At 46.5% G+C, this 42,381-nt stretch carries 33 protein-coding genes; 9 read left to right on the top strand and 24 right to left on the bottom strand.

Features of this window, described 5'->3' with window-relative positions:
- Positions 1–85: 85 nt before the first annotated feature.
- Both xylA and xylE read left to right on the top strand, forming a co-directional pair.
- Positions 86–1,411, top strand: coding sequence for a xylose isomerase (gene xylA, locus NC99_RS21325; protein WP_053189007.1), 1,326 nt, complete (start codon positions 86–88; stop codon positions 1,409–1,411).
- 4 nt (positions 1,412–1,415) lie between these two features.
- Positions 1,416–2,795: a D-xylose transporter XylE gene (gene xylE / locus NC99_RS21320; RefSeq protein WP_053189003.1), complete on the top strand. Its 1,380-nt coding sequence runs from the start codon at positions 1,416–1,418 to the stop codon at positions 2,793–2,795.
- A gap of 121 nt (positions 2,796–2,916) precedes the next feature.
- On the opposite strand, the gene NC99_RS21745 is transcribed toward xylE, so the two are convergent.
- Positions 2,917–3,093 carry a transcriptional regulator gene (locus NC99_RS21745; RefSeq protein ID WP_082326638.1) on the bottom strand — a complete coding sequence of 59 codons (177 nt, stop codon included), beginning with the start codon at positions 3,091–3,093 and terminating at the stop codon, positions 2,917–2,919.
- A 14-nt stretch (positions 3,094–3,107) separates the two neighbouring features.
- Entirely contained in the window at positions 3,108–3,683 is a 576-nt protein-coding gene (locus NC99_RS21315; protein ID WP_053189000.1) for a superoxide dismutase, read from the bottom strand.
- A gap of 661 nt (positions 3,684–4,344) precedes the next feature.
- Between NC99_RS21315 and NC99_RS21310 the strand changes: the two genes are divergently transcribed.
- The gene (locus NC99_RS21310; RefSeq protein ID WP_053188997.1) at positions 4,345–5,604 is read left to right on the top strand and encodes a metallophosphoesterase; all 1,260 of its coding nucleotides are present in this window, start codon (positions 4,345–4,347) and stop codon (positions 5,602–5,604) included.
- A 60-nt stretch (positions 5,605–5,664) separates the two neighbouring features.
- Here NC99_RS21310 and NC99_RS21305 read toward each other — a convergent pair whose 3' ends face one another.
- Positions 5,665–6,339 carry a VOC family protein gene (locus NC99_RS21305; protein ID WP_053188994.1) on the bottom strand — a complete coding sequence of 225 codons (675 nt, stop codon included), beginning with the start codon at positions 6,337–6,339 and terminating at the stop codon, positions 5,665–5,667.
- Positions 6,340–6,420: 81 nt separating this feature from the next.
- Positions 6,421–7,020: a superoxide dismutase gene (locus NC99_RS21300; protein WP_053188991.1), complete on the bottom strand. Its 600-nt coding sequence runs from the start codon at positions 7,018–7,020 to the stop codon at positions 6,421–6,423.
- Between the two features lie 337 nt (positions 7,021–7,357).
- On the opposite strand from NC99_RS21300, the gene NC99_RS21295 reads away from it, so the two are divergent.
- Positions 7,358–8,656, top strand: a complete 1,299-nt coding sequence (locus NC99_RS21295; RefSeq protein WP_053189017.1) for an MATE family efflux transporter — start codon at positions 7,358–7,360, stop codon at positions 8,654–8,656.
- Between the two features lie 87 nt (positions 8,657–8,743).
- Here the strand turns inward: NC99_RS21295 and NC99_RS21290 are convergent, their stop codons facing one another.
- The 12 genes from NC99_RS21290 to NC99_RS21235 all read right to left on the bottom strand — a co-directional run bounded on the left by NC99_RS21290 (position 8,744) and on the right by NC99_RS21235 (position 25,552).
- A complete protein-coding gene (locus NC99_RS21290) occupies positions 8,744–9,037 on the bottom strand; it encodes a PG0541 family transporter-associated protein (protein WP_053188988.1) in 294 nt (97 codons plus the stop codon).
- 11 nt (positions 9,038–9,048) lie between these two features.
- Positions 9,049–12,168, bottom strand: a complete 3,120-nt coding sequence (locus NC99_RS21285; protein WP_053188985.1) for an efflux RND transporter permease subunit — start codon at positions 12,166–12,168, stop codon at positions 9,049–9,051.
- A gap of 38 nt (positions 12,169–12,206) precedes the next feature.
- Complete coding sequence (locus NC99_RS21280) at positions 12,207–13,253, bottom strand: efflux RND transporter periplasmic adaptor subunit (protein ID WP_053188981.1); 1,047 nt, start codon at positions 13,251–13,253, stop codon at positions 12,207–12,209.
- Positions 13,254–13,273: 20 nt separating this feature from the next.
- The gene (locus NC99_RS21275) at positions 13,274–14,581 is read right to left on the bottom strand and encodes a TolC family protein (protein ID WP_053188979.1); all 1,308 of its coding nucleotides are present in this window, start codon (positions 14,579–14,581) and stop codon (positions 13,274–13,276) included.
- 21 nt (positions 14,582–14,602) lie between these two features.
- Complete coding sequence (locus NC99_RS21270) at positions 14,603–15,256, bottom strand: TetR/AcrR family transcriptional regulator (protein WP_157625145.1); 654 nt, start codon at positions 15,254–15,256, stop codon at positions 14,603–14,605.
- A 52-nt stretch (positions 15,257–15,308) separates the two neighbouring features.
- Entirely contained in the window at positions 15,309–15,908 is a 600-nt protein-coding gene (locus NC99_RS21265; RefSeq protein WP_053188973.1) for a TetR/AcrR family transcriptional regulator, read from the bottom strand.
- A 136-nt stretch (positions 15,909–16,044) separates the two neighbouring features.
- Positions 16,045–17,709 carry a nucleoside kinase gene (locus NC99_RS21260; protein ID WP_053188970.1) on the bottom strand — a complete coding sequence of 555 codons (1,665 nt, stop codon included), beginning with the start codon at positions 17,707–17,709 and terminating at the stop codon, positions 16,045–16,047.
- A 71-nt stretch (positions 17,710–17,780) separates the two neighbouring features.
- Complete coding sequence (gene uvrA, locus NC99_RS21255) at positions 17,781–20,645, bottom strand: excinuclease ABC subunit UvrA (protein ID WP_053189015.1); 2,865 nt, start codon at positions 20,643–20,645, stop codon at positions 17,781–17,783.
- Between the two features lie 2 nt (positions 20,646–20,647).
- Positions 20,648–21,583 carry a lytic transglycosylase domain-containing protein gene (locus NC99_RS21250; RefSeq protein ID WP_053188967.1) on the bottom strand — a complete coding sequence of 312 codons (936 nt, stop codon included), beginning with the start codon at positions 21,581–21,583 and terminating at the stop codon, positions 20,648–20,650.
- Between the two features lie 244 nt (positions 21,584–21,827).
- Entirely contained in the window at positions 21,828–23,129 is a 1,302-nt protein-coding gene (locus NC99_RS21245; RefSeq protein ID WP_053188962.1) for an LVIVD repeat-containing protein, read from the bottom strand.
- Between the two features lie 15 nt (positions 23,130–23,144).
- Entirely contained in the window at positions 23,145–23,900 is a 756-nt protein-coding gene (locus NC99_RS21240) for a hypothetical protein (protein ID WP_053188958.1), read from the bottom strand.
- Positions 23,901–24,022: 122 nt separating this feature from the next.
- Positions 24,023–25,552 (bottom strand): bifunctional GNAT family N-acetyltransferase/carbon-nitrogen hydrolase family protein, encoded by a 1,530-nt coding sequence (locus NC99_RS21235; protein WP_053188955.1) that lies wholly within the window; start codon positions 25,550–25,552, stop codon positions 24,023–24,025.
- A gap of 240 nt (positions 25,553–25,792) precedes the next feature.
- Between NC99_RS21235 and NC99_RS21230 the strand changes: the two genes are divergently transcribed.
- The gene (locus tag NC99_RS21230; protein ID WP_053188952.1) at positions 25,793–26,743 is read left to right on the top strand and encodes an NmrA/HSCARG family protein; all 951 of its coding nucleotides are present in this window, start codon (positions 25,793–25,795) and stop codon (positions 26,741–26,743) included.
- Between the two features lie 36 nt (positions 26,744–26,779).
- On the opposite strand, the gene NC99_RS21225 is transcribed toward NC99_RS21230, so the two are convergent.
- On the bottom strand, positions 26,780–27,694 hold the full coding sequence (locus tag NC99_RS21225; RefSeq protein ID WP_053188949.1) for a sugar phosphate isomerase/epimerase family protein: 915 nt from the start codon (positions 27,692–27,694) through the stop codon (positions 26,780–26,782).
- 304 nt (positions 27,695–27,998) lie between these two features.
- On the opposite strand from NC99_RS21225, the gene NC99_RS21220 reads away from it, so the two are divergent.
- Complete coding sequence (locus NC99_RS21220) at positions 27,999–29,834, top strand: fasciclin domain-containing protein (RefSeq protein WP_053188946.1); 1,836 nt, start codon at positions 27,999–28,001, stop codon at positions 29,832–29,834.
- 140 nt (positions 29,835–29,974) lie between these two features.
- On the opposite strand, the gene NC99_RS21215 is transcribed toward NC99_RS21220, so the two are convergent.
- Together NC99_RS21215 and NC99_RS21210 are read right to left on the bottom strand one after the other, a co-directional pair.
- Positions 29,975–31,462, bottom strand: a complete 1,488-nt coding sequence (locus NC99_RS21215) for an outer membrane beta-barrel protein (RefSeq protein WP_053188943.1) — start codon at positions 31,460–31,462, stop codon at positions 29,975–29,977.
- Positions 31,459–32,013 carry an RNA polymerase sigma factor gene (locus tag NC99_RS21210; RefSeq protein WP_053189010.1) on the bottom strand — a complete coding sequence of 185 codons (555 nt, stop codon included), beginning with the start codon at positions 32,011–32,013 and terminating at the stop codon, positions 31,459–31,461. Before NC99_RS21210 ends, NC99_RS21215 begins: the two co-directional genes overlap by 4 nt.
- Before the next feature lie 409 nt (positions 32,014–32,422).
- Here NC99_RS21210 and NC99_RS21205 point away from each other — a divergent pair, with 409 nt between their 5' ends.
- Genes NC99_RS21205 through NC99_RS21195 form a run of 3 tightly spaced genes read left to right on the top strand, consistent with a single transcriptional unit; the run spans position 32,423 to position 34,668 of the window.
- Positions 32,423–33,667: a serpin family protein gene (locus tag NC99_RS21205; protein ID WP_157625143.1), complete on the top strand. Its 1,245-nt coding sequence runs from the start codon at positions 32,423–32,425 to the stop codon at positions 33,665–33,667.
- On the top strand, positions 33,660–34,124 hold the full coding sequence (locus NC99_RS21200; RefSeq protein ID WP_053188937.1) for a hypothetical protein: 465 nt from the start codon (positions 33,660–33,662) through the stop codon (positions 34,122–34,124). Before NC99_RS21205 ends, NC99_RS21200 begins: the two co-directional genes overlap by 8 nt.
- On the top strand, positions 34,111–34,668 hold the full coding sequence (locus NC99_RS21195; protein ID WP_053188934.1) for a hypothetical protein: 558 nt from the start codon (positions 34,111–34,113) through the stop codon (positions 34,666–34,668). The genes NC99_RS21200 and NC99_RS21195 overlap by 14 nt, the downstream gene beginning before the upstream one ends.
- A gap of 74 nt (positions 34,669–34,742) precedes the next feature.
- On the opposite strand, the gene NC99_RS21190 is transcribed toward NC99_RS21195, so the two are convergent.
- The 5 genes from NC99_RS21190 to NC99_RS21170 form a co-directional block, all read right to left on the bottom strand.
- A complete protein-coding gene (locus tag NC99_RS21190) occupies positions 34,743–36,113 on the bottom strand; it encodes a C1 family peptidase (RefSeq protein WP_053188931.1) in 1,371 nt (456 codons plus the stop codon).
- A gap of 108 nt (positions 36,114–36,221) precedes the next feature.
- A complete protein-coding gene (locus NC99_RS21185) occupies positions 36,222–37,829 on the bottom strand; it encodes an OmpP1/FadL family transporter (protein WP_082326637.1) in 1,608 nt (535 codons plus the stop codon).
- Between the two features lie 320 nt (positions 37,830–38,149).
- The gene (locus NC99_RS21180) at positions 38,150–38,815 is read right to left on the bottom strand and encodes a transaldolase family protein (RefSeq protein ID WP_053188925.1); all 666 of its coding nucleotides are present in this window, start codon (positions 38,813–38,815) and stop codon (positions 38,150–38,152) included.
- 90 nt (positions 38,816–38,905) lie between these two features.
- Positions 38,906–40,177: a zinc-binding dehydrogenase gene (locus NC99_RS21175; protein WP_053188923.1), complete on the bottom strand. Its 1,272-nt coding sequence runs from the start codon at positions 40,175–40,177 to the stop codon at positions 38,906–38,908.
- Between the two features lie 117 nt (positions 40,178–40,294).
- Entirely contained in the window at positions 40,295–42,262 is a 1,968-nt protein-coding gene (locus NC99_RS21170; protein ID WP_082326639.1) for an SDR family NAD(P)-dependent oxidoreductase, read from the bottom strand.
- Positions 42,263–42,381: the final 119 nt, after the last annotated feature.

The following is a 42,381-nucleotide window of genomic DNA, read 5'->3' as shown; positions in this document are numbered from 1 at the left end:
GGAGCTCGCCAAAACAACCATCAATCCATAATCAATCGAGATCGTTTAATTCTGAATTTCAATAAAACAAATAAAAATTAGCAACATGACTGTATTTAAAGGTAACAAAGAGTATTTCCCCGGTATTGAAAAAATCAAATACGAGGGACCGGAATCAAAAAATCCGTTGGCATTCAAATGGTACGACGAAAACCGCGTCGTAAATGGTAAAACCATGAAGGAATACCTTCGCTATGCTGTCGCCTACTGGCACACTTTCTGCGGTGACGGTGGCGATCCTTTTGGCCCTGGAACCCATGTTTTTCCATGGGATGGCGCATCAAACGTGATGGATGCTAACAAAGAGCGCATGGACGCCGCTTTCGAATTTATTACCAAGATTGGTGCCCCATTCTACTGTTTTCATGACACGGATGTGGTGGGTGACGGTTCGGTTTTTGAAATTGAACAGCGACTCGCAAAAATGGTGGATGAAGCGAAATCACGCCAGCAAGCCACGGGTGTTCAACTGCTGTGGGGTACGGCCAACGTATTCTCCAACCCACGCTATATGAATGGCGCTTCAACTAACCCCGATTTCAATGTCATTACCAATGTCGCCGTTCAGGTGAAAAACGCCATTGACGCGACCATCGCATTGGGTGGAACAAACTACGTATTCTGGGGAGGACGTGAAGGTTATATGAGCCTGCTCAACACCAATACTAAAAAAGAGCTCGACCACATGGGCCAATTCCTTCGTATGGCACGCGACTATGGCCGGAAACAAGGATTTAAAGGAACTTTCCTGATTGAGCCAAAACCAATGGAGCCCACCAAACACCAGTACGATTACGACGTGCAAACGATTTTGGGCTTCCTTGAAAAGAATGGTTTGGCTGAAGATTTCAAAATCAACATTGAAGTCAACCACGCTACCTTGGCCGGACACTCATTTGCACACGAACTGCGCATGGCAGGCGACGCCGGCATGCTGGGATCCATTGATGCCAACAAAGGTGATTACCAAAACGGCTGGGATACCGACGAATTCCCAACCAACATTTACGAAACAACCGAAGCGATGCTCGAAATCATCAGCGCCGGAGGATTCACAAACGGTGGAATTAACTTCGATGCCAAAACACGCCGGAATTCAACGGATCTGGAAGATATTTTCATCGCTCACGTTTCGGGAATGGACACCTTTGCCCGTGCGCTGGTCATTGCTGATCGTATCTTAAACGAATCAGATTACCTGAAACTGCGTCGAGCTCGTTATGCATCGTTCGAGTCAGGAAAAGGAGCTGAATTTGAGAACGGTAAGCTAAGTTTAGAAGACTTGTATACGATTGCCAAAGAAGTTGGCGAGCCAAAACAAATCAGCGGAAAACAGGAAATGATGGAGCAATTAATCAACTGCTACATCTAGCCCTATGAAAGGTCAAAACTCGCTCTACATCATTGCCATTACCTTGGTGGCTACGCTTGGCGGCTTGCTTTTCGGATATGACACCGCAGTCATTTCCGGAGCCGAGAAATCGGTGCAAGCCTACTTGATTGATGGACTTGGACTGAGTTCCTGGATCCATGGAGCTACGATCTCCAGCGCGCTGATCGGATGTATTATCGGTGGCGGACTGTCAGGCTTGTTGTCCAAAAGTTTTGGACGCAAGCGCTCCCTGATGTTTGCTGCCGGTTTATTCTTCCTCTCGGCGCTCGGCTCAGGAAACCCTGAGTTCCTGTTCTTCACCAAGGGAGAACCAACCATGGGCTTGTTGTACATGTTCAACTTTTACCGCGTGATTGGTGGTATTGGTGTTGGACTGGCTTCGGCGGTGGTTCCCATGTACATTGGTGAAATTGCGCCTGCCGACATTCGTGGACGACTGGTTTCCATCAACCAGTTTGCCATTATTTTCGGGATGTTGGTGGTGTATTTTGTGAACTGGGGCATTGCCAATGGACAAAGCCTGGAGTGGATCAATACCGTAGGCTGGCGCCGGATGTTTACTTCGGAAGCCATTCCCGCCGGTATTTTTGGTGTGCTGCTGTTTTTTGTACCCGAAACGCCCCGCTACCTGGCTTTGAACCATAAAGATGATGAAGCGCTGGCCATTCTTACCAAAATTAATGGTAAGGAGCGGGCGCTGCAGATCCTTCAGGATATCAAAGGAACCGTTCAGAAATCATCAGCCAAATTGTTTGCCTACGGAAAAGTGATCATCATCATCGGAATCCTGTTATCGGTGTTCCAGCAATTTGTTGGAATCAACGTGGCGCTTTATTACGCACCCCGGATTTTCGAAAGCATGGGCGCCGAGAAAGATGCCTCGATGTTGCAAACGGTGGTTATGGGCTTGGTGAATGTCATTTTCACGGTAGTGGCGATTATGACCGTTGACAAGTGGGGACGCAAACCCTTGCTCATGGTCGGGTCGGTTGGTATGGCCATCGGCATGTTCGCCATTGGCGCACTGGCCTTTATGAAGGTGATTGGCATTAGCACGCTGGTGTTTATCATCATCTACACGGCTTCGTTTATGATGTCGTGGGGACCCATTACCTGGGTATTGATTTCGGAGATTTTCCCAAACAAAATTCGTGGAAAGGCGGTGGCTATCGCCGTTGCAGCGCAGTGGGCCGCCAACTATTTCATTTCATCAACCTATCCGGCCATGATGGAATTCAGTAGCGGCATGACTTACTGTTTCTACGGAGCCATGAGCGTCCTGTCGTTCTTCTTTGTTTGGAAAATGGTGCCGGAAACAAAAGGAAAAACCCTGGAAGAAATGGAAACTTTGCTTAGAAAGTAATCTTCAATTTTGAAATTGATCATGAGTAACAAAAATTGAAACCATAAAGATTACCAGATAGGCGATTCAATAGCAAATACTCGCAATGTAAAAAGGGGACCTGAGCAGTCCCCTTTTTTTTTTATTTTGCCGGCTCCCAGGCACAACGTACCGGGGAAACTATTTTGCCCTCTTTTTTCAGAACATTCATGGCTTTATCCACTTCTCTTTTATCCAAGCCAGCAGCAGCGGCAATCTCGCCGGCTTTCATCGGCCTCCCGGCAGCCTTCATTACTTCCAACACTTTTTCTGCACTCATGAGTTTAACTTTCTTTAAAAACGTTCTGAAACAACTTTCCAATCCAACACTTTCCAAAAATCTTCGATGTACTTTGGACGGGCGTTTTGCTTATCCAGGTAGTAGGCATGTTCCCACACATCGCAGGTCATCAGCGGGGTCAAGCCATCGCGCATGGGGTTGGCCGCATTGCTGGTTTGAACAATGCTCAGCTTTCCGGCGGCATCTTTCACCAACCACGCCCAGCCCGAGCCAAACAAAGTCGCGGCCGCTTTCGAAAAGGCATCTTTAAACGACTCAACCGAACCAAATTCAGCTTCAATCGCTTTTTTCAGTTCGTCTTTGGGTTCTTTGCAACCATCAGCGGCAAACTGCATGAAGTAGAACGTGTGGTTCCAAACTTGTGCACCATTGTTAAAGATTCCTCCATCCGATTCTTTAACAATCGTTTCCAGATCGGCCGTTTCAAACTTGGTCCCCTGAATCAGGTTGTTCAGGTTATTCACATAAGCCTGGTGGTGTTTTCCATAATGAAAATCCAAGGTCTTTTCACTAATGTAAGGTTCTAACGCATTTTTCGCATAGGGTAATGCTGGCAATTCAAATGACATAATCTTCAATTTAAAGGTTACTAATTCGTGTTGATTTTTGTCTTTCTAACATGAAGTAAACACAAAAAGTTTGAAGAAAACACCAATCACATCCTATTTAAAAACATTCCAGATTGCAAGCTCATGTTCGTTTCATAAAAAAACGCCGGAAGAACAGGCTAACGGACCAGGCTTGCACTCTTAAAACTTGACGCTACGGTCGGAAAACCAGGAGTCGGAGCATACCAGCCGGAATTGAAAGAAGTACGGTCTTGTTGTAATTCCGGGCGGTCGTGTCGCAATTCTGGGCTGTATTTTCCAATTCCGACCGGTCGTGTCGCGATTCTGAGCCGTATTTTCCAATTCCGGGCAGTCGTGTCGCAATTCTGAGCCGTATATTCCAATTCCGGGCGATCTTGTTTCAATTCCAGCCGGTAGCTCCCAATACTGAGTGGTAGCGGGTAAACCTGAGCGGTACGGAGCAAATCTGAAGTAATCGTAAATATTTGTTAAAGAATAAGGAATTCCGGTCGATTGTTGGTTGTAAGCCACTTGAATGCAAAACAAAAGACAACCATCTGGTCAATCTGGCTGTTATTAAGGGAAATCCCGGCCGGGCAATCAGGCTTTCAAAACCTTGAATCTTCCGCACAGGATTTGTTCAGAAAACGAAAACAAGCACATGATAAGTAAACCGTTGTTATTTTTTGGCCTTTTTATCCTTGCCGTTGAATATTATTCGTTCGTTGCCCTGCGGACAGTTTTGAAGAGTACAAACAGTAACTTTCAATGGGGATTATTCATTCTTTATGCGGTGCTATCGCTGGCCATCTTATGGAGTTTTTGGGCCTTGCCGAATTACGGAAAAAGCGCGTGGCCTTCGCTGGCGCTGAAATACACCGTGAATATCCTCATCGGTGTTTTCCTCGGAAAGACACTGGTAGCCGCCATCATGCTGATTGGCGACCTGTTGTTGGTTATTCCCAATACGGTCAAGTTCCTCACCCAATTCAGAAGCAGTCCAGCGGATGGCGTGCCGGGAGGAGCCCGCTTTATCAGCCGGTTTACCTTCATTTCGCAAACCGCCTTGCTGCTTGGCGCAGTACTTACCTCGGGCTTGGTTTACGGTATGACCAATCGATATCGGTACCAAATCAGGCGTGTTCGTTTGCCAATCCCATCGCTGCCCGATGCCTTTAAAGGGCTGCGCATCGTGCAGATATCAGATATCCATTCAGGCAGTTTCGACGACCCGGATGCAGTCGCTGAAGGTGTAGCTTCAATTCTGGATCAAAAGCCCGACCTGATCTTATTCACAGGTGATATAGTGAATGACAAAGCCGAAGAACTTGCTCCTTATTTGCAGGTGTTCAAAAAACTGAATGCGCCTTTGGGGGTATACTCCGTGTTGGGAAACCACGATTATGGCGACTATGTTTCGTGGTCATCCGACGAAGCCAAGAAGCAAAACCTGGAACAATTGAAACAGCATCATGCAGCGATGGGCTGGCGTCTGCTGATGAATGAAAATGTGGTATTGGAGCACCGGGGGCAGGACCTTGCACTGATCGGTATTGAAAACTGGGGAGCAAAAGCCGGTTTTCCGAAATACGGCGACCTGCAAAAAGCAACAGCCGGACTTGAAAATGGCGACGTTCCGCTGAAAATACTGCTCAGCCACGACCCATCGCACTGGGAAGCCGAGGTGCGCAAAAGCTACCCCGACATTGCGCTAACCTTGAGCGGACACACCCATGGCATGCAATTCGGCATCGACATTCCCGGCTTCAAGTGGAGCCCGGTGCAGTATGTTTACGACCAGTGGGCCGGCTTGTACCAACAGGAAAACCAGTTTCTGTATGTCAACCGCGGTTTTGGTTTTATCGGCTACCAGGGGAGGCTAGGAATTCTACCCGAAATTACCGTCATCGAACTGGCGTAAATTCAGAGGTCAACTCCTCAAATAGAAAATGAAGATGAGGACAAATTTGTAATGGACAGATTAGCTTTCGACCATGGCTTCAATCTCGCCTTCGCGGAAAGCAAATTCGAGCAGGCGCCCATGGTTTTGAAATTCGATTTCGAAGTCGGAGGAAAATGCTTTGTCCCCCGTCGGAAACCAGTCTTTCCGGTGTTTGTTGATGAGAATGAATAGACCGTGTTCGTCGCCAACAGCACAAAACCGATCAAAATCGCCATCGAAAATCTCAAAATCAGTCAGCTTTTGCAACTGCCTATATGTGGTTTCAATGTCGTTTACGGCCAAGCCCACTTCGCTAATGCACAGAAAAGCATGATGATCGAAAGTATCCAGACTCTGAATGCCTAAACTTTTCCGCGCAATCAACTCAACGATGTTTTGATCGGCATCGTAAAAATAAATGGAGCGTGCATTCCAATTGACGAAATCAACCAAGCCTTTCCCTTGGTGTTTCAAAACCGGTGTACGTTTACGAATCCAGGCCAATGCCTCAGGATCGAGATAAGAGGGAATATTGAATGCAAAATGGTAAGGTGTTGCGTAATCACGCCTTTTGAATGTCAACATGGAATAGCCCGCAGCCACTTTAAATGATGTTGAGGAGGTTTCGAGCAAAGGCAAACCAAGCGTTTCAGTATAAAACACCTTTTGATCCTCCAATGTGGTGGTGTACAGTATGAGTTCATTAATTTTCATAACCTTCGTTTAAATGACTCACAAAAAAAGGGCAATAAAAACCCCGAAGCCTCTGCTTCGGGGAAAAAAACCAAAAATCAACTAACCTTTAAACCGTTTGGCCACCTCATCCCAATTGATGACTTTCCAAAAAGCCTCAATGTAATCGGGGCGTTTGTTCTGATACTTTAAATAATAAGCATGTTCCCAAACGTCAATTCCAAGGATTGGAGTCCCTTTTACATCAGCAACATCCATCAAGGGATTGTCCTGATTGGGTGTCGATGAAACGACCAAACTATCACCCTGCTTTACCAACCAAGCCCATCCCGAACCAAATCGGGTTGCAGCTGCATTGGCAAAAGCGTCTTTAAATTTATCGACTGATCCCAAGGAATCAGTTATAGCTTTTAATAAATCTCCTTCAGGTTGGGTGGCGCCACCGGGAGCCATAATTTCCCAATACAAATTGTGGTTGTAAAAACCACCACCGTTATTCCGAACGGCTGTTGAATGCTTGGACACGTTGGCCAATAATTCTTCAATTGATTTTCCTTCGAGCTCGGTTCCATTAACCGCATCGTTCAACTTGCTGGTATAAGCAGCATGATGCTTGCTATGGTGAATTTCCATCGTGCGTGCATCAATTAATGGTTCAAGAGCGTCGTATGCGTAACTTAATTTTGGTAATTCAAATGACATAGTCAATATTTGTTTATGTGATTTTCAGATTCGTTTATCTTTATATACAAATCTAGGGGCAAAATTGTTTCGAACCAAATCAGATTAAGACTAATTTTATTGAAAAAATTGATACCTGATAGGCTTAGTCAATCAGCATTTCGAACTGTAGTCCGTTGGCTCCTGGTTCTCAGTGCGCTCGGGAAAATCCATAATAAAGAAGCGTTTGCAAAAGGGACAGCGTCAACATGAAAAAGGAAAACTGCTCTCAACGATGCGTGCCCACATTCCAGAACTATTGATGATTCGAAGAAAATTGCCCTGATTATTTTTCTTTTCTTTGCCAAAAAAGAAATCCGTGAACCGAAGAATACTGCGTTTAGCAATCCCAAACATTGTCAGCAATGTCACCATTCCTTTGCTGGGACTGGTTGACCTCGCCCTGATGGGACACCTGGATTCGGAAGTTTTTATTGGGGCTGTTTCGCTCGGAACGGTCATTTTCAACTTCATTTACTGGGGATTTAGCTTTCTACGGATGGGCACCAGCGGATTTACCGCCCAAGCATATGGCGAAAAAAACACACCTGAAAGTTTTCACATCCTTTCAAGAGCCATGTTGATTTCGACCCTGACCGGTTTCGTTATCCTTCTGTTGCAATTTCCGATTGAGTGGCTGAGTTTCCATTTAATTAATGGCAGTGAGGAAGTGGAATCGCTTGCCCGCGAGTATTTCCGCATCCGGATCTGGGCAGCGCCTGCCACCCTGGGATTGTATGTGCTGAATGGCTGGTTTTTGGGCATGCAGAATGCCAAATACCCCATGATTACAGCGATTGCCGCCAACGTGCTCAACATCGTTCTCAGCTTTATCTTTGTGAGGTTCTTTCACCTCAACGCCGCCGGAGTGGCTTTGGGAACCGTTATTGCCCAGTATTTGGGTATTGTGGTGGGACTGGCCCTGTTTTTCAGATCATACAAAGCTTTGATCACGCATTGGAACTGGCCCGCCGTGATTGATCCCAAAGCCTTGAAGAACTTTTTCCAGGTGAACTCCGATATCTTCATCCGTACGTTTTGCGTGATTTTCGTCTTTACGTTTTTCACCTCAAAATCGGCCAGCATCAACGATCACATTCTGGCAGTCAATTCCATCCTGATTCAATTTCTGCTGTTTTTTGCCTTTTTCATTGATGGCTTTGCCTATGCCGGTGAAGCCTTGTCGGGGCGCTACAAAGGCGAACGCAACCGTAGCCTTTTTCTGAAAGTCACCCGGCTACTTTTTTATTGGGGCGGCTTGCTGGCTTTTGTTTTCAGCCTGATCTATTTGGTTGCCAATGATTTGATTTTAGGCCTGCTCACCAATCAAACGAATTTGATTGCCACAGCGCTGGACTTTCGTTTTTGGGTTGTGCTGACACCGATCATCTCCTTTGCATCGTTCATTTGGGACGGTGTTTATATTGGAGCCACCGCCTCCAAAGAAATGCGTAACAGCATGCTTGGCGCCAGTTTCCTCGTTTTTCTGCCAAGCTATTTTCTGCTGCAACCAGCAATGGGTAATCATGCGCTTTGGATGGCCATGATGTTGTTCATGCTGAGCCGCGGCGTATTTCAAGCCTTTCTGTTTCCAAGGGTTATGCAGAAAAACTTTTGAGCCTCAAAAGACGCAGTCGGAGTCAAAAAAAGGGGCCTCCCTCTTGATTCAAAATCAGAAGAAAGCCCCCAAACTAAAAGCGTGTTTTTATACGGATTGAAGAACATCCCAAACAAAGGCCCGAACGCCAACTTCCTTATTAACTTCGTCCAATTTTTTGACTTTTTCCAAAAGTTCGTCCACCTTATCATCAGGGACAATGGTCAAAACGGCCGAGTTAATTTCGGGCCAGGTGTGCGTTCCCATGCGTGGTTCGCCATCTACAGAGCCACGGCCAAGCACGTCGTTCCACCAGGTATAGCCCCGGACATCCAATCGGTCGAGCATGTATTCCACCCGTTCGGTATTGGCTTGATTAAATACAATAAATACTGCTTTCATCCTATACTATATTACTTGTCCATAAATACAAATTGTTGTCTCACTTTTTCCTTTTTGCGACGCTCGCCTTTGCTGGCCAGTAGCGCATACATCACCGGAACGATGATCATGGTCACCAGTGTAGAGAAAATCAATCCCCCGATTACGGTGATTCCCATCGGACGCCAAATTTCAGCCCCTTCACCGGTGCTCATGGCCAGAGGAAGCATGCCCAGGATCGTGGTTGCAGCCGTCATCAACACCGGACGCAAACGTGATTTTCCAGAGATGGCTATCGCTTCGTACAGCTCTACGCCACGATCACGCATCAGGTTAATAAAATCGACCAGCACAATACCGTTCTTCACTACAATCCCTACCAACAAGACTGCCCCCAAGGCGGCTACCACACTTAGCGTTGTTCCGGTGAGAACCAAAGCCAAGATGACTCCCGTGAATGCAAATGGAATAGAAACCATGATGATCAGCGGCATACGCAGCGACTCAAACTGAGCAGCCATCACAATAAACACCAGGATCAGGCTTAATCCCAGCAACATGGCCAGGTCCAGAAACGACTCCTGCTGATCTTCATAAGCTCCACCAACGGATGTCACAATTTCGGCAGGAGTTTCCAGTCCGGCAACTTCGGTTTTGATGCGGCTGGCCAGTTCACCCAAGGAAATGTTGTCGGGTGATGCAGAGATGGTCACCAAGCGCTCGCGGCGTTTATGCTGGATGCTTGGAGGAGACCAATACTCCACGATTTCGCCCAATTCCTTGAGCTTGATTTTGTTTCCGGCCGGCGTCATGATGGTCATTTCCTCCAGATCGCTGATTGAGCTCCGGTATTTTTCCTCCAGCCGGATTTTGATATCATACTCCTCCCCTTCTTCTTTAAAATAAGATGGAATCAAGCCGTTTACCCGATTTCGAACCAAAGTAGAAACTTGTGCTGTCGTCAGCCCATGTTCCGACAATTTATTGCGATCGAGTACAATCTGCAGTTCTGGCTTATCATTTTTGCGGCTGATGGAAACATCCTGTGCGCCATTCATCGCCTTGATCCGGTCAAAAGCCTGTTCTGCATACGCATTGGTCACATCAAAATTATAGCCATAAATCTCGTATTCCACCACATTACCCGAGCCGCCAAGCCCTTGCGATGCGGTTGAAATAGTTGAATTGACCACTTCGGGTAACAAAGCAATCTGGGCCCTGAAGTCATCAGCAATTTCCCAAACCGTGCGTTCTCGTTCATCCAAATCTGACAAGCGCAGGGTGAAGTTGATGATGTTTGAACCGGTGGTGCTGAACATCGAAATAAAGCCGCCTTCATCATCTGAACCAGATGAAGAAGCAATCAGCTCAACTTCCGGGTATCTTTCCCGGATCACCTGCTCCAACTGGCGGGTCACCTTCACCGTTTCTTCCACGCGCAAACCCGTTTGCAATTCAATGTTTGCTGTAATCTGGCTTTCATCCGACTCAGGCATGAAATCCGTACCCACGAACTTCATCAGAAATAAAGAGCCGAAGAAAATAAGGAAAGTGGCAAGCACCACGACTGCTTTGTGGTGCATCAACTTCCGAAGCAATATTTCATAGAAATGATCCAACTTGCCCAGCCATTTTTCGATCGTATTTTCGTATCCGTACTTCCGTGTTTTTTGACGTTTCTTCAACTTCAAAAACTTCGAAGCCAACATGGGCGTCAATGAAATGGCAGCAAAAGTTGAGGTCACCACGGTAATGGTTACAATCCAGCCCAGCTGATTAAACAACACGCCGGTCATACCGGAAACCAGGGTGAGCGGAAAAAATACGGCTACCACAACCAGCGTGGTAACAATCACCGACAACCAAACTTCGTTGGTGGCATAAATCGCTGCTTCACGCGGACTGGCCCCCCGCTCGACATGACGTGTGATATTTTCGAGAACCACAATGGCATCGTCCACCACCATCCCAATCGCGATGGACAGCGAAGTCAGCGAAATGACATTCATTGAATTGCCCGTCATGTAGAGATAAATAAAGGCGACAATCAACGAAATAGGAATGGTCAGAACGATGATGAAGGTCGCCCGCCATCGTCCGAGAAAAAACAACACGACCAACACCACGAAGATCATGGCATACATCAGGGTTGATGCCAGGTTGTTGATCGAGCCTTTGATAAAAGTTGATGAGTCGAAAATCTCTTGGATTTGAATATCGGGAGGCAAAGTCGGCTTTAACTCCTCGAGCCGCTCCTTAATTTGGCGGGCCACTTTCACCGTGTTTGCTCCGGATTGCTTCATCACGAACATCCGCACCCCGGTTTGCCCGTTGATTTTTTCTTCCAGCGTCACATCTTTCAACGTATCGCGCACAGTTGCCACATCGCGCAGATAAACTTGCTGTCCATTGTAGTTGGCAACCACCAAGCTCTTGATCCGTTCGCTTTCGGAAAATTCACCTTGCACCCGGATCTGGTAATCCAGCTTGCCCATTTTTACATTTCCGAGGGGCATGTTCAGGTTCTCGCCGGCAATGGAGGACCCAAGCTGCTCCAGGGTTAAGTTGTAGGCATCCAGCCGTTTGGGATCCACGTCCACATAAACCATCCGGTGTGGTGTGCCAACCATGGCCACCGACCCCACTCCTTCAACCCGGTTCAAGGGGTTAATTACCTTTTCGTCGATAATTTTCTCCAATCCCTGGTAACTTTCGTCGGCGGTGATGGCATAAAAAAGAATCGGAAACATGCTGGTATTGAACTTGAAAATGGTTGGCCGATCTACCGCTTCGGGCAGGTTATCGTAAATCCGGTCAATCACATCGCGAATGTCATTCGTCGCTTCATCCAAATTGGCGTTCCATTCAAATTCGAGCGAAATTACCGAAAGATTGTCCGAAGAAGTGGAAGTCATTTCTTTCAGCTTGTCCACCGAATTGAGTGCGTCCTCCAGCACTTTGGTTACATTGGTCTCAATATCCGAAGCGTTTGCTCCGGCATAAGTGGTCATTACCGACACATAGGGCGGCTCCATTTCCGGATACAGATCGACCGGAATATTGATGAGTGAGAAAATACCCATCACCACCACCGCGATAAAAATCATAAAGGTGGTAATCGGCTTATCAACAGCACTTTTATATATACTCATAATTCAATTGCTTTATTTAAAAATGTTCGGGCGAACCGCTAGTCTGCCACCTCCACCAATGCACCATCGAGCAAGCGAGCCTGGCCTTCGACAATAATCTGATCACCGGATTGCAGTTCACTTGAAATCACCTCCACCTTGTCGTCAAACCGGTCTCCGAGCGTTACTTCCACACGTTTCGCCTTACCGTTCCGTTCAACGAACAAGTAGCGCACGTTTGATCCTTGCATTTTCAGGATGGCCAAAGCCGGCAGCACCGTTGCCTCTGTATTTTCCAGGCCAATGGTCACGCGACCAAACATTCCGGGCCGCAGTTTTCCAGCTGGATTATCCATGCTGACTTCAATTTCGAACGAGCGGCTTTGCGGATTAATGGTTGGCGCAATCCGGAACACCTGGCCTGCAAACTTTTCTCCGGGATACACATCGAAGGTCACAGAAACCGGCATACCCTTTTGAATGTTTGGAAAGTATTTTTCAGAAATGCTCACAATCGCTTTCAGCTTGTCAACCTGAATGATGGTTAAGATGGCCGCTTTGCCAATTTCGGCAACCGGCGATCCGGAATACATTTCGCCGGCTTCGTGGTATTTGCCCGAAATCAGTCCGTTAAACGGGGCAAGTAGCAGCGTATTATCCTCCAAAAAATCAACATTTTCCTTCGCCGCTTCGTATTGTGCCTGAAGTTGTTCGTACTGTTGTTCGGCAATGCTACCCAACTTCTTCAACGTGTCGAGGCGCGCATAATCGGCCTTCAAATTATTAAGCTGAATCCGGGCCTGGTTCAGTTGGGCGTCATTCATTCGGACCAATTCCTGTCCTTTGCCCACTCGGTCGCCCAGCTCCACATGAATCGCTTCAATTCGTCCGGGCGATGCAGGAACCATGTGTACGGTATTGAAAGGCTCAAGGCTCGCTGAATATTCGATGCTTCGGGTAATTTCCTCTTTGGCAAGTGTGGTGACGCGCACACGTTCAACAAGCCGCCCGGATTCAGTATTTGTTTCAGCTTCCTCTTTTGGTGCCGAACAGGACGAAATGGCCAAAACAGCAAGCAGTCCTATAAAAGTGTTTAATTGTTTCATTTTCAATTCTATTAAATTGTTTATTTTATTTCTCCCAATAATGTTTTTAACTCATTGCGTGCTTGTAATACCTCGAGTGCCGCCTGCAAATAATCTGACTCCGCTTTCAGATAGTTATTGTCTGCGCTGGTCAACTCCAAACTCGAAATAAGCCCTTGGTTGAATTTGCGTTGCAGGTTTTCATACACCTCACGCGACACCTCAATATTCCGGCTTTGATTTTCGAAATTATCAAGCGCACTTCTCAGGTTAAAACTGAGCTGTTTATATTGAATGTCGAGTTGATCCTCAAGCAGTGCCCTTTCATTCTGAACCGTTTCCAATTCAATTTTAGCCTGTCGCACTTTCGATCGCCGTTCGCCACTCGAAAAAATCGGAATATTCATCTGCAGGCCGATCATGTGATTGGGGGTCATGTCGAAGGCTGGTTTCAATATTTTCTGGGTGAACGAATAGTAGCCCGACACCGTTGGCAAATAGTTGGCTTTCTGCATATCAACCTGTTTTTCCTGCATTTGCTCCTGAACACTCATCAACTGGAAATCAATGTTTTGATCAGGGACAAATGCGCTTGCCTGCATCGAATCAAATTCGTTCGAATTGAGGATCTGCGTCAGGGTTTCCGTCAGCTCCAGTTCGGTCTCAGACGAAACACCCAACTGCAGGCGAAGCATATTTTGAGCCATTTCATATTGACGACCAGCCGATTTGACGGCATTTTTCAAGGAATTTAGCTGGACAGATAGCTGGTCAAGTTCGACTTTCTCGGTCATTCCAAATTCAACCATTGGCTTTGTTTTCTCATAAACCGCCTCGAGGTTCTCCACGTTACTTTCCAGAATTTGAAGTGATTCGCCGGCAACCAACACCAAATAGTAACTGTTCACCACCTGGCTAACAATGTCGCGTTCTGTTCTCTCCAAATTCTTCTCCGACAAGTTTCGATACAGCTTAGCCGTATGAAGGCCAACCCAATAGTTTGCGCTAAAAATTAACTGCCCCACTTGCAGGTTAAAACTGCTGGTCGGATCAATCGGAATTTGCGATGCCGGCATGTTTTCTTCAAATTGGATAGAAATTTCGGCACCCAACGAATTGTTGTAATCCGTGGTGGCATTCACCTGCGGCAAACCCGCTGCAATCGCCTGTTTCAATTGCTCTTGCGACTGTCTGACTGAAAGCTCCGAACTTCGGATACTTCGATTGAACTGCAAGGCGTGCTCTTTAGCCCCCTGCAAATCAATTGACAAGTGGTCCTGCGCCAAAACTCCCTGAAGCAGGAAGAGCGAGGCCAGGACCGTCATCATCATCTGTTTTCTGTTTTTCATTCTGAACTTGTTTTAACTGTTTTATTTTGTTTTCTGAAAATTGCATTGGCTGTACCCGTCAATCAAGTGCAGCAATTCATCGTATTGTTTTTCAAATTCCTGATGCCCTTTCAAGGTTGTCATTCCAATCAAGTCGTTTATAATCAGCTTGTAAATTGAATCACTAAATAAAGTTTGATTGTAGCCCGGTGAACCTTTCAAAACGCCGCCGTCAATCTTCGAAATCTGATTGAGGTAGACCAGTTTCAAATCGAGGTCAGGCCGGAACAATCCCTCCTGAACACCTTGTTCCATGATGGATTTCACGAAACTAAAAAGCTGATCGTTCCGAAAATCTTGAATTCGGCGGAAATGCCCGATATTTACTTTTTTCAGATCAGGAAGAAACGAGGGATTGACTTTACGGTTGATCTTGATGATGTAGCTGTATAAGTGTCCAAGCTTTCTGAAAACGTGCTCTTCAGGCTCCAAAAGTTTGCGCAACCCCGCAATAAATTGTGTCAGACTATAGTCAATCACCAGCTGCAACAACTCATCGCGACTCCGGATATGGACATACAACGTTTTTTTTGAGATGCCAAGCATAGCTGCAATTTCATCAACGCTGACACTTTTAATTCCATGCTTTACGTATAGCATATAGCTCGTTTCTACGATTGTCCGATCATCCACCATAAACTCTGAAAACTTTATCGTTCTTTCTGGTTTTTTTAAAGGCAAAAAAAATTTAGTCCAACATTTTATCCACCAAGTCAATTCCTTTTTGAGTAGAAATCCCCCGAACGAAGTTGATCATGAGGTTCTTAAACAAATCCGTCAGCTCGTACTGCTCGCGCGGAAAGACAGACTCATCTGAAATCAGATTCACCTGTTCATGAAACAATTTCGAAACAATCCCAATGTGAATGTCCTTTCGAAACAAACCTTCGTTTACCCCTTTGCGCAATTGCGTGTAGGTGAGATTGTAATGCTTTTCCTTATTTTCTTCGTGCAAAGTTTTCCAAATCACCGGGTAGTATTTTTTCAAATCATGAAAAAACAGCGGATTGATTGTGTTTATCGCTTTGATGCCATCTTGCATAGAAGTAAAAATGGCTTCGATCACATTAGCTGAGGAAGCGATCACCTCCTGGCTGCGTTCATCCCGCTGCCGGATTAAATCTCTCAGGCAGGTATGAATCAATTCGGTTTTATCCTTAAAAGTTTCGTATACCGTGCGCTTTGAAATACCCAGCGACACCGCAATTTCATTCATCGTAATGCTGCGGATGCCATACTGAAAAAACAACCTGGTCGCTTCCTCTATAATTCGTTCACGTACTTCCATCGTCTTAAATTTGACGTCAAAAATATGAAAACTTTCAAAACCATTATAGTTTTCACGTTTTATTTATAAAAATTTAACATGGCTTTAATGAAAAGCCGCAAGGCTACATTCAATTAGATTTAACACTTAAGCCGTGCTAATAGCGAAAACTACTTCCACCCAAAAATTCACGAATGAGTGATGTTGGCGGGATTTCGAAATCATCAATACTTTTGATATAGCTGAAAAACTTCAGCAGGCGGTTGGCTTCGCAAAACTCCACGCGGTTTTCAGGAACATTTTTCAGTAAGGGTTCGGCATATTTTTTTAGCACGGCCAACTCGTAAACCATGGCCGAGTTAAACATCACATCGGCATTTTCCTGGTAGGGAAAAATATTTTTCTCTTCGCCATTTTTCACGCTAGGCCAGCGCTTGATGGTATCGCAAGCCGAATAACCACGATACATGCTGTCGCGAATCATCCGGCGAATCATCCGATTATCGGTTGTTGAGATATGGTTATGATCGTCAAATGAAATTTGAGTCAGCGCCGAAAGGAAAATCTTGAAACTTTGCCGCTCACTCACATGTGGGGTCAATCCGGGATTGTTTCCATGAATTCCTTCCACCAACAGCAGGTGTCCATCGCCCAAACGCAGCATTTCGCCAGAGTTGAGCCGTTTGCCCAGTGCAAAATTAAATTTGGGCAGTTCCACTTCTTCTCCATTAAAAAGCTGAAGCAATTGCTCATTAAAGAAGTTGATGTCGATGGCTTCGAGCGCTTCAAAATCATACTCGCCATTTTCATCGAGCGGGGTTTTCTCGCGATCAACAAAATAGTCATCCAGCGAAATCATGTGAGGCACCAGCCCGTTTACCGCAAGCTGAACAGCCAAACGTTTGGTGAAAGTTGTTTTTCCTGAAGCCGATGGGCCGGCAATGAGAATCACTTTTATCTCATCGCGCCGCGCATCAATCTGATTGGCAATTTCCGCAATCTTCTTTTCATGCAGCGCTTCTGAAATTTTAATAATATCGCCACTCTTTCCCATGTCCGTGTATTCATTCAACTTTCCCAAATCGGGAACATCCAGAATCTCGGCTCGTTTCTTATGCTCTTTGAATACACCAAAAAGCTTTTCTTGCTTGATTACCGGAAAGAGGTTGTCGAAATTGTCGGGTTGCGGAATTTGCAGTAAGATTCCGTCGAAATAAGTTGCCAATCCAAAATTGCTTAGATAAGCTGTTGACGGGACATGATGCCCGTAAAAGTAGTTCGCTAATCCATTGATAAAATAGAGGTAAGAGAACAAAGTGCCTTGTTGCTCAAACAAACGTGCCTTTTCTTCCAGCCCTTGCTGAACCAGAATATCCACTGCTTCGTTGGTCGGAATCCCTTTCTTTACAATCGGTAAATCCCGCTCCACCCATTGTCGCATTTCGCTTTTCAATTCAAAAATATCCGACTCGGTAATGGGACGCTCCAGCCCGACCAACTCACAATAATATCCCTGCGAAATGCCATTCATGATTTTTAGCTTCACCTGTGGAAATGCCTCCTTTACAGCCACATAGAGCAAAAACAACAAGGAACGTGTGTACAGCCGTCGTCCGTCTGGATGGGAATAATCGATGAACTGGATTCGCTTGGATTTAACCACGGAAAAGGACAATTCTTTGACTTTGTGATTCACCAAAGCCCCACAAATCGGGTTTTGCAGCTTGATCTGCATGTCATCTTTTATTTCTTCGAGCGTAGTTCCCAGCGGATACGCTTTGGTGGTCTTGTTATTTTCGCAGTAGATTTCAATTGTTTTCATAATTCGCTTGGTTCACAAATCAGCAATCGAAAACGGCCGAAAGCCGGATCACCGAATGTTGAAAATTTCAACTATAAAGCTAACTCTTTTTTCAAATACCTTGCTGTGTACGATTTTCTGTTTTTCACGACTTCCTCCGGTGTGCCCGCACACAGTAGCTGTCCGCCACCCTTTCCGCCTTCAGGCCCCAGGTCAATAATATGATCAGCCACTTTAATGACATCCATGTTGTGCTCAATCACAATGACGGTGTTGCCACGGTCAACCAGTTTGTTGAGCACCTCCAGCAACACCCGGATATCTTCGAAGTGAAGTCCGGTGGTTGGTTCGTCCAGGATGTACAGGGTCATTCCAGTATCTTTCTTGGCCAGCTCTGACGCCAGTTTTACCCGTTGCGACTCGCCACCCGACAAGGTTGTGGATGATTGTCCGAGCGTAATATATCCCAGCCCAACCTCTTGGATTGTTTTCAGTTTATGCAGAATCGACGGCATGTTCTCGAAAAACTCAACGCCTTGGTTGATGGTCATGTTCAGCACATCGCCAATCGATTTTCCCCGGTAGCGAACTTCCAGGGTTTCGCGGTTGTAGCGTTTCCCGTTACAGGTATCGCAATGCACATACACATCGGGCAAGAAGTTCATCTCAATCAGCTTCAGACCACCGCCCTGGCAATCTTCGCAACGTCCGCCCTTCACATTGAAAGAGAAACGGCCGGGTTTGTACCCGCGTATTTTCGCTTCGGGCAACAGGGCGAACAAGGCCCGGATATCGGAGAAAACGCCGGTGTAAGTCACCGGGTTGGAACGAGGCGTGCGCCCCAATGGTGACTGGTTGACCTGAACCACTTTATCAATATTTTTAAGCCCCTCTATCTTTTTATACGGAAGCGGATCCTGTACTGACTTGTAAAAATGCTGACTCAAAATGGGCTGCAAGGTTCCGTTGATTAAACTCGACTTCCCGCTACCCGATACGCCGGTGATGCAAATTAACTTGCCCAGGGGAAATTCAACATTCACATTTTTCAGGTTATTTCCACTACAGCCTTTCAGCTTGATGGACTTCCCATTTCCGGCCCGACGAATTTCAGGGACGGCGATCTGATGCTCGCCGGTCAGATACTTTGACGTCAGCGTGTTGGCCTCCAGAATCACTTGAGGCGTTCCGGCAGCCACCACTTCGCCCCCATGACGGCCGGCATACGGCCCCATATCTACAATGTAGTCAGCCGAAAGCATCATGTCTTTGTCGTGTTCCACCACAATCACCGAGTTACCGGTGTCGCGTAACTTCTGAAGCGAATGAATCAGGCGCAGGTTATCGCGGTGATGCAGCCCAATGCTGGGTTCATCCAAAATATACAGTACGTTGACCAACTGCGAGCCAATTTGGGTGGCCAGCCTAATTCGTTGCGACTCGCCACCTGACAAGGTTCGGGAGGTGCGATCCAGCGACAAATATTCCAGTCCAACATCGATCAGGAAGCTCACCCGGTCGCGAATTTCCTTAATCACTTCCGTCCCGATCTGGCGCTGCCGGGGGGTCAGGCGATCTTCCAAATCAGCCAGCCAATCGTTCAGCTCATTGATATCGAGCCTGGCAACATCCGAAATATTCTGATTGTCGATTTTAAAATGCAGCGATTCTCTTTTCAGACGCTGTCCGTTACAGTCGGGGCAGGTATGCTCCTTGACAAACTGATTCGCCCACTTTTTCGCCTTTTTCGATGGATTATCATCACGCTGGCTGTCAATATATTTAATCACGCCCTCATAAGTCATCATGTAATTCACGGAACTACCCAGTGGCGAATTCTTTAGTTGGATGCGTTCGTTGGTTCCGTAGAGTACAGCATTCAGTCCATCTTCCGGAATATCACGCACCGGCGTTTTCAGGTCGAAACCATACTTCTCGCCCAGCGCTTCGATTTGCCAAAAAATGAGCGTGTTTTTTTGCGGCCCCAGCGGAGCGATCCCGCCTTTGGCGATGCTTTTCTCCGGTTCCGGAATGATTTTTTCCAGATCAATTTCAGCCACCTGCCCCAGGCCGTTGCATCGCGGACATGCCCCCTGCGGCGAGTTGAACGAGAAATTATGCGGCGCCGGCTCAGCATACGAAATACCCGTTGTCGGGCACATTAACTGGCGGCTGTAGTATTTCATGTTATCGGAGTCATGCTCCATAATCAGGATGATGCCATGCCCTTGAGTCATCGCCGTTTGCACCGATTCTTTCAATCGTTTCAGGCTTTCCTTCTCCACTTCCAGCCGGTCGATTACCACTTCGACAAAGTGATTTTTGTACCGATCAACGCGCATATTTGGGACCAATTCCTTCACCTCACCGTCAATGCGCGCGTACAAAAAACCTTTGCGCCTGATTTGCTCAAACAGCTCGCGGTAATGCCCTTTTCGTCCACGCACCAAGGGCGCCATGACCAAAATCCGCTTGCCTGAAAAGTTCTCCTGAATCAATTTCAGAATCTGCTCATCGGTGTATTTCACCATTTTCTCGCCCGTTTCATACGAAAAAGCTTCGCCGGCACGCGCATAAAGCAGCCGCAGGAAGTCATATATTTCGGTTACCGTTCCAACCGTTGAGCGGGGATTTTTGTTGGTGGTTTTCTGCTCAATCGAAATCACCGGGCTTAAGCCGGTAATCTTATCGACATCTGGCCGCTCCATGTTTCCAAGGAACGAGCGGGCATAAGCCGAAAAAGTCTCAATGTAGCGCCGTTGCCCTTCGGCATAAATGGTGTCGAAAGCCAGCGACGATTTTCCGCTTCCACTCAGGCCGGTAATGACCGTGAGCTGGTTGCGTGGAATTTCGACATTGATATTTTGAAGGTTGTGCACACGCGCACCGTGCACCACCACTTTTTCTTCATTCTCCACAAATTCTTCTTCCAGAACTGCGGTTTCTGTTCTCTGCATGGTCATCTCTTTGTTTTCATTCTGAATTCTTCGGCCGGCAATTTAATTTCATAGGTTTTGCCCCGCGTGTTGGTCAAATAAGCTTCGCGCAACCAGGGATTCAGCATTTTCAGGATTTTGTAATTGGTGTTATGTTCCTGTGCAAAATCGGCAAAACTAACTACGGGCCCCGATATCTCTATGGTTTTTGTATTCCACAGCGGGTACATTTCGTCCTCACGCACATCGAAACCATACGTTCGTGGATTCTCCATCACCAGTTTCAAGGCCATAATTCGAAACACGTAACGCCGGGTTTCTTCACCCAACAACAAATCGTAGTAGTTGTTTTCTTTTTGGCGCTCCACTTGCCGCCCAATAAAATTCCGGCCGGCATTGTAGGTAGCAGCCACCATGGTCCAGCTGCCATATTTCCGGTACGACTCGTGCAAATAGGCGCAGGCCGCCACGGTCGATTTTTCGATGTGGTAACGTTCATCCACTTCCGTGCTGATTTCCAAGCCATAATCGCCGGCAGTACCTTTCATAAACTGCCAGAAACCAACCGCTCCGGCAGGCGAAACAGCACTTGGATCGAATCCACTTTCAGCCAAAGCCAGGTATTTAAAATCCTCGGGAATGTTATTTTCTTTCAGAATGGGGTCGATGATTGAAAAAAAGCGGGGCGCCATTTTAAGGAAACGCAAAGTCTGCGAGTGAAAATAAGAGTTTACCAGCAATTCGCGGTCCAGACTTTCATAAATATCGAAATATTCCAAAGGCACAGGCTCTCCACAAAATGTAAGCGAATCGGGTACTTCAACGGAGCTATAATAGTGCCGGATTGGAGCCTCGGCTGACTTTTCGGGGTAGGTAGATGATTCAAGAAACTGGTAAGCTCCCAAAACCAAAACAACCAACAACAGGGTGAACAATAACTGATGCACTTTCCTCTTCATAATCCTTCTTTCAAAATTTATCAAACGGCAAAAATAATGCTTTTCGTGTTGGCTTTCAACTAAGTTGAACGTTAATTTTTTTCTTGTTGTGCCGGATCCTCACCGGGTCCCGGTTCAGGGGAGCTGGTTCAGGGAAGCTGGCTTTTGACCAATGCCTAAATTAAAGTGCAGTTGGAACCCGCGCCACCCGATAAAAAATCCGGCCCAATAACGGAGCCGGATTTTAAAACTGAATTAACTGGATTTAATTACCTGCCGTGGAAATGGGAATTGTCGAAAGCAAGGTAATATTTTGAAGGTCGGCGTAATCGTAGAGGTAAAATCCCCCGTCGCCAATCATAAACAAATAGTTGTTGAGCGGAATGACATCATACGTATTGATATCGGGGAATTCCGCCAGTTTATTGGCTGAAATCTGCAAGGGATCGGAGGCATCAAAAATTTTCAGGCCCGCGTCGCCATCGCAAATAAAAAGCACATCACCATCAATGCCCAGCCCGTGCGGATTGGCCATCGAATAGCTTTGGAGCAGGTTTAGCTGCGTGTAATCTTCGCTCATCCGGATCACATCCAGACGGTTGACTGATCGTCCACACGCGCCTCCGTCGTGCAGGGTTACATAGGCCAAATCGTCCTGAACCACAACCGGATCGCAGCTTGTAATGTGATTATAGCGGTTGATATAAGTTGGATTCTGACCGATTTCGAGGCTGTATACCAGCATGCCGGTTGTAGTTCCGAAAAACAGGTGATTATTATAAATGAACATGGTCTCCACATTCCAGCCAATACTTTTTGAACCGAGTTCAACAGGATTTTCAAGATCATCAATTTTAAAGGTGTATAAATTGGAATTGTCTACCGTGTACAGGAAATCTCCGTGCAAACCAAAGCGGGCCATCGAGCCGCCCACACCAAATGTGGAACCATCACCGCCACCTACTCCGCCGGCTTTGCTTGATGAATAAGCACCATCGAGCGCCATGTTTTCAGCAAAACTCCGGGCATAATAAATGGGGTAATAATATTGTTTGATCTCCTGTTTGACCTCTTCTATTTCCCAGTCAACAACGACGCCTTTATCCTCATCAATTTCGCCCAAACGGTAGTCGGTATCATATTCCGGGACCGTGTAGGGGAAAATATCCTCTACGCGTCCGACCTCTTCAATGTCATCCAAGTCTGAGACATTGATCGCCACCAAATCAATATAGCTGTCGGCATACAGCACATCTTCCTTAATGGCAATATCCACATTCCCGGGAATGGAGATGAAACCCACTTCTTCAGGGCTGGCGGGATTGCTGACATCCAGCACATGCACACCTTCCATAATCTCATTAATAAACACAAAGTCATCTTTAAAGTAGATTTTGCCAGGCTTTTCAATATCGCGTGCGCTTTCCATTTGAATGGCCGAACGCAGGTCTTCGTAGCTCATGTAAACCGGCGCGTTGCCCATAAAGGTCTCGTAGAGTTTATCCTGGCAGCCCGAAAGCAGTGCCATGGCGAAAATCAGGCTGATATAAATCGTTTTTGTCTTCATCGTGTTCGTGTTTTTTTAGTTGAAAAGAATTCCCAGGCGAATAGACAGGCGGTTGTATTCGCGGTCGAGTTGATAATGGTTGTCGCCTTTAAAATTAAGCTCGTGATAGCGGTAGCCAAAGGCGAGCATCAAGCCCAGGTTCGGATTTAACTGACTCACAAATCCAAACGACGGATTCACCATCAAACCGCCTTTGCTCTCGAGCGCCACCGGGTTGTAATAGTACGACGAAGACCAGGGCATGTAGTCGTAATACACGCCACCTCCGGAATAAACCTCATCATCGAGTGGAACTAAATATCCAGCCTGCAACCCGATAAACGGCGTGAAGCGCGACTCGCGGAAGTGAAACTCCAGGTTGCCAAAAACCGGCAGGTACGATTCGTCCAGAAAATCGATACCCGTGCCAACACCCAAATACCACTTGGGAAGAACGCGGTAATTAAACGACGCATCGAACGAAAAAGGTGTCGGTTTGGAATTGTTCGAACTGCCAGCCAATATCCCAACAGAAGTTTTCAGAAAATAAGCTGCGTTTTTGTTTTCATAAGCCTGCGACATGCGGTTGGAGGTAATGGTATCAATCTCAGAATAATTAAAAACCCAAAGGTTTTTCCCTGATTGTACCGCCACCTTGTCATCATCAACCGGGGTTTGCTGTCCTTTCAATACGGTCCCGTTTTTCAGATAGATGACTTCCTTCTTATTTCGCTGGGCAAAGCCTCCACTGCAAACGAATAGGAAGACCAGGAGGTAAATAATTTTTTTCATCTTGATTGTTTTGAGGTCGGTTACAGAAAGTTGATGCGTGAACTGAAAAAGGGTTGCGTGGAACCTCACAAAAAAAAGCCTGCCGTTGCTGGCAAGCTTTTTCCGTTCTTCAACGAACTTTTTTACTTTCGTTTCACCTCATAAATATCTTTCCGGCGGTCTTTCAGGTTGCGAACGCTGCCAAACTGGTTCAGTTCGCGCAGCAAATCAATATCCACGTCGGCAATCAAGATCATCTCCGTATTGGGTGTCGCTTCAGCTTTAATGCCGTTCATGGGAAACGAAAAATCGCAAGGCGTAAAAACCATCGACTGCGCATACTGAATATCCATGTTGTGCACTTTGGGCAGGTTGCCAACACCGCCAGCAATGGCCACGTAACATTCGTTTTCAATAGCGCGGGCCATGGCGCAATTGCGCACCCGCGAATACCCATTCTGCGTATCGGTCAGGAACGGGACAAACAAGATATCCACACCATCGTCGGCCAGAATACGGCCCAGCTCCGGGAATTCGACATCGTAACAAATCAGCACGCCAATCTTGCCGCAGTCGGTATCAATGGCTTTCAGCTCCGAGCCGCCCTGCATACCCCACACTTTGGCCTCGTCGGGAGTCACATGAAGTTTTTCGAAGCGGTCGATCGACCCATCACGCTTACACACATAGCCGGCATTGTACAAGCGGTCGTTCTTGATTTCGGGCATGCTGCCGGTAATGATGTTGATGTTGTAGGAAATCGCCAACTCCGAAAAGCGCCGGATAATCTCATCGGTATGTTTTGCCAGTTCACGAATCGCTTCGGGCTCACTCAAATGGTTGTTCTCGGCCATGAGCGGTGCCATAAAAAACTCGGGAAACAAGGCAAAATCAGACCGATAGCCCGAAACCGCATCAATAAAATACTCCGCCTGGTTCATCACATCATCCAGGTTTTTATACCAACGCATCTGCCATTGAATCAGGCCCAGTCGGATAATCTTTTTGATTGTTGAGGGCTGCCTGCTTTCTTTTTCGTAGTAGATATTGTCCCACTTCAACAACACGGCATAATCCTTCGAAGCGTCATCACCTTCGAGGTAATTCTTCAAAATTTTGGAGGGATAAAAATCATTCGATATCTGGAAATTGAACACCGGATCGTGAATCTCTTTCAACCGAACTTTGGCAATGTACTCTTTGGGCGTCATTTGATCGGCATACTGATGGTAGTTCGGGATTCGACCGCCAAAAGCAACCCCCTTCAAATTGAGTCGTTCACAAAGTTCTTTCCGGTAATCATACAGCCGGCGCCCCAATCGCAAGCCACGGTATTCGGGCCGGATGAAAATTTCAATGCCATACAACAAATCGCCATCGGGGTTGTGGGTGTTGAAAGTAAGATTGCCCGTAATTTTTTTGTAAGTGTGCTGATTTTCAAACTTGGCCGAATCGACAATGATTGAAAAAGCGCAGCCCGCAATCTGGCCATTCACCTTCACCACGACCTGCCCCTCGGGAAACAGGTTGATTAAAGTTTTCAAATGCGGCTTTAGCCAATAGGAATCCGGCATTTCGGGATACGATTCAATCAAGGCTTCCTTTAATTCCTGGTAATCCTTCAACTGAAGAAAACTCAGCTCAATATTCTCAATTTCATTGGTATTTATCATGGTCAAAGTTATCTGGTGTCATTCATACTAAACAGTTTAATGCCGGCCAAAGTTAAGACCTGAATCCTGAAAATAAAAACACAAATGCAATATCAAGTCACTTTATACGCGATCACGAACTTCGTTGCTGACCCAAATCCTCAAGTTTATTTAAGATTTTTTAATCTTTATATATTGCATCCGCCTGTCTGTTATTGTAACTTACTACTATTGAATTGTTTAATCTCAAAATTCATCTTTGTGACAGAAAGAAAAATAATCGCGGTTACCGGTGCTACCGGATCACAAGGTGGTGGTTTGGTTAGGGCCATTCTAAACGATAAAAGGGGCGAATTCACCGCGCGTGCTATTACGCGAAATGCCAATTCGGACAAAGCAAAGCAGCTGGCTAAACTTGGAGCCGAGGTGGTTGAAGCCGATGTGGCCGACAAAGCCAGCCTGTTGAAAGCTTTTGACGGAGCCTATGGCGCTTATTGTGTCACTTTTTTCTGGGAACATTTTTCGCCCGAAAAGGAACGGGCCAACGCGAAAAACCTGGCCGAAGCAGCCAAGGAAAGCGGAGTGGAGCACGTCATCTGGTCAACCCTGGAAGACACCCGCAAGTGGGTTCCGCTGAGCGATGACCGGATGCCAACGCTGATGGAGCATTACAAAGTCCCTCACTTTGATGCCAAGGGCGAGTCTAATGCATTTTTCGAAAACAGTGGCGTGCCATACACACTGCTTTATACCTCATTCTATTGGGATAATTTTATCCATTTTGGCATGGGCCCGCAAAAAGGACCCGACGGCAAATTGGGGATTACCATGCCGATGGGCAACAAAAAACTGCCCGGCATTGCAGCCGAAGACATTGGGAAATGTGCCTACGGAATTTTCAATGCTGGCGAAACCTACAAAAATAAAGCAGTGGGAATTTCGGGCCAGCATTTGACCGGACAGCAAATGGCCGATAGCTTTTCCAAAGTACTGGGTCAAAACATTGTGTACAACGATGTGCCTGCCGCAACCTATCGAAGTTTCGATTTTCCAGGAGCCGATGACCTGGGCAATATGTTTCAGTTTAAACACGATTTTGAAGCAGATTTTTGCGCCCGGCGTGACATTCAGCTTTCCAAGTCGTTGAACCCAGAATTACAAACCTTCGAAAGCTGGTTGCGCCAAAACAAGGATCAGCTTGCGGTTGAATAATTCCGAACGCCAGAAATGAAAACAGTCACCGAAGTTCTAAACTTGCTCCAGTGCTGATCTTATCTGACGGAGCAGGTTTGGTACTTTCCCATATGGATCACCCGGCCCCAGCGTTTCAAGGGGCAGATAGCCCCTGTAACCTGATTCTTTGATGATCTTAAAAAGTTTCACATAGTCAGTCGGAGCCTCTACCCCATCAATCCACACATTTTCTTTAATCTGCCAGGTCACGGCTCGTGCAATATTTTGCTGAATCTCCACATACGGATCTTTCTGGCGATAGCTCCCAATATCGAGGTTTAAACCAAGCCAGTCGGAATCAACCAAGTTGAAAATTCGATCAACATCATCGGCTGTTTTCAAAAAATCATTGTGATTTTGTAAGGCGATCATCACCCCAAATTGCGCTGCATAGTCGCAGCACTCCCGAATATCTTTGGCCATCCACTCAAAAACCTCGTCGCGCGAAAACCCTTCATGACTGCTGGCTCCGGCAAAAATACGCAAGTTTGGGCTGCCAAGTTTGGCCGCTACTTCCACCCACTTTTTAATCAACTCAACATCCTTCCGGCGGTCGCTCGCGTTCGGGCTGGCAAAGTCGTTACGAACACCTGTTCCGCTAATATCGAGCCCAAGCAAAAAGGCTTGTCGTTTAAATTCAAAAATAAACCCATCGGAAGGGACTTCGGGATAGCCCGGGAAATAATAACCGGTTGGGTCTATGGCTTCAAAATTGTGGCTGGCACAAAAATCAAGCATATCGAACAAATCCCTTTCCCCTCGACTCAACAAGCTATTAAATGAATACAAATTCAAACTGAGCTTAAGCAAGTGAGAATAAATTTCCGGGATCAAAGCGCCCGCATAGCCCGGTGCCATGCTTCCGGCAGCCACAATTGGAGCAGCAAGCGCTGCTTTCAACAAATCTCTTCGCGATACTGAATTTCCCATTACATGTCGTTTTGATCAGCAAATTAGACCGAATTTAACTGAAAACCAAACCAATATCAAACCGAAACAATCAATAACATCCATCATACGGCACCTCAAAAAAAAAAAAAGCAATTGCCCATGATTTTTTCACGGGTTAAAATATATTAACATTTATTAATAAGCATGAAAATACACACGAAAAGCCTTATTTTATTGATATGTGTCATAATTTTGTCATTTTTTGTCTAAAAGATATTCTAATCTCTTAAACACTTTTACTTCTTCTGCTGTTTTACTTTCAAATTCAAAAACTTTAACTGAAATGAAAACACAAGAAAACAAAAAATCGAATCGCATGAAGTCTTTAACTTCATTAGTCCTGGTGGCCGTCATGGCCTTCACTTTCGTTGGATGCAACAACGATGATGATGATCCCGTCGTTGTGGAAGATCCCGCGACAGTAGATATTACAGTTGCTTTGCAACAAATAACAGAGAATCCGGATGCTTACAGCAGCACACTTTCTGAGTTGAAAAAACAAAGCATCAATGCCAAGAAACCCAAGTTTACCGTTTTAATGAAAGCACTGGCCAAGTCTGGTTTGACAAGCACCGTGGCCAAAAACGACCTCACCATTTTTGCGCCGACCGACGCTGCCTTTGCAGAATTATTTGCAGCCCTTGGCGTGAATGGAGTTGATGACTTAACGGCAGAGCAACTGACTCCCATCTTACTTTACCACGCGGTTGCAGGGCGGGTACAATCCGGAGACCTGTCAAACGGCCTTGTTCAGACTATCAACGGAGCGTATATCAGAATCGACCTGTCAAGTGGCGTGATGGTCAACGACGCATCGGTTGAAATTGCTGACCTCAGAGCATTGAATGGCGTGATCCATATTATTGACAAAGTATTACTGCCACCTTCAATGAATTTGGTTGAAAAAGCCATTAGTTTCGATCCTGAATTCTCAATTCTGGTTGATGCAGTGGTGAAAGCCGACCTGGCTGGAACTTTGGCCGATGGTGGTACATTCACCGTGTTTGCGCCAACCAACGCCGCTTTTGAAGAGTTATTTACAGCTTTGGGCGTGAATGGTATTGAAGATTTGACCGCCGAAGACTTGACACCAATTCTGCTTTACCACGTAGTTGCCGGAAGTGTATTTTCATTCGAACTTTTGAGCGGACCAGTTCCGACACTGAATGGAAAAGAAATTGAAGTTGACCTGTCATCAGGCGTCATGATTAACGATGCCAACGTTGTGATCGCTGACCAGCAAGCGACTAACGGTGTGATTCATGCCATCGACAAAGTTTTACTTCCTCCGATAAACATCGTTGAAAAAGCCATTAGCTTCGATCCCGAATTCTCAATTTTGGTTGAAGCGGTTGTCAAAGCCGACTTAGCTGGTGCTCTTTCAGGAGAAGGTCCTTTCACCGTATTCGCTCCGACCAACGCAGCATTCGAAAGCCTATTTCTAACACTGGGCGTGGGTGGAGTAGCTGATTTAACAGCCGAACAACTGACTCCGATCTTGCTTTACCATGTAGTCTCGGGCAGCGTATACTCTACCGACCTGGCCAACGGATTTGTTCCGACTTTGAACGGTGCCGCAGTTGAAGTTGACCTGACTTCAGGGGTGATGATCAATGATGCCAATGTGGCCATTCCCGATGTTGCAGCATCAAACGGAGTAATTCACGCCATTGACCAGGTTTTACTGCCACCAAGCATGAATATTGTTGAAAAAGCTCAAAGCTTAGCTCCTGAATTCTCTATCCTGGTTGATGCAGTTATCAAAGCCGGCTTGACCAACACCTTGGCAACAGGCGGACCATTTACGGTATTTGCTCCGACCAACCAGGCTTTCCTTGACTTGCTCGACGAACTGGGACCCGATGTGAACAGCCTGGATGACATTCCTGTGGAAACTTTGACAAACGTATTACTCTATCATGTGGTAGAGGGCCGCGTTTACTCAAGCGACCTGGAATCGGGCACAGTAACCACTTTGAACGGAACATTCAACTTGGATCTTTCAACCTTGAAAATAACAGATGCCAATACACGCGAATCGGGCTTGGTTCCTTCACTACTTAATGTGCAGACCACCAACGGAGTGATTCATGTGATTGACAAAGTCATCCTACCATAAAAAACCATTGAAATACGCCAGAAACAAGATAAACAATTAGAAACAATCAAAAAGGGCAGCTCATCGCGAGTTGCCTTTTTTGTTTGTATGAATTGTTGACAAAAAAGCCGGGGTTTCAAGTTCGCAGGTCAGCACGAAGTTTAAAACTGATAACTCAAACCGGTATAAACCCCAATGGTGTAAGGTTTAAAACTAACATTGGAATTACTATTCAGCGAACCCATAAAATACCTCAACTGAGGCTCAACATGCAAGCTAATTTTGTTCGAAAGGCCGTAGCCCAATCCGAACCCGAAGCTGGTGCTGTAATTCACGGCATTCATATCGCGTGTTTCACCAATGCGCTCGTTGCCATACTCGCTATTGGCGTAGGCATTATTGCCAACCAGCACACTGGTGTTCAGGCCGCCAAGTACCTGTAACTCGAAGGTGGCGTCAATTAACTGGTAGCGTAAAATCAGCGGAATTTCGATGTATTCAAACTGTTGTTCGAACTCAGTCTGCGTCAGCAAAATCCCATCATCAGCCGCCAAGGTTTCAAACCCGCTACTCAACCGCGCATTGGTTGGAAGCCGGTCAATCGCCACAACGCCGGCAGCGGTATTCATCAACATTTCGCCCGATTTCACCGCAACCGCGGTATTGAAATAAGCCACTTCGCCCCGCAAGGCTCCGTCGCTAACAACATCGGAGTAAAGCGCTTCCGGCTGAAAAGACTGGTTAGATGAAGTTTGCCCCAGCTTGCTGTAGTAAACACCGCTCTGAACACTCCAACGCTTGTGGGTTTTGTACTCGATAGAGATTCCACCACCCACCTGCAGTTTGTCTTTTGAATCGGGAATAGCCATGCTGCTCGCGTAATTCTGGCTTTGCGAACTTTGATTAACCGAAACACCCGGTGTGAGCATCGCGCCCAACTGCCATCCGGCCGGAGATTCACTCATCCGGTTCGCCGCCAGCAAACGGGCATTCTCTTCGATCTGATTTTGCTCGAATGTATTAAACTGAGTCGCGGTTTCCCGCTGCTTTCTCCGCAAATCGGCCAGCTGGGCCTGCTCTTTAAAGGAATCATCTAACTCTAAATGAAGCAAACGCAGCAATTGGAACTGTTGAGTTTCCTGTTTCCTGTTTTCTGAATCTTCAGTGTCCAATTGGCGCCCATGGCTTGAGGCATCTGCATTTGCTGTAATTTGAAATTCGATGGTATTGTTGCTGTCAATTGTTTCAGGCTTTTCTGCTGCTGATTTTCCACGGCCACTTTCGGCAAAAGCCAGTCCGGATGATTGCTCCGCTGAAGTACTCTCTTGTATTGGGAGCGTTCCTTCCTTTGTATCAGTCGCAGAATCTGACGATTCGGATTGACTTGTTTTCTCGTCCGATTGGACTTGATGATCAGTCAGTACAGGAGCCAAATTCTCAGGTTGCTGTTGCAACTGCCACCCGAGCAAAAAGGCCAGCAAAACCGCGGCAGCTACTCCTGCTCCTTTCAAATAAAAGAAAAGCATGCGCCGCTTGTTCCCCGCTTGTTGTTCCTGAATCCGGCTCCACACATAGGCGGGCGGCTCTTGTTCAAAATCATCCAATTTCGAACGGAACAAATCATCCAATTGATTATTATCCTTGATCATGCAGAATAATTATTTGCTATTTCTCCAAACACTTTCACTACTTTATCTTGCAAAATCGCCCGGGCACGCGCCAGGTTCGATTTCGATGTTCCCACCGAGATTTTCATTTCTTCGGCAATCTCTTTATGGTTGAAACCTTCAAAAACATACAGGTTAAATACCATGCGATATCGCGGCGGCAACTCATTGATAATTTTCATCAAATCCTTGGCCGACATTTCCGAAATAATCTGCTCGTTCAACTCCGGCCCATCGAAAACACCCATGTCTTCAACCGGATGCATCAGGTGATTTTTCCGGTAGCGCTCCAGCGCCGCGTTCACCATAATTCGCCTCACCCAGCCTTCAAACGAGCCTTCGTGCCTAAACGACCCAATCTTTTCAAAGACCTTCAAAAAACCTTCCTGCAAATTGTCCTCCGCTTCGGTTTCATCTTTAGAATAGCGCAGACAAACCCCATACATTTTGGGCGCCAAATACTGGTAAAGCTGAGCCTGTGCTTTCGACTTTCCAGCAACACTATCAATAATGAGTTGCCTAAGATCTTTCAAAATCCATTCAAAATTGGTTAAGATCAAAATTAGCAGAATACTTGCACATTTTGCAATCTATTCTTTTGTTCGCTTAACGCTCTGTTCAAGCCACAAGGGCTCAATGGGTGATTTCAACAAACAGATGGGGAAAGCGGACAAAGGGTTGCGTGGGGAGAAATAATTTCTGTTTCGATTGATTCATTTTCGCAAGATTACCTCTTCTCAATAAAAAGTCATTCATAGTCATTGGGTGGTCATTTTATTGTGATTAAGTTGCTTGGAAACGATCAATGACAATAATTGGCAACCAGAAGAAAACAAATTGGCATTGAGTTGCGCAATCTTTTTCTTTACCGATCTTTTGACGCAACCATTTGCTGCGCTTGTCAGTCTAAAACAACAGAAACAAAAGTTAAATCCGAAAACAATGAAAACGATCGTCCTATTCTTGAGCCTGCTTCTGGCATCGCCCCTTTTAAAGTCCTGCTCCAATTCGGTGGTGGATGAAGGTGAAGTAACCGACATTGAGTTGGACCTGAAATCGGAACAAATAGTGGAAGCTGACAATGCTTTTGGGCTGGAGCTGCTGCGCGAAGTCAATGCTGAGTTGGAGGAAGGAAAAAACCTGATGATCTCGCCGCTCAGTGTTTCGCTCGCACTGGCCATGGCGTACAACGGGGCTGGTGGCGACACCAAAACCCAAATGGAAATGGTGCTGCACAAGGCTGGTCTGAGTTCGGAACAAATTAACGAAGCCTATAAAACACTGGTTGCAGCTTTGGGCAGCCACGATCCAAAAGTAGAATTGTCGATTGCCAATGCCATTTTTCACCGTGATGATTTCAGTGTGAAACCCGATTTTATTTCAACCAAAAAAAACTTCTACGATGCCGAAGTGGAAGCCTTGGATTTTAACAACGAGGATGCCACGCTGAGCCGGGTAAATGGCTGGGTGAAGGACAAGACCCGCGATAAGATTGACAAAATCATTGAGCAGGTTTCGGCCAACGATGTGATGTACCTGATTAATGCCATTTATTTCAACGGCAAATGGACCTACCAATTCAAAAAAGGCGACACCAGCAACCGCCCGTTTTACACCGAAGACGGCGGCGAGCTGCAGGTTCCAACCATGATGCTGGAACCGACCACGCTAAACTACACCAGCACCAACACCTTCGAATTGCTCGAACTGCCTTATGGAAGCGATAAATACAGCATGCTGGTGTTTTTGCCCAAAGCGGATCACACAACCAGTGAGGTGATTGAAAGTCTGACCCCTTCGGCATTGGATGGCTGGATGGAAAGCATGTATAAAAGCAACTTGAAAGTGTACCTGCCAAAATTCGAGTTTGAATACGACAATAGCCTGGTTGATAATCTCAAGTCGTTGGAAATGATCGATGCATTTGATCCTGGCTTATCCGATTTTTCGGGCATTGCTGACCGCAGTGACTTGTATATTTCCGAGGTGAAGCACAAAACCTTTGTGAAGGTCGATGAAGAAGGAACCGAAGCCGCTGCCGTCACAGGCGTTACAGTGGGTGTCACGTCCGTCGGGCCCGACCCTGTTTTTCAGGTTGACCGCCCCTTTGTTTTCGCCATCCGCGAAAAAGATACCAACGCTTTCCTGTTCCTGGGTAAAGTCAATAATCCGCTGCTCCATGAATAAATTCTCGCTCATCCTGCTTTTGGCTTTTATCTGGGCTTGCACCGAAAAACAAGAGGTCCCGGATTTGAAGATAAAAACCACTGGCGTTTCTGATTATGTCGATTTGAATTTCTCGAATGCCGACAGCCTCATGAATGACCCGGTAAAAATCAACACCGTCAAGGTGGAGGGCGACCTGTTGATCGTCAACCTCAGCTATGGTGGCGGCTGCAAGGTGCACACCATTGACTTGGCGCGTGTACATCCGTGGTGCGGTACGCCTCCGCTGCCTCCTCCAAGTTTTGAAATCAGGCACAACGCCAACAATGACTTTTGCGAAGCCTGGTTCACCGAAACGCTGCAATTTGACATCAGCCGGCTGCGCGAAAGCGGCGAAAGTCCTGTTACATTCACCTTTTCGGCTACCGGGTATGGCGACGAGCACTTTCAAAAAGAATTGAGCTATGAATTCGAGTAAGCTGAAAATATTGATCTGTCTTCTGCCGTTTATGCTATCGGCCTCCTGCACCGACAAAGAGCTTGAAACCAAGTCGGAGCAACTCACCATCTATTTCCAGTTTGAATATGTGAACCATGCGTGGGGTTACCAGCACCGGGGCTTCATCATCGATCAGGCAGGAAAGGTTTACGATTACGAGCAGCCGGAAAACTGGACTTGGCCGGAAGATAACAAAATTAACCGGCAGAATTTTGAGTCGAACCTTTCGCAGGCCGAGGTGCGCTTGTCCTTACTCGACGAAAGCGACATCAGAACCGCGGAGATTCTGGCGCTAAAAGCAAGAGATGGGGAACTAACCGAGCAAAGGTATGTGATGGCCGATGCCGGCGCGGAAATCTATGCCGTTTACGTGGCTGAAAAAAATAGCCCGACGCTGACCAGATATTTGCTGCAACAACGCGGTGACCTGTACCAGAAAAATACGAGTTCGGCTTCGGATCAACTCACCGAATGGCTCATCGGCATCCGCGGAGAAGAGGGCTATAGCGGGGAGCATTTCTGATATTCTGAATGATTTATAAAAACAAAACAGGCAGCAATTGTTGAAAATTGCCGCCTGTTTACTTTCAGTTTTTCTTAAAACATCGGATCCCAGGGTGGAAGCATGGTCGCTTTTTCGTTGTAAATATCCAACACTTTTTGGTTGACGAATTTCTTGTGTACCACCATCCGAAACATATACTCGTTGAACCATTCATCTGTGAAGGTGAGGTAGCCTTTTTCGCCGGCTTGCTCGCCCCAGCTGTTTTCGAACTGCCATTTCAGCGGCTGTTCTTTTTCGTCCACCTCAACCGCAATCAGCGCCATGCCGTGGCTCGAACCGCTTTCGCGACTTTGGATGCGTTGCTTTTTGTCCATGCCAAAGGGCACATCGTACACCGCTTCGTAGTTGAAGTTATCGACATCGAGCACGCCAAAATCTCGCCGGAGCTGCTTGCCCACATCGCAGGAGGCGTACATGGCTTCATTGTTCTTGATCGATTCAATACAAAACCCTTTGATGACCTCATTGGGCAAATTCACATAGTGCCAGTTTTCGCCTTCCTGCACATTGCGGTAGTTTTCAATTTCGTAATGCTTCCAGAATGGGCGCGAAGGGTCGTTCATCAACATCACATAGTCGCTGAGCTGAACCTCGCCCAGCACTTCTTTCATGAAGCTTTTTGGGGTGAAGGTTTTGGCGGCAACCAACTGCGCATCTTTGGTTTTGTAACGATAGTTAAACTCCGTTGGCGGTTCGCCCAGGTTCAGCGCCAGCATGCGGTAAATGGTGCTTAACATATCCACTTTGGTCGCTTCCATCTGCTTGTCGCTCGTTCCGGCGTTTTTCAGCTCTCGCAGTTGCAGGGCCTGTTCGCGCAGCTTGCGGTTGATCAGCTTGGTCATCCAACTCGTATTCTCACTCGAAAAGGTTTCTTCCATCGCCTCGCGTGGCACCAGGCCGTATTTGTTGGCCAGGTTCACAAAGTTGATCCATTGTCCGCCATCGTCAACCGGTGAGCGGAAATACCAGCGCACTTTTTCGTCGTCAATGCCGCGGTCGGCCGTAGCGACGATGTTGTTCAGAAACAAATTGGCCTTTTCAAACAAATCCCAGAAATAAAGATAATTCTCTGAAAATTCGAAGGATTTGGTATTGAAATGCTCAGCAGCCATGGGCCGGAAAATGTTGAGCGAAGTAAACAGCCAGCATCGGCCCGATTTCTTTTGGTTGGTAATGCCCGACACATCGACGCGATAGGTAAAATAATGGTCGGTCAACCCTTCGTTTTCGCGGCTCCAGGCCAGCTTCGTGATCTCGTTCGACGATAAGGCATTTTGCATGCCGGTGGTGTAATTGTCCTTCTCAAAACCAGCGCGGATCTTCGCCAGTTCAATGTCATCAATCGACTGGCCCGCAACAAAAAAAGGCAAGGCCAATCCCATCAGTAAAATCCATTGCTTCATCAGGTGTGTTTTTTCTCTGTAAGTGCCGTGAAAATATCAAAAATCCGGGCAAAAAGAAAGAGACTCCGTTTCGGGAGCCTCTCTTATCCACGCTGAAATCAATTTATTCTATTTGAAAATACTGTAAGATAAGCCGATGGCTAAACCCAGATTTTCCTTATCGTACGTTTCGGTGTAGGTTCCAAACGACTTGTCTTCATCTTTGTAGGTGGTGTACAGCACACCGGCATCGAGGGTCAGTTGGTCGGTGGCTTTCCACTGCAAACCAAAAGCCATGGAGTTCGATGAATTGCTGTAGCTGAAGTCACTTTGGTACTGCTCGCTTACGCCGGTGGTCGATTGCATGCCGCCCACACTCAGCGCAAAGCGGTCGGTGATGCTGTATTGCACGCCCGCTGAAAGCTCCCACAAACCGCTTTCGATGATTCGCTCCTGCCCGTAAATATTGTTTCCCCAGTCGACACCCTTATCAAAATAGTTGATAAACGACACGGAAGTCAGCCATTTTTTTGATGGTTTGTAGTTCACCCCAACCGATAAAATAGCCGGAATATCGCTCCGCGACTCTGCTTTATCCGGGAACATGCCGGTATCGTCAACTTTGGTATCGTTAGTAAGCTTCAGGGCAGTCTGAAATTCATACTTCAAACCAATATTCAGCTTATCGCTGGGCGAGATATTCACCCCTAATATCGGCGTAAAACCTGTTCCGGTTTGCTTGGTGTCCACTTCCTGATCTTTTAGCAAAGCTGAGTTCTCCTCCAGCTCATTGGCTGTGGCATTCAAAACGGTTGCTCCGGCACTGAAAGTACCTTGAATCTGCGTAATTTGCATCGCATCAATCTGCGCCTGTGTAGCACCCAAACCCATTAAACCCTGTTCAATTTGTGTTCGCTCGGCAGCGCTGATATAACCCCCTTGTTCAACCTGATCCAAAGTGTAGCCACCAGCTCCGTTATCAATGAGGGGTTGCATCCCGGCAGCAGCATTGGCTGCATTAGTTGCAGCAGCACCTACCGAAGTAGAGGCTCCTAATAAGAATTGCTCGGCATTGGTCATTGAGCCATTCACTTTCAGCTGAATATTCGAAATTCCGCCAGTGTATGTGTTGATTGAAGGAAGTACTCGGACTCCTCCATAAACTGATACCGCCTCGCTCAGCTTTGTTGTGGCTCCCAGCTGAATTCCCCAGAAGACGGAGCGTCCTTCAAACTCGATAGCTGCACCGTATCCGGGCTGCACCTCGTACCCAAAAGCTGCTAATCCTGCCAAGGCTGGCACCAATTGTCCATTCACCTGGGTGGCAATCTTTCCTTCAAACGAAGGAATACCCTCATCAAAAACGACGGAGCCTCCGCCGGCATTGGGTCCCAAGCCAAAGGAAAAAGCCCAGTTGTCTTTTTTGTAAACCGCAAAGGCGGTAGGGAAAACCGGGATTTCAAGATTGCCAACAAACTCCTGGTTGTTTAGTGGAGCGGTAGTGGTAATGGTCCGGGTTTGAAACAGAGTTTGGCTATGAAATCCAAAGTGGAAGCCATTGGCCATTTCCATCACACCCGCTGGATTGAAATAGACTGCATCCAGATCAGTTGAAGCATTGCGGGAAAGCATGCGCATGTATTGAGCACTCTGATTCGCGTTGGTTAACAAGCCTCCGGCAATTACCGATTGTATGAATAAAAAGCATACAACGGTTAGTAAAGTTGTTCTCTTCATCACAATTAAAAGATTAGTTGTAGGCGACAAAAGTAAATTTTTTTCTTTCCCAACAATGGATTTATGCTGTACATCAGTCAGATACAAGACATTAGACGAAAACAGTCTTTTGGTCGAAATGTCTTGATTGAAAAAATATTAATTGAATATCAATACATTAAACACACAAAAAACATTGACTTTCCGGAGACGATGCGAGGATAAGCACTATTTATATTAATTCTATATAATTTGGAGCAAAAGGAAGAAGGGACCGTGTGATCCCTTCCTGTTTTATAATCTATTCATCTAACAAACATAGTCCGCTGACTGGAACTGCCTTAAAAAGACACATCATACAGCCCTTCGCCGTCTTTTAAAAACTGGGTGACGCTGATATCCGTCATGGGGTGTTTGATCAATTGCAGCAAGAGCTCGGGGCTGATGGTAGCTGAGTGGGAGCCATTCATGCTCACCCGGTAGATTTGGTCAACGGTTTTGAAGCTGGCGGCCAACACTTTCGTGTTTAGCTTGTATTCGTTCATGTTCCGCGCAATATCGCGCACCACTTCAATTCCGTGTGACGAAATATTGTCCAGACGACTGACATAAGGCGCTACAAAGTCGGCTCCGGCTTTGGCAGCTACCAAGGCTTGCTGCTGGGTAAATATGGCCGTTGCAGTCACATTCATGCCGGTATCCTTGAGGATGCGCATGGCCTTAAATCCTTCAGCAACCACCGGAATTTTGGCGTAAAAGTTATCGCCCAGGTCAAAGTATGACTTGTACTTTTTTGCTTCTTTCACCATTTCGTCTGCTGTGGTGCTGATTAGCTGGACGTGGATCATGCCTTCGCCCACAATCCGGGCCACTTCTTCAACCGCTTCAGACAATTTCATGCCCGATTGCTTTAGAATCGTTGGATTCGTTGTTACTCCTTCCAAAGGAAAAAAATCATACAACTCTTTTAATGCCGAAAGATCGGCGGTATCTGCCATGTAAATCATACCATTTGTTTTTTTAATAACAAACGCAAGAACCACCGAGCATACACTCCATGAACTCCTGCGTTAGTTAGCTTATTTGTAAAATCTTAACTAGATGTCTTGTGCATTTGCCAGCAGGTAATCTTCTGCTTCAACGGACCAAAGTTCGTTGTTTCTTTGGCAAATCTCATGCAATTTGGCAAACAATGGATCAGATTTTCCTTTTTCTTCAAATTCGCTGATGGCGGTCAAGGGAATGTTTTTATGCGTATAGATCAGCTTTTTCCCGCCTGGAATATTCGGCAAATCCAAAGTTGTATCAATCACCGCATTCAGCCCTCCAATGTGTGTCACCAGCCCGGCGGGATCCAGTCCTTTGCCAAACATCTCCAGCGATTCCACCATATCGTCGTTATTACCGCCCGACGTGCCAACAATGTGCGTATAGGCGTAATGCACGTTGTAAAAGTTCAACTTGGCACTGAACTCCGGATTGGCTGGCCCGGCAAAGAAGTTCAAACATCCGTCGTGTCCTAAAATAGCATCACCTTGTTCAATCACTGCGGGAACAGGCGCAAAAACAAATACGTCGTTGTAGCCTTCGCCATCTGTTAAACCTCGCAATTTAGCTACCGGATCTTCACCACTGGTATTCAGATAAATTAATTCAATCCCTTTTGATTTGGCCCATTCCGGCGAATAGATCGAAGCGGCACGGTCCAGTCGCGCCTGATCAATATCGGTGACCACCAAAAGCGACGGCTTGCGATCTTCACGCATAATCACGTAGTTGATCGCTGCCAGTCCCATTGGTCCAACGCCAGCCAGGATGGCCATTTTACCGCCGTCTACAATTTCCATGTCGTGCTTGTACGAACCCGGCGTGGTGTGGTAATTGGCGTGCATGGCACCAATCACACAACTCAGCGGCTCGGCCAGCGATGCGGGGTAATAGCCCGGACCTTCGTAAGCCAGCAGACAATCCTGCACCAGCACATCTTTGGGGATGATGACGTACGTAGCATCGCCGCCAATGTATTGGTACGAATAGCCGGGAGCACTCAGCACCCCAACCGGGCCATCGTTGTAATAAATAGCCGGTTGAATGGAAAACTTCTGTCCGGCCTTAAACTTGTGCTGCCATTTAGCACCGACTTCAACCAACTCACCAGCAAACTCATGCCCGATCAAAATGGGGTTTTCGGCCACATCATTCGGAATCCGCTTGTGATCAGTTCCCTGCGTTGCGGCTTTGTATGACGACATGCAAATGCTGTCGGAAACCACTTTCGCTAAAATCTCATCTTCTTTGATCGCGGGAAGTTCGAACTCTTCCAATCGCAAATCCTTTTTACCGTATAATCGAACTGCTTTTGTTTTCATATTGTCTTATTTCCTTTTTTTTAATCCGTCATCCCGTCCGGCAACCGCCGGATCGGGATCTGTTAGCATAGAGATCCTGAAACAAGTCCAGGATGACTCGACCTGAAAAGGCCAGTCTTAGTTCAACATATTTTGTCCGCCGGTTACAGGAACGGCCTGTCCGGTTTCGTACTCCTGCTCCATCACGTAGAAGATGGCCCGCATCACGTCGAGCGGGGTGCATCCGCGGCCCGCGGGAACCTGCGCTTCGTAAAAATGCTTCACATCCTCCAGTGTTTTGGCGCCCGGCACTTTTCCGGCACGCAAGTACTGCACAAACAGGCCATTTTCCGGATCAGCCCAAAGTGGCCCGTCGAAAAAGTTGCCCGGACAAATCGAATTCACCTTAATTTTATACGGCATCAACTCCAGGGCAAACGACTGGGTGAGACCAATTCCACCAAACTTTCCACCGGCATAGGCAAAGTTCTTGTTGCTTCCTTTCAATCCCGATTTTGAATTGATTTGAATGATATCTGTAAAATGATCCGGCTTAAACTGATTCTGCAACTTCATGACAGCCGATGCATATTTGGAACAAATAAAGTAGGCTGAATAGTTTACTTTGGTCATCAGCTCGAACGTTTCTGGAGTCATTTCATCCAGACCACCTGCACGTAAAATCCCGGCATTACTGATGAAGGTATCCAAACCACCAAAGTTGATGACGGTTTCACGAACCAGGTTTTCAACCGATTCGGCCTTCGACACATCGGTCTGAACAAATAAGGCCTTGTTTTTTCGCTTCACCGCGTTTAAAGTGCCGGCAAACTCCTGCCCTTTTTCGGCATTCAAATCGGCAATCACCACATTGGCACCATGCTCCATCAAATGCTCCACGATGCCGGCACCAAAGCCCTGTGCACCACCCGTAACGATGATCACTTTGCGATCGGCACGGCCAGCTGTTCCACCCAGCGAAATTTTGGAACGATACTGCTCCACTTCCCAGCTTTCGATAAAAGCGATTTGCGCGGGCGTCATCGGGTGGTGTCCGCCAAACGATTCGGCAAATTGAGCAATGCGGCAATGATCGGTTACCACATCCACCAAAATTTCAGCGCCCTCGGCATGGTCGGCGATGACCATTACACCCAGGCCCGAAGCAAAAATAACTTTGGGCAGTTTGCCTTTTTCTTGTTCGTATTGGTTAATTTTCTGCTGAATGTCTTCCAGAAAAGCTTCCGCGTCGCCCTTAAATTCCCCATAAACAAAAGCCGAATTGGCGTACACAATGCCATCGGGGGTGAAAGGAACCGAAATGGCCGGCAGATTCTCCTTTTGCAGGTATTTGTCGAAAAGCGTTGTATTGGCCAAACGCACAGCTTTCAAAGATTCCTTGGAAACCATCATGCGTACAGCTGGAATAATCTGATCAGCGATTGGATTCACTGGCAAGTTTTCGTTCGCAGGTTCCGTACCGTAAACGGCATCCAGCTTTTCGTCAATCATTTGATAGCTTGAATGAATTTCCGCCACCGAATTTCCGCCAACAAACACGCCGTGGTTTTGCAGAAAAATAATGCCCGGCTCTTTCCCTTTCTCCTTCCGGTAATTGACAACGGCCTTTTCAACCACCTTGAAAAGAATGTAGCCCGGATCTTCGTAAGCGATATAAATCACCTCGTCGCCAAAAAGCTCAGCGGTTTTTTCCGCGGCCTGCTCACTGCACATCAGTCCATTCACCTTGGTTGAATGGGTGTGCACCACCAGCGAAAAATCCATCAGGTTGTGAAACGAGGTTTCCACCGAGGGCCGTTGTCCCTTTTCGGGCTCCACGCGGCTTTTCATCAAGTCTTTTACAATCTCGTCTTCGCGCTTCAGCGGATCATCCGAATAGGTTTTGTTTGTAATCTCTTCCAACTGTGAACGATCCAGCTTGGCAAAACCAGCTTCGCCAATCGTGGCCAAACTAAAACCGCTGGCTTTCACCCAAAGGTATTGATCATTTTTATAAGAAGTATTTCCGCCACCAGCCAGCACAAAATCCTTTTGTTTGCCATAAAATTGCGATACTTCAATGAGGTCTTTTAATCCTTGTTCCATCTTTTTAAATTCCATGTTTCAAATTCCAAACTTCCAAACTGCAAACTGCGACTGAATACTGCGACTTCCTATCCTATTCTACAAAGTTTTTAATGACAGCATTTCCGAGTTTGATGAAC

The organism is Sunxiuqinia dokdonensis, from assembly GCF_001270965.1.
Lineage (GTDB): Bacteria > Bacteroidota > Bacteroidia > Bacteroidales > Prolixibacteraceae > Sunxiuqinia > Sunxiuqinia dokdonensis.
Note: the sequence above shows the minus strand (reverse complement) of the source record. Positions and strands in the feature narration are given on the sequence as shown.

Coding starts and splice junctions, on each gene's coding strand:
- NC99_RS21190 (WP_053188931.1), bottom strand. CDS start 36,113: ATGAAGCAATGGATTTTACTGATGGGATTGGCCTTGCCTTTTTTTGTT.
- NC99_RS21225 (WP_053188949.1), bottom strand. CDS start 27,694: ATGGGAAATTCAGTATCGCGAAGAGATTTGTTGAAAGCAGCGCTTGCT.
- NC99_RS21185 (WP_082326637.1), bottom strand. CDS start 37,829: ATGAAGAGAACAACTTTACTAACCGTTGTATGCTTTTTATTCATACAA.
- NC99_RS21215 (WP_053188943.1), bottom strand. CDS start 31,462: ATGATCAAGGATAATAATCAATTGGATGATTTGTTCCGTTCGAAATTG.
- NC99_RS21265 (WP_053188973.1), bottom strand. CDS start 15,908: ATGGAAGTACGTGAACGAATTATAGAGGAAGCGACCAGGTTGTTTTTT.
- NC99_RS21240 (WP_053188958.1), bottom strand. CDS start 23,900: ATGAAAAAAATTATTTACCTCCTGGTCTTCCTATTCGTTTGCAGTGGA.
- NC99_RS21245 (WP_053188962.1), bottom strand. CDS start 23,129: ATGAAGACAAAAACGATTTATATCAGCCTGATTTTCGCCATGGCACTG.
- NC99_RS21315 (WP_053189000.1), bottom strand. CDS start 3,683: ATGTCATTTGAATTGCCAGCATTACCCTATGCGAAAAATGCGTTAGAA.
- xylE (WP_053189003.1), top strand. CDS start 1,416: ATGAAAGGTCAAAACTCGCTCTACATCATTGCCATTACCTTGGTGGCT.
- NC99_RS21285 (WP_053188985.1), bottom strand. CDS start 12,168: ATGAGTATATATAAAAGTGCTGTTGATAAGCCGATTACCACCTTTATG.
- uvrA (WP_053189015.1), bottom strand. CDS start 20,645: ATGCAGAGAACAGAAACCGCAGTTCTGGAAGAAGAATTTGTGGAGAAT.
- NC99_RS21270 (WP_157625145.1), bottom strand. CDS start 15,256: ATGGTGGATGATCGGACAATCGTAGAAACGAGCTATATGCTATACGTA.
- NC99_RS21305 (WP_053188994.1), bottom strand. CDS start 6,339: ATGAAAATTAATGAACTCATACTGTACACCACCACATTGGAGGATCAA.
- NC99_RS21220 (WP_053188946.1), top strand. CDS start 27,999: ATGAAAACACAAGAAAACAAAAAATCGAATCGCATGAAGTCTTTAACT.
- NC99_RS21195 (WP_053188934.1), top strand. CDS start 34,111: ATGAATTCGAGTAAGCTGAAAATATTGATCTGTCTTCTGCCGTTTATG.
- NC99_RS21205 (WP_157625143.1), top strand. CDS start 32,423: ATGAAAACGATCGTCCTATTCTTGAGCCTGCTTCTGGCATCGCCCCTT.
- NC99_RS21260 (WP_053188970.1), bottom strand. CDS start 17,709: ATGAAAACAATTGAAATCTACTGCGAAAATAACAAGACCACCAAAGCG.
- NC99_RS21745 (WP_082326638.1), bottom strand. CDS start 3,093: ATGAGTGCAGAAAAAGTGTTGGAAGTAATGAAGGCTGCCGGGAGGCCG.
- NC99_RS21290 (WP_053188988.1), bottom strand. CDS start 9,037: ATGAAAGCAGTATTTATTGTATTTAATCAAGCCAATACCGAACGGGTG.
- NC99_RS21200 (WP_053188937.1), top strand. CDS start 33,660: ATGAATAAATTCTCGCTCATCCTGCTTTTGGCTTTTATCTGGGCTTGC.
- NC99_RS21175 (WP_053188923.1), bottom strand. CDS start 40,177: ATGAAAACAAAAGCAGTTCGATTATACGGTAAAAAGGATTTGCGATTG.
- NC99_RS21250 (WP_053188967.1), bottom strand. CDS start 21,583: ATGAAGAGGAAAGTGCATCAGTTATTGTTCACCCTGTTGTTGGTTGTT.
- NC99_RS21180 (WP_053188925.1), bottom strand. CDS start 38,815: ATGATTTACATGGCAGATACCGCCGATCTTTCGGCATTAAAAGAGTTG.
- NC99_RS21300 (WP_053188991.1), bottom strand. CDS start 7,020: ATGTCATTTGAATTACCAAAATTAAGTTACGCATACGACGCTCTTGAA.
- NC99_RS21280 (WP_053188981.1), bottom strand. CDS start 13,253: ATGAAACAATTAAACACTTTTATAGGACTGCTTGCTGTTTTGGCCATT.
- NC99_RS21275 (WP_053188979.1), bottom strand. CDS start 14,581: ATGAAAAACAGAAAACAGATGATGATGACGGTCCTGGCCTCGCTCTTC.
- NC99_RS21310 (WP_053188997.1), top strand. CDS start 4,345: ATGATAAGTAAACCGTTGTTATTTTTTGGCCTTTTTATCCTTGCCGTT.
- NC99_RS21170 (WP_082326639.1), bottom strand. CDS start 42,262: ATGGAACAAGGATTAAAAGACCTCATTGAAGTATCGCAATTTTATGGC.
- xylA (WP_053189007.1), top strand. CDS start 86: ATGACTGTATTTAAAGGTAACAAAGAGTATTTCCCCGGTATTGAAAAA.
- NC99_RS21235 (WP_053188955.1), bottom strand. CDS start 25,552: ATGATAAATACCAATGAAATTGAGAATATTGAGCTGAGTTTTCTTCAG.